The following is a 51,903-nucleotide window of genomic DNA, read 5'->3' as shown; positions in this document are numbered from 1 at the left end:
CAACGTACAGATGACTGTTGAGCTAATCGCACCAATCGCAATGGACGAAGGTCTACGTTTCGCGATCCGTGAAGGTGGCCGTACAGTAGGTGCTGGTGTTGTTGCTAAGATCTTCGACTAATTCATAACGAATTAAACGAAATCTTGCACTCTTCTTCTTTATGAAGAAAGCGCATCGAGAAAGGGAAGCTTAGGCTTCCCTTTTTTATATCTAAATTATATTTGGTTATAAGTGTTCGTAGGAAATACGTTAATTTTTTAATTTAAAAACAGAATATTACCGGCTCTATTTTTCAACACCTTTAGTCGTAACACCTAACCCTCTGATCTTTGCCTATTGTCACCAAATCTATATAACAAAATATTCTGAACAGGCCCATCAATGCGACTGGTAACAAGAACTATTCTTGTTTATATTGGTTGCCACAGGTTAATTTAATAGGTTTTTGAGTATGTACGTTTGTCTTTGCCATGGGGTCTCCGACAAGAAAATTAGGAAGTTGGCGATAGATGAAGGCGTAACGGATATTAAAGGAATCAAAAAATGCACAGCATTGGGTAGCCAATGTGGTAAGTGCATCAGACAGGCCAAGGATATTTTAGCGGAAACCAGTTACACGGTATTCAAACAAGCTAGCTAATTACGGTGAGCATGCGGTAATTAAGTAATTATTTGCCTAGCGTTTTGACACCTTCTCATTTGCTTCTACATTTAAATGAAGCTAAAGAGGAGGTTTTTGTCATGAAAGGCGATCCAATCATCATCCAACATCTCAATAAAGTGCTCGGAAATGAGCTCATCGCTATTAATCAGTATTTTCTTCATGCTCGAATGTATAAGGACTGGGGGTTAAAGCACCTAGCAGATAAGGAATATCACGAATCTATCGATGAGATGAAACATGCCGATCATCTGATTGAGCGTATTTTGTTTCTTGAGGGCTTACCGAATCTACAAGATTTAGGCAAGTTGATGATAGGTGAAGACACTAAAGAAATGCTCGAGTGTGACTTAAAGCTTGAAATGGCCGCCATTCCAGATTTAAAAGATGCGATTGCCTATGCTGAAGACATTCGAGACTATGTGTCTCGCGATCTGTTTCAAGATATTCTTGAAGATGAAGAAGAGCATGTTGACTGGCTAGAGACGCAACTTGGCTTGATTGAAATGTCTGGCATTGAGAACTACCTCCAAGCGCAATACGTAGACGAAGAGTAATAGCGTCCAGGATTTTGCGTACTTCAATTGTAAGAAGAAAAGAGCACCTGACTCGAAAATCAGGTGCTTATCCCCGCTATCTGGTCTAATCTCTTTTATTATCGGCTTTTTAAGGATATTGCTCGCAATCTTGCCTATGAAGTTTGATTTCTATCCGATAGAATTTATCCCCCCTTACCTAAAAATAAAAAAGAGAAACGTCCATGTCTGAAGACAATCGCCAAGCAGCCACTCCAGAAGAAGAACATCGCCAAAAAGCATTGGATTACCATGCTTATCCAACTCCAGGGAAGATTGCTGTCGAATTGACAAAACCTGCGGAAACGGCGGGTGATCTTGCCCTTGCTTACAGCCCAGGTGTTGCAGAACCAGTGCGTGAAATCGCACAAAACCCTGATAACGTGTACAAGTACACAGCGAAAGGCAACATGGTTGCTGTTATTTCTAACGGTACCGCTATCCTGGGTCTAGGTAACCTAGGTCCACTTGCATCTAAGCCAGTGATGGAAGGTAAAGCGTTACTGTTTAAACGTTTTGCTGGCCTTGACTCGATTGATATTGAAGTTAAGCACCGCACGATCGATGAATTTGTTGATACTGTTGCAAGCATTGCAGACACTTTTGGTGGTATCAACCTTGAAGATATTAAAGCACCAGATTGTTTTGAGATTGAAAAGCGTCTAATTGAGCGTTGTGATGTACCAGTATTCCACGATGATCAGCACGGTACTGCGATTGTAACAGCGGCAGGCATGCTGAACGCGATCGAACTTCAAGGTAAGAAGCTTGAAGACTCAACGATCGTTTGTCTTGGCGCTGGCGCTGCAGCCGTTGCGTGTATGGAGCTGCTGATTAAATGTGGTGCAATGCGCGAAAAAATTTACATGCTGGATCGTAAAGGTGTAATCCACACTCGTCGTGATGATCTTAATGAATACAAGCAGCTATTCGCAAACAACACGGACAAACGCACATTAGAAGACGTGATTGAAGGCGCGGATCTGTTCCTAGGTGTATCTGGTCCAAACCTATTGCCAGCGGAAGCGTTGAAGCTGATGGCAGATAAGCCAATCGTATTTGCATGTTCGAATCCAGATCCTGAAATTAAGCCTGAACTTGCCCACGCAGTTCGTGATGATTTGATCATGGGTACTGGCCGTAGTGATTACCCGAACCAAGTAAACAACGTATTGTGTTTCCCATTCATCTTCCGTGGTGCTCTTGATGTGCGCGCAAGTGAAATCAATGATGAAATGAAACTTGCAGCCGTTGAGGCGATTCGTGAGCTAGCAAAAGAGCCTGTACCTGAAACTGTATTGAAGGCCGCAGGCGTCGATAAGCTTGAGTTTGGTGCAGACTACATCATTCCAAAACCAATGGATTCACGTTTACTACCACGTGTTGCAAAAGCTGTGGCTCAGGCGGCAGTTGATTCAGGTGTTGCTCGTATCGAGATGCCTGAAAACTACATGGCAGAGTAATATATCTATTAGATGTGATGTACAAAAAATGGGACGCAATCGCGTCCCATTTTTTATATCATTCTTTTGGCTCGAGATAAGAATTGCTATCTGAAGCCTCAAGCCTCGCTTTTTTACTCTTCGTCAAACGACTCAAATTCGATGCCCATTTCCGTCATCAGTGCTTTTACTTCTGTTGGAATATCATCTGGACGGTCTTTACGAAGGTCTTCATCTGTTGGAAGTGGCTGACCTGTGTACGCGTGCAAAAATGCTTCGCATAGTAATTCACTATTGGTTGCATGGCGTAAGTTATTGATCTGACGGCGAGTACGCTCATCAGTTAGCACTTTTAAAACTTTTAGCGGGATAGAGACGGTAATTTTTTTTACTTGTTCGCTTTTTTTGCCGTGCTCTGCATATGGGCTAATGTATTCGCCATTCCAGTCAGCCATTGCACACCTTCATTTATGTAATCGGTTAAAAATAATTTAGGTGCTGATTTTAGCTGCATTTACCGCCATAAGCAAAGACATATAGACGTCTAGAAGTGTTGACGTCTTATTTTTTGACGAGTAAAGTGAACAGAACAGCAAAGGAAGCGTGTTGATCACTTTATTTTACTCATTAGATATAGCGCATTCCTATTTAGAAGTCATTACCCGTGAAAGGATACACCCATGAGCTCTCGCAAACCTGCGACCATTGCAGTACGCACTGGTATTGAATCAGACAGCCAATATCACGCTGTCGTTCCACCTATTTATCTTTCCACTAACTATGGTTTTCCTGCTTTTGGTGAAGTACCTAAGTATGATTACACGCGATCTGGAAATCCAAACCGCGGACTGTTGGAAAGTGCGTTATCTGAACTCGAGTCTGGAAAAGGAGCGGTTGTCACGAACTGCGGTACGTCGGCATTAAATTTATGGGTGTCCGCTTTTCTTGGCCCTGATGATCTCATTATTGCTCCTCACGATTGTTATGGCGGCACCTATCGTCTTTTTAATACCCGAGCCAACAAAGGCGATTTTAAGGTTCAGTTTGTCGATCAATCAGACGAGCAAGCTTTGGATGCAGCATTAGCACAAAAACCAAAACTCATTTTGCTAGAAACTCCGTCAAACCCTCTGGTTCGCGTAGTGGATATTGCAGCTACCTGTGAAAAAGCGAAACAAGTCGGCGCGTTAGTTGCGGTGGACAATACCTTTTTGACACCCGTGTACCAAAAACCTTTAGAGCTAGGTGCGGATTTTGTTATCCACTCCACAACGAAGTACATCAACGGTCATTCAGACGTGATTGGTGGCGTGATCATCACCAAAACAGAAGCGCATGCAGAAGAGCTTGCATGGTGGGGCAATTGCATTGGTGCGACTGGCACACCTTTCGATAGTTATATGACGTTGCGAGGCATTCGTACACTTGGTGCTCGCATGCGAGTGCATGAAGAGAGTTCACAGCAGGTACTGGCTTATCTCCAGAAGCAAGCGTTAGTTAAAACCATTTATCATCCAAGCCTGCCGGAGCACCCGGGTCATGACATTGCTAAAAAGCAGCAAACGGGCTTTGGCTCTATGCTGAGCTTTGAGTTTGCCGGTTCGTTTGAGCAGTTAAAAGTGTTCGTTAAAGAGCTCCAACTGTTTTCATTGGCTGAGTCATTAGGTGGAGTTGAAAGCTTGATTTGTCATCCGGCATCCATGACGCATCGCGCTATGGGAGAGGAAGCACTTGCAGATGCGGGGGTGTCGCATCAACTATTGCGTTTGTCTGTCGGCTTGGAAGATGCACAAGATCTCATCACAGATTTAGAGCAAGCATTCGCTAAAGCTGCCCAACAATAGGAGACGATAATAATGACTTTACAACGTCAGCTGCATAAGTTTGGTGGCAGTAGCTTAGCAAACCCAGAATGCTATTTACGCGTTGTGGATATTCTTAAGGAGTATTCGACGGAAAATGATCTTGTGGTCGTCTCGGCGGCAGGAAAAACCACTAACCGCTTGATTGAGTTCCTGGAAGGGCTAGACAAAGATGGCCGAATCGCGCATGAAGCACTTCAAAGCCTAAGGCAGTTCCAAACGGAGCTAATAGAAAACTTGTTGGAAAATGAAGTACAAGAAGAGCTATTAGCGTTACTGCATGATGAGTTCAGTACCTTATCTGAGCTGACAGCACCACTCACTGGCGCGCAAAAAGCCGCGGTACTAGGACACGGAGAAGTTTGGTCTGCTCGCCTATTGGCCGCGTTATTATCTCAACGTTCTATCCCCGCTGTTGCACAAGATGCACGAGCGTTTTTACGTGCGGAAGCCGGGACTCAACCTGAAGTTGATCGCGCTCGTTCATATCCTTTGATAAAAGAAGTTCTCGCGCAACACAATCATAAACGTGTGGTAATTACTGGCTTTATGGCTCAGAACGAGGCGGGCGAAACCATTTTACTTGGTCGTAATGGCTCTGACTATTCTGCAACTGTCATTGGTGCTCTGGCTGAAGTGAGCACGGTCACCATTTGGAGTGACGTTGCCGGTGTCTATAGTGCCGATCCGCGTTTGGTGGCAGACGCGTGTCTGTTACCGTTACTTCGATTGGATGAAGCCAGCGAACTCGCCCGTTTAGCCGCCCCAGTCCTACACAGTCGTACACTTCAGCCTGTGGCGCAAAGTACTATGGATCTCAACCTCAAGTGTAGCTATCTGCCGGAATCGGGCTCTACTCGTATTGAGCGTGTCTTAGCGTCTGGCCGTGGCGCTAAAATTATTACCTCGCTGGATGATGTTTTATTGGTGCAGCTGTCTTTCATGCATGGGCACGACTTCGAAAAAACACAGAATGATGTATTACAAGCGTTGCAGCGAGCGCAATTGGAGCCATTGGCATTTGAGGCACAGCCCGATCAACACACGTTGCGCTTGGCGTATACCGCAGAAATTGCCGGTGGCGCACTGAAACACTTACAAGAGCTTGCGGTTGAAGCGGAGATTAAGCTCAAAGAAGGCTACTCGCTCTTAGCGGCAGTAGGCGCTGGCGTTACGAAAAACGCCAACCATTGTTTTGGTTTTTATCAGAAGTTAAAACACTCTCCGGTTGAATTTATTTCTGAAACTGAGTCGGGGCTGAGTTTAGTCGCCGTTTTGCGTCGTACTGATACCGAAGTGTTGGTTCAAACGATTCATAGCCAGTTGTTCCAAGCGCAAAAGCGCGTGGCGGTGGCTTTATGTGGCAAGGGCAACATTGGTTCTAGTTGGTTAAATCTATTTGCAACTCAAAAAGGTGAACTCGAAAAACGTCATGGAATGAGCTTTGACCTTGTCGCAGTCGTGGATAGTCAAACCTACTGGTTCGATGAACAAGGTATTGATGCAGCAACGGTTGCACAGCGCTTCGATGATGAAAGCATAGAGAATGACGGTCACTGGCTCAATAAACTGGGCGCTCTGCAAAATTACGATGAAGCGGTTGTGCTTGATGTCACGGCAAGCAAGGAGCTCGCTGCCCGTTATGTTGATATTGCGCAGCAGGGCATTCATTTGATTTCCGCTAACAAAGTGGCGGGTTCGGCAGATAGCCAGTATTACCATCAGGTTCAAGATGCATTCGCTAAAATTGGTCGTTATTGGCTGTACAACGCGACGGTTGGTGCGGGGTTACCAATAAACCATACCGTGCGAGATCTACGTGAAAGTGGGGATGAGATCGTTGCTCTATCGGGTATTTTCTCAGGGACGTTATCATGGTTATTCCAACAATTTGACGGCTCAGTACCATTTAATGATTTAGTCGACCTCGCTTGGCAGCAAGGTTTAACAGAGCCTGATCCTCGTTCTGATTTAGATGGTTCAGATGTGATGCGTAAGCTGGTTATCTTGGCTCGAGAATCTGGTCTCGATATTGAGCCGGGCAGCGTTAAGGTTGAATCTCTGGTACCAGAAGAATTAACAGAACTTAGCATCGATGACTTCTTCGATAACGGAGGACTGTTGAGTGAAATACTGCAAGAGCGCCTGACAAAAGCACAGAGAAACGACCAAGTGCTTCGCTACGTTGCGCGTTTAGAAAAAAATGGTAAAGCGACGGTGGGAGTAGAAGCGTTATCTCGTGAACATGCGCTCGCCAACCTACTGCCGTGCGACAACATTTTTGCCATTGAAAGTAAGTGGTACAAAGATAACCCACTCGTTATTCGAGGGCCTGGCGCAGGAAGAGAAGTGACAGCCGGCGCGATTCAATCCGACCTCAACCGATTAGCCGGTTTATTCTAAAGTTGCGAGATACCTAAAACCCTGGAACCCGACCAGGGTTTTTTATTTTTCCTTCAGTGCCATACTGAAGTATCGGCTTGTGATAAGTGGTGAAATAACGTTCAAGTAATAACTTGAACTATCCTCATTATTAACTTGAGAAAAATTCATAATTACAAGGTTGACATTAAATCGTATTCAATACATTCTGTAGACATATAGACGTCTAAACGTCGATTTAAGGAATTTGTTTTCGTGGCGGAGTGCCACAGGGAGAGTAAGATGGGATATACGCACGCAGGCCATATTGACGCCTTGAACCAGAATATTGCTGAGTTGTCAGACAACATCAATGTATCATTTGAGTTTTTTCCACCAAGCAGCGCGAAGATGGAAGAGACACTCTGGAATTCTGTGCACCGTCTTAAAACGCTCCAACCTAAATTTGTTTCTGTTACTTACGGCGCGAACTCTGGCGAGCGTGACAGAACGCACTCCATCATTAAAGAAATCAAAGCAACAACAGGATTGGTTGCTGCTCCTCACCTCACTTGTATTGATGCGACTCGCGAAGAGTTGATTAATATTGCCGATGATTACTGGAATAATGGCATTGAAAATATCGTTGCTCTGCGTGGTGATATTCCTCCTGGTGGCGGTGCGCCTGACATGTATGCCTCGGATCTGGTTGAGCTGCTGAAATCACGTCACGATTTTGATATCTCAGTAGCCGCATTTCCTGAGGTTCACCCTGAAGCTAAAAGTGCGCAGTCTGACTTATTGAACCTAAAACGTAAGGTAGATGCAGGTGCAAACCGTGCAATTACTCAGTTCTTTTTTGATGTTGAGTCTTACCTTCGTTTCCGCGATCGCTGTGTGGCGGCAGGAATTGATGTGGAAATTGTTCCTGGTATTTTGCCAGTGTCGAACTTTAAGCAAGCCTCTCGCTTTGCTGCGCAGAACAATGTGAAAGTACCAGGCTGGATGAGTAAACAGTTCGAAGGCTTGGATGATGACCCGGTGACTCGTCAGCTTGTGGGAGCAAGCCAAGCTATTGATATGGTGCGCGTACTTAGTCGTGAAGGCGTTAAGGATTTCCACTTCTACACCCTAAACCGTGCAGAAATGACTTACGCTTTATGTCATACGCTAGGCGTTCGTCCTCGCGCTGCAGTAGGTGCATAAATCGGGTTTCAAAAAGACAAAAGGCTTGCCAAGTGGCAAGCCTTTTTCGTTGTATCAAAGTAAAAGGAAATTAACCAATCACTTCAAGTTCTGTTAGGACTTCTTCAGCCCACGTGATCCACGTTTCACGTAACAGTAGGTTACGACGAAGCGTTAAACGCTCTAGGCGAGCTTGTTTGTCTAAAGTTGACGGCGTTGCGTAGTAAGCCGCTTCAATTTCTTTGTAGTGAGAAACCAGTTTGCGAGACTCTTCAACCAGTTCGGCTAGTTGATCACGGAAAGGTGTTGATGGTTGAACGGCACATGCCATCAATTTCGCTGAAAATTCATCACGAACAGTCGGGTGTGCAGTTGGTTGATCAAACCATTCTCCTAAAGCGCTGCGACCAGCATCTGTGATGGAGTAAACCTTACGGTCTGGTTTGCCTTCTTGGGGTTCTAATACGCAAGTAACCAGCTCTTTCTCGGCCATTTTATTGAGTTCACGGTACACTTGTTGGTGGCTTGCTTTCCAGAAGTAACCGATGCTAGCAGAGAATTCTTTAGTGATATCGTAACCGGTTGCGTCGCGAGTGCTAAGAACAGTTAAGATTACGTGTGGTAATGACATGTCTTCAATCCAAATGGTCAATAAACTTGTAAACAAGCTACTTATACTTTCAGCTGTGCTCTTTCTGGCACTTGAGTTTTTTAATGTATAAGTAGCACCAACAATGTTGGTCCTGTCACCTTAAAGCCGTTTATCACCTAGAGAGATGGGGAGTCCCATCATGGCTGGAGCAGGTATGATTGGATTTATGAGCTCTCAGCAGGCAAGTAGTATATAAATAATAAGCATGAAGTGGAATAGTAGGACAAAATTACCCTAAAAAACTAACATAATAATCAATAGTGTTAACTTGTGGTTTTTTATTCTTTTTGTGTGGTAATTTTTGGGTTTTTTATAGTTTATTAAACTGCCTTTTGGTTGCGCAATTATCCAGCGCCAAAAAAAAGCTGAGCACTTGCTCAGCTTTTTTATTACAAATGAAGCGATTAGCCTGTGTTGCGCATGCCAGCTGCAATACCAGCAATTGTCACCATTAGTGCTTCTTCTAGGTTTGCAGATGCTTCTTCGGTTTGGCGTGTACGGTATAGCAACTCGGCTTGTAGCATGTTCAATGGCTCAACGTAGATGTTGCGCAAGCGAATTGATTCGAGTCCCCAAGGGTCATGCTGCATCAAGTTTTCGTTGTTCTCTACATTCAGTACTGCTTTGATATCTTCTTGAAGCTGAGCGCGAAGCTTTTCACCGAGTGGACGGAGTGATTCATCCACCAATCGCTCATCGTAATAGCGAGAAATATCGATATTACACTTCGAGTACACCATTTCTAACATGCCAAGGCGAGTCGAGAAGAACGGCCATTCACGACACATCTCTTCGAGCAGCGCTTGGTGACCTTTATCGATCGAGTATTGAATTGCTTCACCCGCACCTAACCATGCTGGAAGTACCAAACGATTTTGGCTCCATGAGAAGATCCACGGGATTGCACGTAAGCTTTCCACTCCGCCCTTCGGATTACGTTTTGCAGGACGAGAGCCAAGTGGCAACTTACCGAGCTCGAGCTCTGGTGTCGCTTGACGGAAGTAAGGCACAAAATCAGGCTCGCCGCGAACTACGTTGCGATAAGACTCGCAGCTAACTTCTGATAGCACTTCCATTAAGTCGCGCCATTCTTGTTTTGGCTCTGGTGGTGGCAATAGGTTGGCTTCTAGAATCGCGCTCGCGTAAAGGTTAAAACTGTTTACGGCGACATCTGGAAGGCCCAGTTTAAAGCGGATCATCTCGCCCTGTTCTGTTACGCGCAAACCACCTTTCAAGCTTTTTGGTGGTTGAGACAGAAGTGCTGCGTGTGCTGGCGCGCCGCCGCGGCCTACTGTACCGCCACGACCGTGGAATAGAGTCAGTTCAACACCTTCTTCTTCCGCCACTTTTACTAACGATTCCATCGCATGGTACTGAGCCCAGCCTGCAGACATGACACCCGCATCTTTCGCTGAGTCAGAGTAACCAATCATGACCATTTGGTGGTTTTGGATAAAGCCACGGTATAGGTCGATACCCATCAGCTGTTTGATGACCGATTCTGCATTGTTCAAGTCGTCTAGAGTCTCGAATAACGGGCAAACATCCATACGATATGGGCAGCCTGCTTCTTGCAGAAGTAGGTGGACTGCTAACACATCCGATGCAGTGCGTGCCATAGAAATTACGTAGGCACCGAATGCTTCACGCGGTTGTGCTGCAATAATCTTACAGGTGTCCAAAACCTCTTTGACAGGTTCTGATGGTTCCCAATCACGAGGCAGAAGAGGACGCTTAGATGCGAGTTCGTTGGTTAGGAAAGCAATCTTATCTTGCTCGCTCCATTGTTCGTAATCACCAATGCCTAAGTAGCGGGTTAATTCAGACAATACGTCTGAATGACGCGTGCTCTCTTGGCGGATATCAAGTCGAACAAGATGAATACCAAATGCTTTTACGCGGCGCAATGTATCTAGTAGAGAGCCATTTGCGATCACACCCATGCCACATTCATTTAGCGACTGGTAACAGGCATACAGAGGTTCCCAAAGTTGCTCGACTTTTTGCAACGGAGCTTTAACGGCCAGTTTTTGACCATGGATCTTAGCATCGAGAATATCTTTGGTTTCGTTCAATAGTGAGCGAAGTTGTTTCAGGATCGCACGATATGGTTCGTGCTGATCTTCGCCAGCAAGCTCACGAACTTGGTCGTTTGAAACCGTCATAGACAGTTCACTGATCAACTCGTTGATGTCATTGAGATAAAGATCTGCGGCTTTCCAACGAGACAGAAGCAATACTTCACGTGTCACGCTATGAGTGACGAACGGGTTACCGTCGCGGTCGCCCCCCATCCAAGAAGAGAAGTGCACAGGGCGCGCATCAATTGGTAAACCTTCACCCAAGTAAGACTTCAGACGATCATTCATTTCACGTAAGAAGTCTGGCACCGCTTCCCATAGTGAGTTTTCAACGACTGCAAAACCCCATTTTGCTTCATCCAGCGGAGTAGGGCGCTGTTGTCGAATTACGTCAGAATGCCAGCTTTGTGCGATAAGTTGCTCTAAGCGACGCTCGGTTTTCTTGCGCTCTTTAGAAGAAAGATCACTCAGTTCCAACTTTGATAAGCACTCGTTGATCTTGACCAATTTGTTGATCATCGTGCGACGCGTGATTTCCGTTGGGTGAGCCGTCAATACCAATTCAATATTCAGATCACGAACCGCTTGCGCAGTGTCCAGTTTGCTCACATCGTTTTGTACCAGTTTAGAAAACAGCGAGTTAATCGCGTCTGGTTCACAGATGTGTTCTTCACAGTGGCGTGAAATCGTGTGGTATTGCTCAGCAATATTGGTGAGATTTAGAAATTGGTTAAACGCACGGGTAACGGGCGTTAGTTGCTCATCAGGTAAATGTTTGATTTCTTCGATCAAGCTGTCCCTGTCTGCTTGATTTCCTGCTTGAGCTGATTTGGATAATTTACGAATGGTTTCCACTTTCTCGAAGATTTCTTCGCCATGGGCATCGCGAATGGTGTTACCCAATAAGTGGCCTAACATGCGCACATTACTTTTGAGTGCGGCGTATTTCTCGTTCATTGTCGTCCTGCCTCGTAAAAAAACTACATCCATTGTCCTTGTTAAGACTCCAATCTAGCGAAAAGCACCAGTTATAGTCAAATAAAGCAGACTAAGTTTGCAATTATTCCGCTGTCTCCTGATTTAGAGCAAATTTACGGCAGCTGTAGAATAAGAAGTGAAAATTAATTACAAAATAACAAGTTAAAGAAGTGTTAAGGCTAGCGCCAAATTGTGAAGATAAAAAGATGCAGCTCAATCGAGCTGCACTGACTTTTGAGTTTATTCGTGTATTAACAGCAATACTTGACCATTGCCTTTGAAAGCACATCAATTGTGGGATCGATAAAATCAAATGAGAGAAACTCATCCGGTTGGTGCGCTTGGTCAATTGAACCGGGGCCGAGAACTAAGGTTGGACAGAGCTGTTGTAAGAAGGGCGCCTCAGTACAGTAGTTCACGGTTTCTGAACTGGTTTGGCAGATCTCTTCAACACCACCGATAAATGGGTGGTCATGTTGGCATTCGTAACCCGGAATTGGTTCATGTAAGGGAATTATCTCCAAGCGTCCAGGCCACTTTGCTTCGACTTCTTTTAATGCTCCGCGCAGCATATTTTCTAGGCCATCCAGGCTGATCCCTGGTAGTGGGCGAACATCATAGTGCAGCTCACAGCAACCACAAATACGGTTAGCGCTGTCACCACCGTGAATGTGTCCAAGGTTTAGGGTAGGGCTTGGAATGGCAAAACCCGGATGGTGGTATTCTTTCACCAATTTATCGCGCAGTTGCATCATGGCAAACATCACTTCATGCATGATCTCAATCGCGTTAACGCCTAAGGCAGGATCGGATGAATGGCCTGACTTACCCGTGACCCGAATTGCATTCGCCACATGACCTTTGTGGCCGCGAATAGGAACGAGGCTGGTGGGCTCACCAATAATGCAGTAATCCGGCTTAAAAGGGGCGTTTACGGTGAAATGTCGTGCACCCAACATGGTGGTTTCTTCGTCACAAGTGGCTAATACGTATAGCGGCTTGGTTTGCTTACTCCAGTCGACTTTTTTGACGGCTTCGTAAATAAAGGCAAAAAAGCCCTTCATGTCTGCCGTGCCTAAACCGTAAAAGCGGTTGTCTTTTTCAGTCAGCTTATGTGGATCAAAATTCCAGCGCCCTTGATCGAATGGCACGGTATCACTATGGCCAGCAAGTAAAAGGCCGCCTTCACCCTCTCCCATACGTGCGATCATATTGTGCTTGCCTGGCTCGACTTCGATCACTTCAACGCTAAAACCCAGATCTTTAAACCAAGATGCGAGTTTTTCGATGACTTTTGCATTGCCCTGATCCCAGCTCGGATCCGTGGAGCTGATAGAAGAGGTGCTGATGAGTCCTTCATAGACCTCTAGAAAAGTTGGTAATTGCATGGATTCTTCAAATCTCCTGTTGACAGACAGACCACAAAAATGTAAAACACATATTAAATCATATTTGATGAATAAAAAATCAAAATAAAGCAAAAATTAAATATGAATAGTCATTTGAGCCTTTAAGTATATGGATGTCACACAATGCTAAAAACCACGATTATTGGAGCCAGCGGTTACACCGGCGCAGAGTTAGCGTTAATGGTTAATAAACACCCACAACTCACGCTATCAGGTTTATATGTTTCCGCCAACAGTGTTGATGCAGGAAAGAATATCGCGCAGCTGCACGGTAAGTTAGCAGGCATCATTGATATGCCGGTCTCGCCACTAACGGATCCACTGCAAATCGCTCAAGAATCGGATGTGGTGTTTTTAGCAACGGCTCATGAGGTGAGCCACGATCTAGCCCCAACTTTCTTGGAGGCAGGCTGTCAGGTATTCGATTTATCGGGGGCATTCCGCGTCCAAAGTGAAGGTTTTTACAACACCTTTTATGGCTTCGAGCATCAACATAATAACTGGCTAGATAAAGCTGCATACGGTTTAGCAGAGTGGAACCAGGAATCAATTAAAACTGCTCCCTTAGTTGCTGTAGCAGGTTGCTACCCGACTGCTTCGCAGTTAGCCATCAAACCTCTACTCGAAAATGCATTAGTGGATACCAATCAATGGCCTGTCATTAACGCGACCAGCGGTGTGTCCGGAGCTGGGCGTAAAGCTTCTATGGTGAACAGTTTCTGTGAAGTGAGCTTGCAACCTTATGGTGTATTTACTCATCGTCACCAACCAGAAATTGCTCAGCACTTAGGTTGCGATGTGATTTTTACTCCTCACTTAGGCAACTTTAAACGCGGCATTCTTGCCACGATCACCATGAAGCTAGCATCAGGCGTTACAGAGCAACAAGTCGCTCAAGCATTTGAACAAGTTTATCTAGGAAAGCCTGCCGTGCGTTTAAAAGGCGATAGCATTCCACGTATTCAGGATGTCGAAAATACCCCTTTCTGCGATATCGGCTGGAAGGTACAAGGTGAACACATCATTGTGATTTCAGCCATCGACAATCTACTCAAAGGTGCATCAAGTCAAGCGATGCAATGTCTCAATATTCATTATGGTTACCCAGAACTGACAGCGTTGCTGTAGTCGTTGAAAGAGGGAAATGCGATGACGCAAACCAATCAAGCTCCTTTAGTCATTAAGCTAGGCGGTGCAGCTCTATCTTGCACTCAAACCTTAAGCCAACTTTTTGGTGCCATTGCGGCTTACCAAAAATCGGCACAGCGACAAATCGCCATCGTTCATGGCGGTGGCTACCTAGTTGATGAGTTGATGGCAAAGCTTCAGCTTGAAACCGTAAAGAAAAACGGTTTACGCGTAACGCCTTACGATCAAATTCCGGTGATTGCAGGCGCACTTGCAGGCACAGCGAATAAGCTACTTCAAGGCCAAGCCATCGCAGATGGACTCAATGCAGTAGGTCTTAGCCTTGCGGATGGTGGTTTGTGTCTTGTTGAAGAACTTGACCCAGAGTTGGGCGCGGTAGGTAAAGCATCACCGGGTGATTCAACGCTATTACAAGCGGTACTAAACACAGGCGCACTGCCGATCATCAGTTCAATTGGCTTAACCACAGATGGCCAGATGATGAATGTGAATGCTGACCAAGCCGCAGTCGCGGTTGCGGGCGCATTAGATGCGGAGTTGGTCCTGCTATCAGACGTGAGTGGTGTATTAGATGGAAAAGGCCATTTGATCAAAACTCTGTCGGAACAACAAGCGAGCATGTTGATCGATGGACATGTGATCACAGACGGCATGATCGTCAAAGTTAAAGCTGCTTTGGAGGCGGCCAATGATCTTGGTCGCCCTATCGAAGTCGCGACCTGGCGTTACCCAGAAAAATTAGTACAGCTATTCGCTGGTGAAAGTATTGGAACGCAATTTTTGCCTCAATAAGCATCAGCAAAAGAATTCAATATTAGGAAGTAGTAGTTGGCACTGACCGCCGAGCGCAGCGCCAGTTAAGTTTGGAGAAGAGAGATGAGCAAAGTGAACGTAAATAAAGTGGTAGTCGCATACTCAGGCGGTCTAGATACCTCAGTAATTATCCCGTGGCTAAAAGAGAACTACGATTGTGAAGTCGTTGCTTTCGTTGCCGATGTTGGTCAAGGCGCAGAAGAGCTAGAAGGTATTGAAGCGAAAGCGAAAGCTTCAGGTGCTTCTGAGTGTTACATCGCTGACTTGAAAGAAGAAATGGTCGCAGACTACATTTACCCAACGCTAAAAACCGGCGCGTACTATGAAGGTAAGTACCTGCTGGGTACATCAATGGCGCGTCCAATTATTGCTAAAGCACAGGTTGAAGTCGCACGTAAAGTGGGCGCGGACGCATTGTGTCACGGCTGTACAGGTAAAGGTAATGACCAAGTTCGTTTCGAAGGCGCATTCGCAGCACTAGCACCAGATCTACAAGTGATTGCCCCTTGGCGTGAATGGGACCTAGTGAGCCGTGAAGAATGTTTGGATTACCTAGCTGAGCGTAACATTCCTTGTTCAGCGTCTCTTACTAAGATCTACTCACGTGATGCAAACGCATGGCACATTTCCACTGAAGGTGGCGTCCTAGAGGATACGTGGAACGCACCAAACGAAGATTGCTGGGTATGGACTGTAGACCCAGAGCAAGCACCAAATGAAGCGGAATACGTCACGCTGAAAGTAGAAAAAGGTGAAGTGGTCGAAGTTGATGGTGAAGCGATGACACCATACAACGCGTTGGTTTACCTAAACGAAAAAGGTGCGAAGCACGGTGTTGGTCGTATTGATATCGTGGAAAACCGTCTAGTAGGAATGAAATCTCGTGGCTGCTACGAAACACCGGGAGGCACCATCATGATGGAAGCGCTGCGTGCCGTTGAACAGCTCGTGCTAGACAAATCATCATTCGAATTCCGTGAAGAGCTGGGGCTAAAAGCGTCTCACCTTGTGTACGATGGTCGTTGGTTTACGCCGCTATGTAAGTCGATCCTTGCCGCTTCAGAAGAGCTAGCGCAAGACGTGAATGGTGAAGTGGTTGTTAAGCTCTACAAAGGCCAAGCCACGGTAACGCAAAAATGTTCTGACAACAGCTTGTACTCAGAAGAGTTCGCAACTTTTGGTGAAGATGAGGTTTACGACCAAAGCCATGCGGGTGGTTTCATCCGTCTTTACTCGCTATCAAGCCGTATCCGTGCGTTGAACAGCCAGAAGAAATAATCTCTCCACATCTCGGATTGAGTAAAGACCTGCTATTGGATAGCAGGTCTTTTTTGTTGGCTTACGTCTATGAGCACAAAGATGCAAATACATTCCTTTTGAATATATATGTAAAAATATTGAATTTATACTTTATTTTTTGTCGAAATTGCCGTAACGTTGACCCATAAGAAAAAGTGAGCAAATGACCATCAAATTGGTTACTACTCATTCGAGAACGTTAGAGTAAGCAATAGTCATCAGGAGAAACGCAATGGCATTATGGGGCGGAAGATTTACCCAAGCGGCAGACACTAGATTTAAAGAGTTTAACGATTCGTTGCGTTTTGACTACCGATTGGCTGAGCAAGACATCGTAGGTTCAATCGCATGGTCTAAAGCTCTGCTTTCTGTAGATGTTCTATCGGCAGAAGAACAGCAAAAGCTGGAACTTGCTTTAAACGAGCTGAAGTTAGAAGTGATGGAAGATCCTCATCAAATTCTTCGTTCAGATGCAGAAGATATCCACTCTTGGGTTGAACAGCAGCTGATTAGTAAAGTGGGAGATTTAGGTAAAAAGCTCCACACTGGGCGTTCTCGTAATGACCAAGTAGCGACAGACCTAAAACTTTGGTGTCGTCAGCAAGGCCAGCAACTGTTGATTGCTTTAGATCGTCTGCAAGCACAAATGGTTCATGTTGCTAAGCAGCACCAAGGCACTGTATTGCCTGGCTATACTCATCTTCAGCGCGCTCAACCTGTCACCTTTGCTCACTGGTGTTTGGCTTATGTTGAAATGTTCGAGCGTGACTACTCTCGTCTGAATGATGCCTTACAGCGTCTCGACACTTGTCCACTTGGCTCGGGTGCTTTAGCTGGCACGGCTTATCCGATTGATCGTGAACAATTAGCTCATAACCTTGGTTTCCACCGCGCTACGCGTAATTCACTCGATTCGGTTTCGGATCGTGATCATGTGATGGAACTGATGTCGGTGGCCTCGATTTCTATGTTGCACCTTTCTCGTCTTGCAGAAGATATGATCTTCTACAACTCAGGGGAGTCTAACTTTATTGAGTTAGCGGATACGGTGACGTCTGGTTCGTCATTGATGCCACAGAAGAAAAACCCGGATGCACTTGAGTTGATCCGTGGTAAGACAGGGCGTGTCTATGGCGCATTATCGAGCATGATGATGACAGTGAAAGCCCTACCATTGGCGTACAACAAAGACATGCAAGAAGATAAAGAAGGGTTGTTTGATGCGTTAGACACATGGAATGATTGCATGGAAATGGCAGCGCTGTGTTTTGATGGCATTAAAGTAAATGGTGAGCGTACGCTTGAAGCTGCGAAGCAAGGGTATGCGAACGCGACTGAGTTAGCTGATTACTTAGTGGCGAAAGGCATCCCATTCCGTGAGGCGCACCATATTGTGGGCGTGGCGGTGGTAGGGGCAATTGACAAAGGTTGCGCGCTGGAAGAATTGTCTCTGCAAGAGCTAAAAGCCTTCTCTGAGGTGATTGAAGATGATGTGTATGACATTCTGACAATAGAGTCTTGTTTGGAAAAACGTTGTGCGCTGGGTGGCGTTTCGCCTCACCAAGTCGCTTATGCGGTAGAGCAAGCGGATAAACGTCTGAGCCAGCGTGACAGCTCGGCAGTGAAAGTGCGTCCTGCACGTTTGACGGACATTGAAACACTAGAGGGCATGGTGGCTTATTGGGCGAACCTCGGTGAGAATCTACCCCGCTCTCGTAATGAGCTCGTGAGAGATATAGGCTCCTTCGCGGTGGCTGAGCATCATGGTGAAGTGACAGGTTGCGCTTCTCTATATGTGTATGACTCAGGGTTGGCTGAAATACGCTCTCTTGGTATCGAAGCGGGCTGGCAAGGCCAAGGGCAGGGCAGTGCAATCGTAAATCACTTGGTTGAGAAAGCACGTCAAATGGCGATAAAGAAGGTCTTTGTCCTCACTCGAACGCCAGAGTTCTTTATGAAGCAGAGCTTCTTACCAACATCGAAGTCGCTGTTGCCAGAAAAAGTCTTGAAAGATTGCGATCAGTGTCCACGTCAGCACGCGTGTGATGAAGTGGCGCTAGAGATCAATTTAATGGAGCAAGTGATCCAAAAATCGCATGTGGCATGAGCTGAAATTTCGGAGTGATTTTATTAGCATTCAATGACATAGTTATTTTCTGATTCACTTACATCAGTATTTGCTAAAAAAATCGAAAAAATTTGGAACCTTTGAGAGGAAGCTCGGTCTATTAAAGTACCACTGCTTTTTCTTAGAAGAATCTAAGAGAGCCCCAGAACTGATATTGGTTTTGGGGCTTTTTTCTATCTGCCACTTTACTCTTTTTTATCCGTCTCTTTTCGTCCTCGCCGACGTTGCCACGGCAAGATGACAAAACGCATCCATAAGTGCAAAAACAATAAAATATTGAAAGCGAAACCAGCAAAGATCAAAGCGATCGACTCGATGCTTTGTGGATCATCTTTGAACGCAAACCACCACACAATCCAGCACAGTACCGAAAGCACCGTTAACTGATCCAAGCATCGTTGGCAACGCCCAAGCTTTTTCCAAAACCAATGTTCCTCGCAACGGCGACAAGTCATAGTGTTTTCCAAGGCATCAGTGTTGCTTCAGATTATATACCCAACACAAAGAGAGAAAGCGTTTTTTGTCGCAGCTTAGAGCGCAGGAACACAACCAAAAATGGAAAGTTAGCTTTGTAGAGCTTATGTGGCACGTGATTGATGTATGGTGCGCTGTCAGTCTTTAATAGGAAAAATAATCATGTCGACAGAATTGAAATTTGCGCTGAGTATCGCTGGTGGCTTTTTTACGATCGGTGTAGTCGCGATCATCATGGTAAGTCGTTACGCAATGATGGCAGTGTAGTACTTATGTAATCGCCTCAAAGTAGTCAACAGAAAGCCTCGTTAATCACGAGGCTTTCTGTTTTGTTTGGTATGTAAAGACTGGCTCGATTGAGCATGAAAGCGTTAGCAACCAGGCCCACAGTCAAGGCAATGTTTCACCATTTCTGGCCCTAAGTGTAGTTTTGCATTCAAATCACGTAGAGCGGTGCGGACACCCTCTTCGATCACTGGATGATAGAAGGGCATATCTAGCATCTCAGAAATCGTCATTCTATTTTGGTGTGCCCAAGCCAAAAGATGCGCGAGGTGTTCTGCGTTCGGCCCCATCATCTCTGCACCTAAAAAGCGTCCAGTACCTTGCTCGCCATAGACATGTAACATCCCTTTGTTTCGTAGCATGACACGCGAACGTCCTTGATTCTCAAACGAGACTTCGCCAGTAACAAAACAACCACAGCTTCCTAAGCGAGTTTCCAGTTGTTTGAAAGTTTCACCGACCATAGCTATTTGCGGATCGGAGAATACAGCTGAAATTGGCGAACGACGCAGACCTGCACGAATATCCGGAAAGCGACCAGCATTATCACCAGCAATGCGACCTTGGTCAGCGGCTTCGTGCAGCAGTGGAATTTGGTTACTTGCATCACCTGCGATGAAGATGCTCTCTACCGAAGTTTGCAATGTATAGTGATCTGCGGTTGGTACGCCGCGTTCATCGAGGGTAATATTGGTGTTCTCGATCGCTAGCTTATCTACGTTAGGACGTCGTCCAGTGGCTGCTAAAACGTAATCAACAATAAAGGTTTCTAATTCGCCATCGTGGTTGATGAATTGGATTTCGACCTTGTCTTCGCTGTCATTGTCTGATGAAGCAATGCGCTTCATGCTTTCTACTTTTACATCGGCATCAAGATAGAACTCTTCTTTAAAAGTTTTATCGGCATAAGCCATCACCTCTGGATCTGTCAGTGGACCAACTTGACCACCAAGACCAAAGAGCTTCACTTTCACCCCTAGGCGGTGCAATGCTTGACCGAGTTCAAGACCGATCACTCCAGGGCCAAATACCGCAACGGACTCAGGCAAATCATCCCAACCAAAGACATCATCATTAATTACGAGACGGTCACCCAACTCATTCCAAGCTGCTGGATAAGCAGGACGAGAGCCCGTCGCGATCACAATCCGTTTTGCGGTGACCTGAGTATGGTCATCTATGATAAGTGTATGATCATCGGCAAACTTCGCGTAACCTGACAACTTGTCGTCTGCGGGAATATCATCGACGCTTTCAAGCACAAAGCCAACAAAACGATCACGTTCGCGTTTTACACGATCCATGACTTCTTGTCCGTTAATGCGTATTTCACCTTGCGGATGGATCCCAAATCCAGGCGCTTTTTCGATTTGGTGGGCACTTTCTGCGGCCGCAATCAACAGCTTAGAGGGCATGCAACCGACGCGAGCACAGGTTGTTCCGTAAGGGCCGCCTTCAATCATTACTACGCTGTTAGTATGAGCTTTTGCTGCTCGATAAGCGCCAAGACCAGCAGTACCACCACCAATAATCGCTACGTCGACATTAACTTGTTTCATCGTGAACTCTCGCTTTTTGTTTTTAAGCCAAGCTAGCTACATTGAGCTTGGAGAGTGAATTGGGTCGTTGAATCTGTATAAGGAGTCACCTTATCGGTAGACGACTACTTATCTAGACTAGTAGAAGAAGTGAGTTAGGGTTGGCCTCCGAGCCAAAGGCGCCGGAGACCGAGGGTGTAGGCTATGGACAGCTTAGCCTAGATACGCTTCTAGCTCTTCGCTACCGCCGATGTGCTTGCCACCGATAAAGACTTGTGGAACAGTCGTGCGACCAGATATAGCTCGTAGACTAACTGTCGTTGCGTCTTTACCCAGAATCACTTCTTCATATTGAAGACCGTGGTCAATCAGGTTTTGTTTCGCTTTCATACAGAAAGGGCAGCCTGGTTTAGTGAACACCGTGATGGATTCTTGCGTTTTGTAGTCTGGCGCTATGTAGTTCAGCATGGTGTCTGCGTCTGACACTTTGAATGGGTCGCCAGGTTCGTTTGGCTCAATGAACATTTTTTCTACTACGCCATCTTTTATTAGCATGCTGTAACGCCATGAGCGTTTACCAAAGCCGATGTCGTTTTTATCCACTAACATGCCCATGCCATCGGTGAACTCACCATTACCGTCAGGAATGAAGGTGATGTTTTCTGCTTCTTGGTCTTGTTTCCATGCATTCATCACGAACGTATCATTGACTGAGACACAAATAATCTCATCCACTCCGTGCTCTTTAAATACAGGGAACAATTCGTTGTAACGAGGTAGATGGCTTGATGAACAGGTTGGAGTAAATGCACCCGGTAAGCTAAATACGATAACGGTCTTACCTTTAAATAGCTCATCAGTCGTTACATTCATCCAAGAGTCACCTTGACGAACTGGAAAAGTAACTTGAGGAACTTGTTGACCTTCTTTAGATACAAACATAATGATTTCCTTTAACTATTTTAAATTATGCGTATAGAGCTTAGCGTTTTTCTTTGCTCTGTTTCGTTCTGTTGAGCCCATTATTGTAAAAATCCTTTGATAGCTCTAATCGTTTGGTGTTATGGTTTTGATAGGTATTAGCTATTGTTAAAAGAAGCGAATTGTGAGTTATGAATATTCGAGATTTTGAGTACTTAGTTGCACTTGCGGAACATAAGCACTTTCGCAAAGCGGCAGAAGCATGTTTTGTTAGCCAACCAACATTGAGTGGACAAATTCGTAAGCTAGAGGATGAACTCGGTACCACGCTTTTAGAGCGAAGCAGCCGTCGCGTTTTGTTTACCGATTCAGGGTTGCAGTTGGTGGAGCAAGCTAAGCGTATCTTAAGTGAAGTGAAAACTTTTAAAGATATGGCGAGTGGTCAGAGCGGAGCAATGACTGGGCCTATGCATATCGGTTTCATCCCGACGGTAGGTCCGTATCTACTACCCAAAATTCTGCCGCAGATAAAAGAAGCATTTCCTGAACTGGAGCTGTTCCTGCACGAAGCTCAAACACATCAGTTGGTGCGTCAATTAGAAGAAGGTAAATTGGACTGCTTGGTCTTGGCTTCGGTTGATGAAACGGCACCTTTTAAAGAAATCGAAGTGTATAACGAGCCGTTAAGCGTTGCGGTGCCATGTGATCATGAGTGGGCCTCTCTCGACCATGTTGATATGTTGGAGTTGAATGGTAAAACCGTTTTAGCGCTAGGAGACGGTCACTGTCTTCGTGATCAAGCGTTAGGTTTCTGTTTTGCTGCCGGAGCGAAAGACGATGAACGCTTTAAGGCAACCAGTTTGGAGACACTGCGGAATATGGTCGCTGCTGGTGCTGGGATTACGTTATTGCCTCAGCTTTCTATCCCCAATGAGAAGCAAAAAGATGGCGTGTGCTATGTACCAGCCGTTAACCCTACGCCTTCGCGCAATATAGTCCTTGTATATCGCCCGGGCTCACCACTGCGTGCAAGGTTTGAAGCTTTGGCGGCGAAGATTAAAGAAGTATTGGCTTCTTATCCTTCATTGAACGCCGCGGCGTAAAAGCCGACATAAAAAAGGGAGAGCGAATGCTCTCCCTTTTGCTTTAGTGATTTAGAAAAGCTCTTCTGCGCCAGAGCCGGAAGAATAAATACTGTCTTCCAAACGGTCTCCAGCGTATTCGGTAGGCTCAGTGCCTTTTTCAAAGTATTCGAACATCGATGTGCTGTCTACTTTGTGCGTTAGCATGCCAGTGTTGCGATCAATACGAACACGAATGATGTTATCTGGAATATTTTTACCTTGCTCAGGTGTTTCTTCTAGTGCAACGCGCATAAAGTCAATCCAAGCGGGTTCTGCGGTTTTCGCACCCGATTCGGCACCGGAAATTTGGCCTTTACCTAGGTTGCTATTAACCGTTGTGCGACCAAGGGCGCGTGAGTGATCATCAAAACCAACCCAAGCAATGGCAACAACACCAGGACCATAGCCGTTGTACCAAGCATCTTTGGAGTCATTCGTTGTACCCGTTTTACCACCGATATCACGACGCCCCAGTTTTTGTGCACGCCAGCCAGTACCGTTCCACCCCGTACCTTCACGCCAGTTACCACCACCCCAAATGTTGCTGTACATCATCTCACGCATCAAGAATGCGTTTTGCTCAGAGATAACTTGTGGAGCATATTGAGGTTCATCATTTTCCAGTGCGTTGTCTGTTGCCAAACCATCAATCGCGACGTCTTGTTCGCCAAACTCATCGGCATAGCGATTGTCTGGCTCATCGCTCATTTGTGGGCAATCCTTATGACAAACGCTTTTTGGATTCGCTTTAAACAGCACTTCACCGAATGCATCTTCCACGCGTTCTACGTAGAACGGTTCGACGTAATAACCTCCGTTCGCAAATACAGAGTAGCCTTGTGCCACTTTCATTGGTGTTAAGCTACCAGCACCGAGCGCGATGGTCTCTGAACGTGGTACTTGGTTAATATCAAAACCAAAACGAGTAAGGTACTGACGTGTTTCATCAAGGCCTACTTCACGCAGCGTACGCACTGCCATCACGTTCTTTGACTGAGCTAAGCCGAGGCGAAGGCGAGTTGGACCGCCATAGGTTGGTGGTGAGTTTTTAGGTCGCCAAGCCGAACCAGAACCTGCGTCCCATTTGTTAATCGGCGCATCGTTGATCAGAGTGGCTAAGGTAAGTCCCTTATCAATTGCAGCTGAGTAGATAAATGGTTTGATACTTGAGCCAACCTGACGCACTGACATAGTGGCACGGTTAAACTTACTATGAACAAAGTTAAAACCACCCACTAACGATAATATCGCACCATTTTCCGGGTTCATCGCGACAAACGCGGTGTTCGCTGTTGGCACTTGGCTCAGTTTCCAGCTTTGTGTCGTGTTGTCATCTTCATTGGTTTCGCTCACTTCGCGAACCCAAACTTGTTGACCCGTCGCTAGCACATCATGCGCTGATTTTGGTGTTGAACCTTGGCGGTTTTCGGTGATGTATTTACGTGCCCAATGCATTCCAGTCCAAGGAATGGTCTGCTCTTCATGGTTTTTAACCCAAACTTGCGCAGTTTTATCATCGACTTTTGTCACGACGGCAGGGTAAAGGTCACCATAAGTTGGTTGCTTCTTAAGGTGCTTTTCTATTTGCTCGCTGTTCCAAGCGGTTTCACCTTCTTTCCAAAGCACTTTCTCCGCACCGCGGTAGCCGTGACGTTCATCGTATGACAGCAGATTATTTACCACGGATGTATTCGCGGCATCTTGCAGTTTAGAGTCCACCGTCATGTAGATATTCAAGCCAGAGGTATAGGCTTCTTCTTCACCGTACTCTTTCACGGCCCATGCACGAGCTAGTTCTGCCACATAAGGAGCTGAAAGTTCAATTTCAGCACTGTGGTAACGCGCCACGATAGGTTCGTTGCGTGCTTCGTCATACTGTTCTTGCGTGATGTATTTTTCATCAAGCATTCGCATTAACACGACGTTACGGCGTTTTGTCGCACGCTCAAGAGAGTAAATTGGGTTCATCGTTGATGGCGCTTTTGGCATCCCTGCGAGTGTCGCAAGTTCGCTTAACGTCAATTCATCAAGGCTCTTACCAAAGTAAACTTGAGCGGCCGCACCAAAACCATATGAGCGGTAACCAAGGAAGATTTTATTGACATAAAGTTCCATGATTTCTTGCTTACTCAGAAGCTGCTCAATGTGGATAGCAATGAAAATCTCTTTAATCTTACGCATGATCTTCTTCTCATTAGATAAGAAGAAGTTACGAGCTAGCTGTTGCGTAATGGTACTTGCGCCCTGCTTGGCTGAACCTGAGATCGCAACTACAACGGCTGCACGAGTGATGCCGATAGGATCGATACCTGGGTGTTCGTAAAAACGGCTATCTTCGGTTGCGATTAGCGCATGAATTAAGTCTTGAGGAATTTCATCATAAGTAACAGGAATACGACGCTTTTCACCGAACTGTGCGATCAGCTTCCCGTCTTGACTAAACACCTGCATAGGTGTTTGTAATTCAACGTCTTTTAGAGTTGCAACATCTGGCAATTCAGGCTTCACGTACTGATAGAAGCCAAATATTGTGGTGACTCCAAGAATTATGCAAATCAATGTTAAAAATAATAAACGCTTTATGAACTTCACCGGAGAATCCCTGATTGGTTGAGGCTGTGTAACGGCAAACCCTTGTACTCTTAGGTCAAAAATTTAGCACATAGAGATATTAACTCTTATTTGGGTGCTAATAACAACCTTTGCACGAAGAAATTTCGGAGCGAGAGTAAGAGATGGATAAGCTAATCGTTACCGGCATCGATATAGGCCATAACAGCCTCAAAGCCGTAGTACTTAAACCCACAGGCAACAATTACGCTCTGTTGGGTTACAAAGAAATATTACTAAAGGAAGGTATTGTCGCTGAAAATAACACTATAAATCATCAAGAAATTGTAAAGACCCTAAAGCTGATTAAAAAAGAACTGCCTTTTGGTGCTAAAAAGGTCGCAATTTCAGTGCCTGATAATTCGGTGATCAGTAAAAAATTGCAAATAGAACAAAACCTTGAAGATAGCGAAGTTGAGTTTGCTGTGATTCAGGCATTTTCTCATCAATCGCCATTCCCTGTCGAAGAGCTGAGTTTAGACTTCGTCCGTCTTCGTGCAGAAGATGGGTTGCGTGGGACTGATAACTATCAAGTGTTTGCGACAAGAAAAGATGTGGTCGATAGTCGCGTGGATGCATTACAAAAATCCGGACTAAAACCCGTTTTAGTGGACGTGCATTCACAAAGTCTTGGTCATATCTGGAAGCTCACCGCCGATCGCTTTCCTGACAAAAATAAGTACTGCTTACTCGATATTGGCACCTCATCGAGCTCCTTTACCATGTTTACCGAACAAGGTGAGCTGTTTCACAAAGAGTTTGCTTGCGGCACACGCGGAGCAAACAGCCCTGTTCAAGATGATTTGATGTCCGATGATGCTCAGGAGAAAACAGAGCTGTTTAATCGCCAAATCGTGGAACGGGTGAAACGTCAGATGCAGCTCTACACCTCAATTAATGGCTCGCAAAATATCAAAGGTATCTGGTTATCAGGGGAAGGAGCTTCGACACCAATGCTCGCGGAAGACTTATCTCAGCAACTGTCACTAGAGTGTGAATTGCTAAACCCGCTAGGGCTATTTGAGATGAAGGTGTCCAAACGTAAACGTCGTGCCGCGGATTGGCAGCATTTCTCTACAGCCGCAGGACTCGCTATTCGTGGCATTCATTGGCTAGGAGGTGCGCGTGCTTTATCGCATTAATTTACTTCCTTGGCGAGAGAACCAAAGAGAAGAGCACCGACGTCGTTTCATTAGCTTGGTCGCGTTAGGCATGTTGGTCGCCATTGGTATTCAATGGGGTATTGGAAAGTTTTTTGAGTACCAACAAGATCAGCAGCAGGAGAGGCTTGATTACCTTACTCACTACATTGCTGAGCTCGACCAGCGTATTGAAGCAATGAAAATCGCCGAGCAAGAGCACAGCAAAATCCTCGAACGTTTAAAAGTGGTTGAAGGGTTACAAAACGGTAGAAACAAAACGACCGAGTTTATGAACTTGATGCCAGCCGTCATTCCTGAAGGTGTATATGTCGACAAGATCAAAATGAATGATCTGGAAATTGAGATCTCGGGGATCTCTGATAGCACTCCAAAACTTGCCACGATGCTGGACAACATGGAGCGTTCGGCCAAGTTGAATGATGTAGAAATGCACTCCATCGTTCACGGAAAAGCGCGTTTTGGAAAAGAGTTCCAAACGTTCAAAGTGTCTTTCATGTTCAAAGTGCCGGAGAAGAAAGTGGAGGCCCAGCATGGTTGATTGGCAGGATCTCGAAATAGATGAAATGGCAGAGTGGCCATTGTTGCCTCAGCTTGTGGTTATCGCGCTGCTGATTTTCCTAATTCAAGGTTTTGGCTATTGGTTTTACCTTAAGCCAAAAGAAGAGCAATTGAATAACTTGGTCCAGCAGGAGCAGACGCTCAAGGTGGCATTGAAGATCAAAGCGAACAAAGTAGCAGCATTGCCTCAGCTTCAATCTCAATTGGATGAACTCACCACGCGTTACGAATTATTGCTACAACAACTGCCCGCGCAAAAAGAGTTGGCTACGATGCTCGCTTCGGTGAATGAACTCGGTATCGACAATAAGTTGACCTTTACCCGTATCGACTGGGGTGAAAAGCAATCAGAGCATTTCCTCTATCGTCTTCCTTTAAACATTGAGTTAACGGGAGATTTTCATGACATCGGCCATTTTTCTCAGGCGATAGCAACGCTACCTCGAATCATCACGTTTAAAGATGTGACTTGGCAGCGTGTCAGCCAAGAAAGTGAAACTCTGCACTTTAGGGTACGAGCCAATACCTATCAGTTTAAGCCAGAGGAGACGAACAATGACAAGTAAGCACTTGTTACTGGTACTGATGGGGTCTCTGCTACTTGGATGTCAGGCGAATGATGAGTCATTAACGGATTTTATTCGAGGGGTGGAGAGTCAGGCGCGTCGAGATGTCGAGAAACTTAAGCCTGCAGATAAGTATGTTGCCGTCACGTACGCACCTGAAGTACAGCGTGCGCCCTTTGAGTTACCAAAAGAAGCCACGATCGCCACTCAGCCCGTTGCAAGAAAAGATTGCTGGCAACCTCCTTCAAGAAGGCGCACTGGCAAATTAGAAAAATTCCCATTAAGCCAATTACGTTTGAAAGGAGTTATGGGCATGGGTAATACGGTTTCTGGTCTCGTTCAGGCACCCAACGGCACCGTTTATAAAGTGAAGCCGGGGCAATACCTCGGACGCAACAATGGCAAAGTGACCCATGTCAGCCATTCCTATTTGTTAATTAATGAAACGTTGCCCGACGGCTTAGGGTGTTGGCAGAAGCGTAAAGTTAAGTTGGCTTTGAGATAGCCCCATTTATTTTTGATATTGAGTAATGAAAATGAGACAAGGATTAACACGTACACCAAGGATACTAACTGGGTTCTTCTCCTTATGGTTGTTTGTATTTTTAGCCCCTTTAGTGGCAGCAGAAGAAGTATCGTCTAATGCCTTAAAGAGTATCGATTTTCGCACTAATAAAGATAAAGACGCCGTTATTGTCGTTGAACTGGCGTCACCTGCCGCGATTGTTGATGTCAAACGCGTACAGGAAGGGTTAAGTATCGATTTGCTTAATACTTCGGTAAAAGACGAGCAACTGTATCTCCTAGACGTAAAAGATTTCTCGACTGTGGTTGAAAGCGTAGAGGTGTTTCGCGATACCTCAACTACGCGCTTGGTTGCGCACATCAATGAAGAATATACGCATGATTACCGTTTAACGGGGCGATTCTTGGAAATCAAAGTGGCTAAGATCAAACCCAATGAGAAAGCTCCGGATAAAAGCATTCTAGAAAAAGAAAGCAAGCTCATTTCGATTAACTTCCAAGATATTCCTGTACGTAACGTGTTACAGCTGATTGCTGACTACAACCAGTTCAACTTGGTTGTCTCAGACTCCGTAGAAGGTAACCTCACACTTCGTCTTGATGGTGTTCCGTGGCAGCAAGTGTTGGATATTATTTTGCAAGTTAAGGGGTTAGATAAGCGTGTTGATGGCAACGTGATTCTGGTTGCTCCAACAGATGAGCTTGATCTGCGCGAAAAACAGCAACTCGAAAAGCAGCAGCTAGAACAAACGATGGGAGAGCTTTCGTCTGAAATCATCAAGGTAAACTTCGCTAAAGCATCAGATATTGCAGAGATGATCAACGGAGAAGGGAACATCAGTATGTTGTCTGAGCGAGGCAGTATGACCATTGATGAGCGGACTAACTCGTTATTGATTCGTGAGCTACCTGAAAACATTGAAGTGATTCGAGAAATTATTGAATCTTTGGATATCCCGGTGAAGCAGGTTCAAATTGAAGCGCGTATTGTGACCATCAATGAAGGCAACATGGACGAGTTGGGAATTCGCTGGGGCTTTACCTCTATTAATGGCAATAACACGGTTGGTGGTTCTATCGAAAACAACCTTGCCACGATCGGTTTATATAACGGTGGTGGTGAAGGAGAAGACGGTGGTGACGGTGATGGAGTAGGTATCGATGACTTCCTAAACGTAAACTTAGCTGCAACCAGTCCAAACGCGACCAGCATTGCTTTTCAGGTTGCAAAATTAGGCTCAGACACCTTGTTAGACCTCGAGCTTTCTGCGCTGCAACAAGAGTCCAAAGCTGAGATTATCTCAAGCCCACGTTTGATCACTACCAATAAGAAGCCTGCCTATATCGAACAAGGTACCGAGATTCCTTATCTAGAGTCCTCATCAAGTGGTGCCACGACGGTAACGTTCAAAAAAGCAGTATTGAGTTTGAAGGTGACGCCACAAATTACACCGGATAACCGCCTTGTGTTGGACTTAAGCGTTACGCAAGATAGACCTGGACAAGTCGTGAAAACAGGTACTGGTGAAGCCGTTGCGATTGATACTCAACGTATCGGGACGCAAGTGTTAGTAAATAACGGTGAAACCGTCGTTCTTGGTGGTATTTTCCAGCACAGCATTACTAACTCGGTGGACAAAGTGCCTTTGTTAGGCGATCTGCCACTATTAGGTGCGCTTTTCCGTCGAAGTTATGAAAATGTTGGCAAAAGTGAGCTGTTAATTTTCGTCACCCCTAAGGTGGTGATTCAGTAGTTCTACCTCGTGAAAAACTGATTAAATCAAAAATAAAGTTGCAATAGTGGCACCATGCTTGGATAATTTCGGGTCTTATCACGAATTATCTGTGAGGAACTGGTGCCACAAGCCTTGTAGAACAGCGATTTAGCTGTGTTTTCTTGTGGCGATCTTATTGAATCAATGTTGTAAATTACTGCTAAACATGGCTGAGAAACGTAATATTTTCCTTGTTGGCCCAATGGGCGCCGGCAAAAGTACAATTGGTAGACATCTAGCACAGCAACTGCATATGGAGTTTGTTGACTCCGATACAGTGATCGAAGAACGCACTGGTGCAGACATCTCTTGGGTTTTTGATGTAGAAGGTGAAGAAGGCTTCCGCAAGCGTGAAGAAGCGGTACTTGAAGACCTAACACAAGAGCAAGGCATCGTGCTTGCGACTGGCGGTGGCTCTGTTAAGAGCAAAGAAAACCGTAATCGTCTTTCGGCACGTGGTGTTGTTGTTTACTTAGAAACGACGATTGAAAAGCAACTTGCGCGCACAAACCGTGACAAGAAGCGTCCTCTACTTCAAACGGACAACCCTCGCGAAGTATTGGAGCAATTAGCTGAAGAACGTAATCCTCTGTATGAAGAAGTAGCGGATTACACTGTTCGCACTGACGATCAGAGTGCAAAAGTGGTAGCCAACCAGATCGTAAAAATGCTAGAAGAGAGATAAGTTTTTATCTTTTTTTTAATTGGAGCAAACCGATGGAACGGATTACGGTCAACCTAGCTGAGCGTAGCTACCCAATCTCTATTGGCGCCGGGTTATTTGAGGACCCGGCGTACCTCTCTCAAGTTCTCTCAAACAAAAATGCAAAACAAAAAGTTGTTGTGATCAGTAATGTCACAGTGGCGCCTTTGTATGCTGACAAAATTTTAAAGCAACTCGAGCAGCTCGGTTGTAGTGCATCCTTGTTAGAATTGCCTGACGGCGAACAGTACAAAAACTTGGATGTGTTTAACCAAGTGATGAACTTCCTCCTCGAGGGGAATTACGCTCGTGATGTTGTGATCATCGCGTTAGGTGGTGGCGTTATTGGCGACCTTGTGGGTTTTGCTTCTGCCTGTTACCAGCGTGGGGTCGACTTTATTCAAATACCAACGACATTACTATCTCAAGTGGATTCTTCGGTGGGTGGAAAAACCGCGGTTAACCATCCGTTGGGTAAGAACATGATAGGTGCGTTTTACCAACCTAAAGCCGTGATCATCGATACCAACTGTTTATCGACGTTGCCTGAGCGTGAATTCGCAGCAGGTATCGCAGAAGTCATTAAGTACGGCATCATTTACGATGCAGACTTTTTTGTATGGTTGGAAGAAAACCTTGAACGCTTGTACGCGTTGGATGAAGAAGCGCTAACTTATGCCATTGCACGTTGCTGTGAAATAAAAGCGGAAGTGGTGGCTCTGGATGAGAAAGAATCGGGCATCCGCGCTCTGCTCAACTTAGGTCACACCTTTGGTCATGCGATTGAAGCTGAGCTTGGCTACGGCAATTGGCTGCATGGTGAAGCGGTTTCTGCTGGCACGGTTATGGCGGCCAAAACTTCGCATCTGCGCGGTCTTATCTCAGCAGAGCAATTTGAGCGTATTGTTGCGATTTTGCGTCGTGCCAAACTGCCTGTTCATACTCCAGAAAGTATGAGCTTCGATGACTTCCTCAAACATATGATGCGAGATAAAAAAGTCCTCTCTGGTCAATTAAGATTAGTTCTACCTACAGGCATTGGTAGTGCTGAGGTCATTGCTGATACGACACAAGACGTACTCAAACAGGCGATAGACTTCGGTCGCGATATTTAACCTTGTAATGGCGCCTTTGGGCGTCATTCTTGTAGTGTATTAAGGTTATTAGATGAGTGTTGCTCACGTTCTGGAATTAGATTCTCAAATCGAGTTGCTTGATAGGTTAGGATTGCTGACTAATTTTGGTTCCAATTTCATTGCGATTAATGGTCATGATGGTTATGGAAAATCTTGGTTAGCGCAGCGATACCTTGAAGTGGGTGCCAGTAACAAGAATCAATGTTTGTTACTTTGTCATTCTAATCAAGATGATGTGCAGCGCCGCATCCTTATTTTGAGTCAACTGGTTTCGGACGCATTGTTTAATCAGCAAGAGCCTTTACTTGATAGCCTCGAAAGACTATTGGGTGATGAGCCTTGTGATATCGCGATTGTGGTTGATGATGCGCATTTATTAAGTGAGACGCTCGTTTCAGAGCTTTGGATGCTGGTTTTAGAGGCGCATCATAAGCCGAATTGGACCATCAATGTCTTATTATTTACGCAGTCTGGGCGCTTAGAAGGATTGCTGTCACGTCTCAGTTACGGACAAGAGATAAAGCCTGTTGAGCTTGATATTGATATGTTGTCCGAAGTGGAAGCCCGTCGTTTCTTTGAATCACTTGTTGCGCGCTATGTTGATGATGAGGCGGAGAAGCGGGTTCGAGATGCATTTAAAAAAGTTGACCCAGTACCGGGTGACATCATGGCGTTAGGAGAGATGAAAGTGGAAAAAAGGATCATTATCCGCTCGATTGTCGGTTCACCGCTGAATATTGCGTTAGTGGTATTAGCATTACTGTTGCTTGCTGCTGGTGGCTATTGGTGGATGTATAATCAACCAAGCCCTGATGATAAAGCGCAGCAAATTGCTGGTAGTTTAGAGCAAACGGCTATTCCAACTTTTGAAGAGTCAGGAATCAGTGCTGCGCAGTCTTCACTACAATCTGTGACTGATGACACTAGCAGTGGCCTTGATGGCTCTGGCGCGATTGATGATTCTGATTCATTACCGCCAGCAGTAACGGAAGAAGTGGCGAGCGTTGGCAGTGATGACAATCAACAGAGAGTGGTGATTGAGTCGAATGTGGTCGATGCATTGCTTGAAGGTAAAGCTGATTCAGCAGACACAAAAGCGATTGATGATGTCGTGGGCGTTGAGAAGCAAGACGCCACTGATGAAACCAGCTCACCCTTAATAAAAGTCGTAAAACCAAATCAAGGTATGACGCAAACTTCTGCTCAGCCAGAAGAAGACGGTGCGAAGCAGTCTGTGGTTAAGTTTTCATTTGCTCGCGAAGAATTAAAAGCACTATCACCAAGAGCCTATACACTGCAGCTTGCTGCTATGACGTCAATGGACGATGTACAAGCCTTCCTCGATGAGCATCAGCTGAATAATCAAGTACGAATTTATCCTACCGTTCGCAATGACACCGAGTGGTATATCATCACATACCAAGATTATCCGACAATTCAAATGGCTCGCGATGCCGTTGCAAGCTTGCCTGATTCGGTTAAGTCGGTGAGTCCTTGGGCAAAATCACTCCGTCAGGTTCATCGCGAAATTGATCGAGTGAAATAAACCTGAGCTTCGCTGAAAAATATGTTACATTCCGCAGCCTTAATTTTTGGTCGATAGATAGAGCAGTAGATGAAAAAGCAACGAGCCTTTCTTAAATGGGCAGGAGGAAAATACGGACTGGTTGAAGACATCCAACGTCATTTACCGCCGGCTCGAAAGCTAGTTGAACCTTTTGTTGGCGCGGGCTCAGTGTTTCTGAATACCGACTATGACCATTACCTACTGGCAGATATCAATCCAGATCTGATCAATCTGTACAACCTACTAAAAGAGCGCCCTGAAGAGTATATCTCTGAAGCGAAGCGTTGGTTTGTCGCCGAGAATAACCGTAAAGAAGCTTACTTACACATTCGCGCTGAGTTTAATAAAACCGATGACGTGATGTACCGCTCTTTAGCGTTTTTGTACATGAACCGCTTTGGTTTTAATGGTCTATGCCGTTACAACAAAAAAGGCGGTTTTAACGTTCCGTTCGGTTCATATAAAAAGCCTTACTTCCCAGAGGCGGAATTGGAGTTTTTTGCCGAAAAAGCCAAGAAAGCCACGTTCGTTTGTGAAGGTTATCCAGAAACTTTTCGCCGAGCACGTAAGGGGAGTGTGGTGTATTGCGATCCTCCTTATGCACCGCTTTCAAACACGGCAAATTTCACCTCATACGCAGGTAATGGTTTCACGTTGGATGACCAGGCTGCATTAGCCGACATTGCTGAAAGAACGGCGACTGAGCGTGGTATTCCGGTTCTGATTTCTAACCACGACACTACGTTGACGCGTCGGTTGTATCACGGTGCAGATCTCAATGTAGTAAAAGTAAAGCGCACCATTAGCCGCAATGGCAGTGGTCGTAATAAAGTCGATGAGCTGCTTGCGCTTTTTCATGCCCCTGAGATGGATAAACCAAGCTCTTAGTTCTCACACTATTAAATCTAAATAGTGGATCTCCCCACTGGCTTCGGTAGAATTGCGCGCAGATTGTTTGCTCATTACTACTGAGGTCAGGTATGAAAGATTTTCTTATTGCTCCATCCATTTTATCGGCAGATTTTGCTCGTCTCGGTGAAGATGTCGAGAAAGTACTCGCAGCGGGTGCGGATGTGGTGCATTTCGACGTTATGGATAACCACTATGTACCAAACCTGACTTTTGGTGCACCTGTGTGTAAAGCACTACGCGATTACGGCATCACCGCACCAATCGATGTTCACCTAATGGTGAAACCGGTTGACCGCATTATTCCTGATTTCGCAAAAGCGGGTGCGTCGATGATTACATTCCATGTGGAAGCTTCTGATCATGTAGACCGTACACTGCAGTTAATTAAAGAGCACGGCTGTCAGGCTGGTGTGGTACTAAACCCAGCAACGCCACTTGCGAGCCTTGAGTTCATCATGGACAAAGTCGACATGATTCTACTGATGTCGGTTAACCCTGGCTTTGGTGGTCAATCATTCATTCCTCACACGCTAGATAAACTGCGTGCAGTTCGTAAGATGATCGATGAGTCTGGTCGAGATATCCGTTTAGAAATTGATGGCGGTGTGAAGGTTGACAACATTCGTGAAATCGCAGAAGCGGGCGCAGACATGTTCGTTGCAGGCTCGGCAATTTTCGGTCAGCCAGATTACAAACAAGTGATCGACCAAATGCGCACGGAGCTGGCTGAAGTAAAATAAGCCCCGATATACGCGCGATAATACCCTGATTTTAAAGGCTGTCACTTTATTGGTAGCCTTTGTTATTTCTAACGTTGGATGAAATAAAATATCCCCTGCGTTGAGCAAATAATCACTTGCCTATTTTGCGCCCTTTCTGTACTATTCGTGCTCCTTAAACTCAGTCAATTATCTTTAGTTCCTTGCTTCCTCTGGACGACTGAGCCATTTGTGGAAGCTGAATAATCCGTAAGGAGCAACCAATGCGTCATTACGAAATCGTATTCATGGTGCACCCAGATCAAAGCGAGCAAGTTGCTGGCATGATCGAGCGTTACACTGGTTCAATCACTGAAGCTGGCGGTAAAATCCACCGTCTAGAAGACTGGGGCCGTCGTCAACTGGCTTACCCAATCAACAAGCTTCACAAAGCTCACTACGTTCTTATGAACGTTGAAGCTGACCAAGCTGTAATTGATGAGCTAGAAACTGCTTTCCGTTTCAACGATGCAGTTCTACGTAACATGATCATGCGTACTAAAGCAGCGATCACTGAGCAATCTATCATGCTTAAGCAAAAAGAAGAGCGTGCTCCACGTCGTGAAGAGCGTTCTGAAGCTAAGCCTGAAGCTAAGTCAGAAGCTGCTGAGTAAGTTTTCTTATGGCCAATCGAATGGAGCTGAGCGGCACCATTGCCAAACCGCCCATTCGTAGTAAAAGCCCTGGTGGCATTGAACACTGTCGGTTTTGGCTGGAGCATCGCTCTACTATTATCGAAGCTGACTTACCTCGACAAGTTTATTGTCGTATGCCGGTAGTCGTCAGCGGGCTTGGGTCACAAGCACTAACTCAGAATTTAGTTCAAGGCAGTAACATTAAGGTAAGTGGTTTTGTCACTTATCAAACCGGCCGAAATGGCGTGGGAAAATTAGTGTTACACGCCGACAACATTACTCAAATTTAAGATCAGGAGATAGCCCATGGCTCGTTTCTTCCGTCGTCGTAAATTCTGCCGTTTCACTGCAGAAGGCGTACAAGAGATTGATTACAAAGACGTAGCAACTCTTAAAAACTACATCACTGAAGCTGGTAAAATCGTACCTAGCCGTATCACTGGTACAAGCGCTAAGTACCAGCGTCAACTAGCACGTGCTATCAAGCGTTCACGCTACCTAGCTCTACTACCGTACACTGACAAGCATCAGTAATCGGTTCATTTTATTAAGAAAGAGGATTAAGCAATGCAAGTTATTCTACTTGATAAAATTGGTAACCTAGGTGGTCTTGGCGATACTGCAAACGTTAAATCTGGCTACGCTCGTAACTTCCTTATCCCACAAGGTAAAGCAGTTATGGCAACTAAAGCTAACGTTGAAATGTTTGAAGCTCGTCGTGCTGAACTAGAAGCTAAAGTTGCTGAGCAACTAGCTGCTGCAGAAGCTCGCGCAGAGAAAGTTAACGCTCTAGAAGCTGTAGTTATCGCTTCTAAAGCTGGTGACGAAGGCAAACTATTCGGTTCTATCGGTACTCGTGACATCGCTGACGCTATCACAGCTGCAGGCGTTGAAGTTGCTAAGAGCGAAGTTCGCCTTCCTGAAGGTGCTCTACGTACAACTGGTGAGTTCGAGATCAGCGTTCAACTTCACTCTGAAGTTTTCGCAACTGTGAACCTACAAGTTGTTGCTGCTGAGTAATTCAGTATCAAGACGAAATACTAAAAAGCACCTCTTCGGAGGTGCTTTTTTTATTTCTAAAACTGGGAGAAAAAACGGGTTAAAAAGCGAAGAGTAAATTAACGGAAAATACGCTATCCGCTTTGCTTAAGCCTTCAGGCACTTTATCGTGATACTGACGAGAGTGTGCCAGTTTCAGTGCAATATCTTCAGTAATATCATTGGTCACGCTGAGTTCACTATCGGCCCGAGTGTTACTTTTACCTGTTACCAACGTAATATCAGCCGCGAAACTCAAATTATCTAGTGCGTGCCAAGTCGTATTGATATTCCCTCGAAAAATGCCTTCTCGAACGATATCGGGAAAGACAATGTCGTCATCATCGATCTCATCTAAATTTGGTTCTTGATAACGAAAACCAGGACCAACTTCTACCTCTAAAATGAAGTTTTCAGTGTAGGAAAACTGGTAACCCAAACCACCTGATAAGGTGTAGTCTTTAAAATAGGCACTGTAACGAGAATCCACCCCTTTAAAGCTGCCATACAAATACGTTTTAGGACCTAACTTGTAGTCACTCTGTAGGGCGTAGGTGGATGAGCGTTTGTCTTCTTCACCGTCTTTGTACAAGTTGTAGTACTTCCATTCACCATTAGAACGGTGTCGACCTGACGTATATTCAGCACTCAAACGAGCATTCAGGGAACGAGAGTCCGTGTTACCTGTGTGAGCTTGATAGCCGAACTCCACCTCGGTTTTTAATGGGTCGGGCACATCAATATTTTGCTCTGGCTGTACTGATTCGTCAGCATACGATGCACTAGCGCATAGTAAGCTAAAGCTAAGTAACCAGTATCGGGACACATCAACCTCGAACGTAATTAAAAAGGAGGGGCATGATACTGATACAGATATTTTGTTGGGTCAATGGTAGGTTAATTTTTATTAGAGCTGGGCGGAAGAACCAGGCTATTACTTGTGCGGTTCGCATGTTGATTTCTTAACAAGTAATTGTCTCTTCGGGGAAGCATCTCAGTTAGGTTAAGGTTATAATCGTGGGTCAATAGTAGTTATCGAGCAAAGTCATGGCGGAAAACAGAAATCGCAAACCTTCAGACAGTCAGGTCGACGCAATCAAAGTGCCACCTCACTCACTAGAAGCCGAGCAATCAGTAATTGGTGGTCTTTTACTGGACAATGAACGTTGGGACACCGTTGCCGAACGTGTTGTAAGCAGTGATTTCTATAGTCGTCCGCATCGCCTAATTTTTGAAGGTGTAAAAACCATTCTTGAAGCGGGCAAGCCTCTCGATCTTATTACTTTATCGGAATACCTGGAGCGTCACGAGCAATTAGAAGATGTGGGCGGTTTTGCTTACCTTGCAGATTTGGCGAAAAACACGCCAAGCGCCGCTAACATTAATGCGTACGCTGATATTGTTGCCGAACGTGCGATTGTCCGTGGTTTGATCGGTGTCGCGAATGAGATTGCGGATGCGGGTTACGACCCTCAAGGTCGAAGTTCGGAAGATCTGATTGATATGGCGGAGAGTAAAGTTTTCGCCATCGCTGAGTCACGAACCAGTGAAAACGAAGGGCCACAAAATGTTGATAACATCCTCGAAAAGACGTTAGAACGTATCGAGTTGTTATATAAAACGCCGCAAGATGGTGTAACGGGTGTCGACACAGGTTTCACTGACCTCAATAAGAAAACCGCAGGTTTGCAAGGTTCTGATTTGGTGATTGTCGCGGCGCGTCCATCGATGGGTAAAACGACCTTTGCGATGAACTTGTGTGAAAATGCGGCCATGCAACAAGAGAAGCCTGTGCTTATTTTCTCGCTAGAGATGCCAGCCGAGCAGTTGATGATGCGTATGTTGGCCTCTTTGTCTCGCGTTGACCAAACCAAGATCCGTACGGGTCAGCTGGATGACGAAGACTGGGCGCGTATTTCTTCTACTATGGGTATCTTGATGCAGAAGAAAAACATGTACATTGATGACAGCTCCGGTCTAACTCCGACCGAAGTGCGTTCACGCGCTCGCCGTATCGCACGTGAACATGGCGGTCTGTCGATGATCATGGTCGACTACCTTCAGCTTATGCGCGTGCCTGCACTCTCTGATAACCGTACGCTGGAAATCGCGGAGATTTCACGCTCTCTGAAAGCGTTGGCAAAAGAGCTGAATGTGCCCGTCGTGGCGCTGTCTCAGCTTAACCGTTCCCTAGAGCAACGTTCAGATAAACGCCCAGTAAACTCGGACTTGCGTGAGTCGGGCTCTATCGAACAGGATGCCGACTTGATCATGTTCATCTACCGTGACGAGGTGTATCACCCAGATAGCCCATACAAAGGCACGGCAGAAATCATCATTGGTAAGCAACGTAACGGTCCTATCGGCTCTGTGCGTCTCACCTTCCAAGGTCAACACTCGCGCTTTGACAACTATGCGGGTCCTGCATTCGATATTGATGATGAGTAACCCTATGAGCTATATGAAAGCGGCCAAGGCGTGCATTGATTTGTCTGCGTTGCAGCACAACTTACAGCGCGTGAAAGCGCAAGCGCCCCAAAGTAAAGTGATGGCTGTAGTGAAGGCCAATGGCTATGGTCACGGATTACGTCACGTTGCAAAACATGCCAACCATGCGGATGCCTTTGGCGTAGCTCGCATTGAAGAAGCGTTGCAACTGCGCGCTTGTGGAGTAGTAAAGCCAATTCTATTGCTAGAAGGTTTTTACTCCCCAGGTGACTTACCTGTTCTTGTGACGAACAACATTCAAACCGTGGTGCATTGTGAAGAGCAGCTTATCGCTTTGGAGCAAGCCGACCTTGAAACTCCGGTTGTCGTGTGGCTTAAGATTGACAGTGGGATGCACCGTCTTGGCGTTCGCCCTGAGCAATATGATGAGTTTGTCACGCGGTTGAAAGAGTGTCCAAACGTAGCCAAGCCGTTACGTTACATGAGTCACTTTGGCTGTGCAGATGAGCTGGATAGCCATATCACTCCCCAACAGATTGAGCTGTTTAAGTCGTTGACCTCTGGTTGTCAGGGGGAGCGTTCACTTGCGGCATCTGCGGGGTTGTTGGCATGGCCTCAAAGCCATTTGGATTGGGTTCGTCCGGGTATCATCATGTATGGTGTATCGCCATTTGATGACAAGACCGCACAAGATCTGGGGTATCAACCCGTGATGACACTTAAATCCCATCTTATTGCGGTACGTGAAGTTAAGAAGGGCGAAAGTGTTGGCTACGGCGGTATGTGGACCAGTAAGCGAGATACAAAAGTCGGTGTCATCGCAGTAGGGTATGGCGACGGTTACCCAAGAAGTGCCCCGAACGGCACTCCGGTTTGGGTAAATGGTCGTAAAGTACCTATCGCAGGTCGAGTTTCTATGGATATGCTGACGGTCGATTTGGGACCAGATGCAACGGATAAAGTCAGCGACGAAGCGATTCTTTGGGGGAAAGAGCTCCCAGTAGAAGAAGTGGCGGGTCACATTGGTACCATTGCGTATGAACTCGTGACTAAGCTAACGCCTCGCGTCGAGATGGAGTACTCAAAATAAACAGCGAAAGGCTAACCTAAGGTTAGCCTTTGTTTTATCTACTCACCGTTAATCGTAGCAATAACGCGGCGGCCGCCGCCAAAGTCTCGGTGCTCACCCAAGTAAATGCCCTGCCATGTTCCTAAAGCTAATCGACCATTTTGGATTGGTATCGTCACACTACTGCCAAGCAGGGATGCTTTAATGTGTGCTGGCATGTCGTCATCACCCTCATAGGTGTGCTGATAATAAGGAGCACGCTCTGGTACAAACTTGTTGAAATGCGCTTCCATGTCCATACGCACGGTTGGATCAGCATTCTCATTTAAGGTCAAACTGGCGGAGGTATGCTGAATAAATAGGTGTAATAAACCTACTGAAAGCTCGTTTATGTGTGGTAATTGTTGTTCAATTTCATCAGTTATTAGGTGAAAACCGCGGCTTCTCGCTTTTAATTGCAGTGTTTTTTGTGCCCACATACGTGTTCCTTTGGAAATTTATAAATTGACGTCTATCCTATTCCAATTAGAGCCTGTCATTAGTAAGTGATATGATTCTTACCATCGTAAATGAATTGTTCATTTTCAGGGCAGGGAACGTGACCTAACTCAATGTGAGTGTAAATACTCTCAGTCATAATTGGCACCTGAAAAAAAATTACAAAGACTTGTTTTGTGGCAATTCGCCCAAACATCTAATTAATATTCTATTTGCTAAATCGGGGATTCCACAGTTTTCGCTAGACTGTAAGGAATGGAACCTACTGTAACATCGGGATAAAGACCATGTTGAAAAATATCAATCCAACGCAAACACAAGCTTGGAAAGCGCTAACGGCGCATTTCGAATCTGCACAAGATATGGATCTTAAAGAGTTATTTGCTCAAGACGCAGCGCGTTTCGACAAATACTCTGCACGTTTCGGCTCAGACATCCTAGTCGATTACTCAAAGAACCTCATCAATGAGGAAACTCTGAAGCACCTGTTCGCTCTTGCGAACGAGACTGAGCTGAAATCTGCAATTGAAGCGATGTTCAGTGGCGAAGCGATCAACCAAACAGAAGGTCGCGCTGTTCTTCACACTGCACTACGTAACCGCACGAACACTCCAGTAATGGTAGACGGCGAAGACGTAATGCCAGCAGTGAACGCGGTTCTAGAAAAAATGAAATCATTCACTGACCGCGTTATTGGCGGTGAGTGGAAAGGTTACACTGGTAAAGCAATTACAGATATCGTGAACATCGGTATCGGTGGTTCTGACCTTGGCCCTTACATGGTGACGGAAGCACTAGCACCGTACAAAAATCATCTAAATCTTCACTTCGTATCTAACGTTGATGGTACTCACATCGTTGAAACGTTGAAGAAAGTTAACCCAGAAACGACGTTATTCTTGATCGCGTCTAAGACGTTCACAACGCAAGAAACCATGACTAACGCGCACACCGCACGTGATTGGTTCTTAGAGTCAGCGGGCGATCAAGCTCACGTGGCTAAGCACTTTGCTGCACTTTCAACGAATGCGACAGCCGTGTCTGAATTCGGTATTGATACAGCGAACATGTTCGAATTCTGGGACTGGGTTGGTGGCCGTTACTCACTATGGTCTGCAATCGGTTTATCAATCGCATTAGCGGTAGGTTACGACAACTTCGTTGAGCTGCTTGAAGGTGCTCACGAGATGGACAAGCACTTCGTATCAACAGACCTAGAAAGCAACATCCCTGTGATCCTTGCGCTTATCGGTATTTGGTACAACAACTTCCACGGTGCGGAATCAGAAGCTATCTTACCTTACGATCAGTACATGCACCGTTTCGCGGCGTACTTCCAGCAAGGTAACATGGAATCAAACGGTAAATACGTTGACCGTGAAGGCAATGCTGTGACTTACCAAACGGGCCCTATTATTTGGGGTGAACCAGGTACCAACGGTCAGCACGCGTTCTACCAACTGATTCACCAAGGCACTAAGCTGATCCCATGTGACTTCATTGCACCTGCAATCAGCCACAACCCAGCTAGCGATCATCACCAAAAACTGATGTCCAACTTCTTTGCGCAAACTGAAGCACTAGCGTTTGGTAAGAGTGAAGAAACCGTGAAAGAAGAGTTGGTGAAAGCAGGTAAGAACGCTGAAGAAGTGGCAGCGATTGCGCCATTCAAAGTGTTTGAAGGTAACCGTCCAACAAACTCTATCCTAGTGAAGCAAATCACGCCTCGTACGCTAGGTAACTTGATCGCAATGTACGAACACAAAATCTTCGTACAAGGTGTTATCTGGAACATCTTCAGCTTTGACCAATGGGGCGTGGAGCTAGGTAAACAACTGGCTAACCAAATCCTACCTGAGCTTGCAGACGAGTCTCAAATCAGCTCGCATGACAGCTCAACAAATGGTCTAATCAACGCATTTAAAGCGTTCAAAGCTTAATGTTTGGTTTGAATAGATAAAGAAAAGGTCAGCAAATGCTGACCTTTTTTATTGCCTGAGGCAAAAAAAATAGGTTGGCCAGTGCCAACCTATTTTTTTCTCTTTTATTCGAAGCAAATTTCGATAAAGGCATTTCCCCATTGGGAAGAGAAAGGCATGATGATGATTGAGCCCTCACACTTGTGGCGAATCGTATGGCCTCGGCCAGAAACCACTACGGGTGTTGCCATATCAAAATCAAAACCACTTTCCGCCAGAATGCGTTTCGCACCACCAGTAACCATGTTGGTGATCTCACCCACCATATCGGTGACCTCTTCATTGAGTCCATTTGGACGCTCACCAAGCATGTTCTGCATGATTTCTAGAGCTAGCGCTTCATCAAAGGTAATCGACATTGAACCACGAGTTTGTGGACCTACCATGCCAATCAGACCAGAAACGTCACCTCGTGCGATCTCATCTTTTTTGATTCGCGGTTTTTGTGGCTTCAGCTCAAGAGAAGCCATGGTTTTTAGCACGTTCATTAAAGAAGCTAAAAACGGGTTTACAAATTCAGCGCGCATAACGTTCTTCTATACTTTTTCTTTCGTCTCGGAGGAACAGGCCTGGCATTCACCATGAGTTTCAATAACTTGGTTGGTCAGTTTGAATCCATGCTTCTCGGCGTTTTCGGCTAACAAGGATATCAGCGTCTCATCTTCGAGTTCAACGACATCACCACATTTATCGCAAATTAGTAATTGGAAAAAGTGCTGCTGAGTATTGAAAGAACAACAAGTAATAAAGCTATTTGTCGATTCCACTCGGTGGATGAAGCCTTGCTCTAGGAGAAAATCTAATGCTCGATAAACAGTGGGAGGCTTAGCCTGAGGCTCACTCTCTTTTAGTTGCTCCAATAGCTCATACGCACTTGAGGCGCGGCGATTAGAACAAATGAGTTCAAATACGCGTCGGCGTTGCGGAGTCAATCGTACTCCACGCTCTGCGCAGATACTTTCAATTTGTTCAATGATTGTTGGGTTCAAACCTTTCACCATAACTATCGGACGTGCTCTATGATAAATCATTTCTATACGAAGTTCGTTTAGAAATGCTTCATTTTACCCACTATCAGAACGAAAATCATGAATTAAAGCAAGTCGGTGGTGGTGTGAAGTCGGAATAGTCATCACAGAATGAATCAACGAGTGACGAATTCGTATTACTGCTGCATATTCCTAAGCATTTGGCTAGCCAGACAACCAAATCATTCTCGCTGAAACTAGCACCTAGAGGTGCTTGGGTATACAATACCCGACTTATTTTTTGAGCGTACTGCTGCGCTCGACCTTGGCAACATAAAAACGGGTGTTTATATCATGACTCATTCTTGCAGGCTCTCCGTAGCACCAATGCTCGACTGGACCGATCGTCATTGTCGCTACTTCCATCGCTTAATGACCAAAGAAACCCTGCTGTACACTGAAATGGTGACGACAGGTGCGATCATTCATGGAAAAGGAGATTTCCTGGCTTACAACGAAGAAGAGCATCCGTTGGCCCTTCAGTTGGGTGGTTCAAACCCAGAAGACTTGGCAAAGTGTGCCAAACTGGCTCAAGAGCGTGGCTATGATGAGGTTAACCTCAATGTGGGTTGCCCGTCTGACCGTGTACAAAACGGTCGCTTTGGTGCTTGCCTAATGGCGGAACCACAGTTGGTTGCGGATTGTGTCGCTGCAATGAAGGACGTGGTTGATATTCCTGTGACAGTCAAGACTCGTATTGGTATTGATGATCAAGATTCTTACGAGTTCCTAACGGATTTCATTTCTATTGTTTCAGAAAAGGGTGGCTGTGAGCAGTTCACTATCCATGCACGTAAAGCTTGGTTAAGTGGTTTAAGCCCAAAAGAAAACCGCGAGATCCCACCATTGGATTACCCACGCGCTTACCAATTGAAGCAAGACTTCTCACACCTAACGATTGCGATTAACGGTGGCGTGAAATCATTAGAAGAAGCAAAAGCACATCTTCAGCATCTTGACGGTGTGATGATTGGTCGTGAAGCATACCAAAGCCCATATTTACTGGCATCGGTAGACCAAGAGTTGTTTGGCTCTAATGCTCCAGTGAAGAAACGCAGCGAAATTGTTGAAGAGATGTATCCATACATTGAAGCGCAATTAGCGAAAGGTGCGTACCTTGGTCATATTACCCGCCACATGTTAGGTTTGTTCCAAAGCATGCCCGGTGCTCGTCAATGGCGTCGTCATATCAGTGAAAATGCGCACAAACCAGGTTCTGGTCTAGAAGTGCTGCAAGACGCGTTAGCGAAGATTCCAAAAGAATTGAATGTGTAAAATTCACCAGTGGTTGGCTAAAATTACCAACTAAAGAACAAGTAAGCCAGAGTGCAGAAATGCCTCTGGCTTTATTTTTGAATAAAAATCATTGTGTTATCGTCATCTTGGTAAGTTGGTATGGAAACTGCTCTGTTTATTAAAAACAAATGGAGAAGTGATTATGTTGGAGCTAATCTTTATTTTAGTCTTTGCGGCGACCCTATTGGTTACCGGTATCACAATGATGACCGTATTCGCAGCAACCGGTATTGCGTTAGTTGTGATGTTTTTACTGGGAATGGTCGGAGCGGTACTCAAACTATTGCCATGGTTAATCGTGATTGCATTGGGTGTTTGGTTCTTCAAGAATTACGTTGCCCAGCCCCGCTATAAATAACGAGTGACATGATTTAGTTGATAGAGAGACGTGAGAGTATGGTATATTTCCTCTCACGTCTTCAACGTGAACATCAGCTATCTCGGAGTACACACTACATGACAAATAAAGCGACCATCGCTTTAACAGCATTATCGTTGGCAGTATCTTTTCCTGTTTTTGCAGAATATTCTGTATCGACGAAAGTCGGCGCAGAGATCTGGGCTGCTGACACTAAAGTAAATGAAGTAAGACGAGATAGCAGCACAACAGGCGCATTTTACGCGGCGATTGAACATGATGTTAAATACGTTCCTAATGCGCGCCTTCGTTACTCAAGTGTTGATGCGGATTACATGGGGTTCGATAAGCTCGATTTCACCATGTACTACCAAGTTCTGGAGCATGATTTATTGCATTTTGATGCGGGTGTTACATTCAGTAATTTAAGTGACACTAAATACATTGATGCTGGCTCAAACAAGCGTATAGAAGAGTTTGATGAGCTGATTTGGGCTTGGTACGGTTACGCAGAGATTCAAGTTCCGGACACAAATTTTGATGTGATTGGTGAGATAAACTTTGGTGACAACAAAGGTATCAAAAGCACTGATTTCATGGCAGGTGTTCAATACCATGTACCGCTCGAAAAAGCTCAACTGGCTTTTCGTGGTGGTTACCGCGTGATTGATTTGGAGTCCGAGAAATTCATGTCGGATCTAGGGAAAGAGTTTATTTTTGCTAACGGCTTTTTTGTGAGTGCAGAATACGCATTCTAAATGCAGCCAGATTAGATACTCGATTTTTTTAAAACGTCGCTTTATAAGCGGCGTTTTTTTATATCACTTCATTATATCCAATCGAATTTTCTGCCTATTTTGCTGACTTAGACCATGCTTACCTAGGAGCAATGTGAAAGTTAAAGCAGGGATAGCGATGACAATAAACGAACTAAGACATCTATTCCGTGAAAACCAGCTTGTCGAAGCGATTATTGAACCTGCAATCCAAGAGGGTGGCTGGGTTGTGGAGTTCAGACATGCGCGCGGTGGTTTTGTTTTTCTGACGGACAGTCATGGTGAAGAATGTCTTTATGAAGATTTGGATGCAGCGTCAAAATCGGCAATGGCAGTAGGCTTTCAACAAGTCCGCATTGAAGATCGATGAGCAAAAAGTAAGCCGTTCTTACTTCCAAAAAGTTATAAAACATTCACTTCTATTCTTTCTTGTTATTAAGGAGAGTGGGTACTCTATCGTCACGCAATGAATAGGGATGTCGTGATAATGTCTTTTCAAAAGAATGAGTATTCTCACAAGAATGTGTCTGAAGATAATAATGGGCAAGGAGGAACTCCTCCAATCGCAAGCCCTCTGAATGACCAACAAATTAGCTCACTCCAACAAACTGTCTCTGAGTTGTCTTCACAGCAACTTGCTTGGGTCAGTGGGTATTTTTGGGGATTAGCTCAAAATCAACCAAATACAGCGGTAACGCCAATTGCACAAGCGACGGCAGCCGTATCAGCGAAGCCAGCAGGTAAGTTGAGTATTATTTTTGCTTCCCAAACTGGCAACGCTAAAGGCGTTGCTGAAGCTCTAGAACAGGAAGCAAAAGCAGAAGGAATTGCTGTCGAACTTTTTGATGCAAGTGATTACAAAGGTAAAAACTTAGCCAAAGAAACACATGTCATTATTGTGGCATCGACGAACGGCGAAGGCGAAGCACCAGATAACGCTATAGAGCTACACGAGTTTTTGCAATCTAAGAAAGCTCCTAAGCTGTCAAACCTTCAATATGGCGTTATTGCTCTGGGTGACTCGAGCTACGAATTCTTCTGCCAAACCGGTAAAGACTTCGACGCTTACCTATCAAAGTTAGGCGCGACCCCATTTATCGATCGTCTTGATTGCGATGTGGATTATGAAGCACCAGCAGCTGAATGGCGTAAGAATGCGTTAGGTAAGGTAAAAGATACGCTTTCTTCTGGCACTGAAGCGGATGTGGTTCAACTTCCTGTGGGTCAGGCGGCGACTGCGCACTCTCCTTACAATAAACAAAACCCATACACAGCGACGTTACTGACCAGTCAAAAAATCACGGGTCGTGATTCTGGAAAGGATGTTCGTCATATAGAAATTGACTTGGAAGGTTCGGGGTTAACGTATCAGCCTGGTGATGCGCTAGGTGTGTGGTTTGAAAATAGTTCAGAACTTGCTAATGCCATTCTTGGTAAGGTCGGTTTGTCTGGGGTTGAAACCGTTGATGTTGATGGCGAAAGCTTGTCAATCCATAGTGCTCTCGTGAGTAAATATGAAATCACAACATCTAACCCTCAGCTCATTACAAAGTTTGCCGAGTTATCCGGTAGCAAGAAGCTACAAAAGCTGGTTGACGATAAAGATAAACTTCGCGAGTACTCTGCAAATACTCAAATTGTTGATGTATTGGCAGAGAAGAAAACCAAGTTAACCGCAGATGAGTTGATTAGTTTGCTTCGTCGTCTTACTCCTCGCCTTTACTCTATTGCATCAAGCCAAGAAGAGGTCGATGAAGAAGTACACCTAACGGTTGCTTTGGTTGAGTACGAACAAAACGACGAAAAACGATATGGTGGTGCGTCGAGCTTCTTAGCACAGCGTCTCGAAGAGGGAGATGAAGTTAAAGTATTTGTTGAGCATAACAACAACTTTAAACTGCCGGAAGATGATAGCACTCCAATTATCATGGTTGGTCCAGGCACAGGGATCGCACCATTCCGTAGCTTTATTCAGGAGCGTGAAAACCGCGATGCTGAAGGCAAAAACTGGTTGTTCTTTGGTGATCGTACTTTCACTCAAGACTTCTTATACCAAGTTGAATGGCAAAAGTACCTCAAGTCAGGAGTACTAAGCCGATTGGATGTTGCTTTTAGTCGTGACCAAGTAGAAAAAGTTTACGTACAACATCGCATCTTAGAAAACGCAGCTCAAGTGTGGCAGTGGATCCAAGAAGGCGCTTATATCTATGTCTGCGGTGATGCCACTCGTATGGCAAAAGATGTGCACGACGCACTGGTTATCGTTGCTGAACAAGAAGGCAAGATGCCGCGTGACGATGCGGAACAATTTATTAATGACCTACGTAAAGCGAAACGTTATCAGAGGGATGTGTACTAATGACTTTTTCTACGGACAATAATAAGCAGGTTGTATTAGGTGAAGAGTTAGGGCCGCTATCTGATAACGAGCGCCTGAAGCGAGAAAGTAACTTATTACGTGGCACCATTGAGCAAGATTTACAGGACCGTATTACTGGTGGCTTTACTGCCGACAACTTCCAGTTAATTCGTTTCCACGGTATGTATCAACAAGACGACCGTGATATCCGTAATGAACGCACAAAGCAAAAACTGGAACCATTACATAATGTGATGCTTCGTGCTCGTATGCCTGGAGGCATCATCACGCCAACGCAATGGTTAGCGATCGACAAGTTCGCAACGGAGCACTCTTTATATGGAAGTATTCGTCTGACGACTCGCCAAACGTTCCAGTTTCATGGGGTATTAAAACCGAATATTAAGTTGATGCATCAAACGCTCAACAGTATTGGCATTGATTCGATTGCAACCGCGGGTGATGTAAACCGTAACGTGTTGTGTACCACTAACCCGGTCGAATCAGAACTTCATCAAGAAGCTTATGAATGGGCGAAGAAGATCAGTGAACACCTGCTTCCAAAAACACGTGCTTACGCTGAGATTTGGCTGGACGGTGAGAAAGTAGAAAGCACTGAAGAAGATGAGCCTATTCTGGGTAAAAACTATTTACCGCGTAAGTTTAAAACGACGGTGGTGATCCCACCGCAAAATGACGTAGACGTGCATGCCAATGATCTTAACTTCGTAGCAATTGCGGATAACGGCAAGTTGGTTGGTTTTAACGTCCTAGTTGGCGGCGGTCTAGCGATGACACATGGTGATACGTCAACTTATCCGCGCCGCGCTGACGACTTAGGTTTCATCCCATTAGAGAAAACGCTTGATGTTGCAGCGGCGGTGGTTACCACTCAGCGTGATTGGGGTAATCGCTCAAACCGTAAGAATGCCAAAACCAAATACACACTTGACCGTGTAGGTACTGATGTCTTTAAAGCCGAAGTCGAAAAGCGAGCAGGCATTCAGTTTGAAGCAAGCCGCCCGTACGAGTTTACTGAGCGTGGTGACCGTATTGGTTGGGTAGAAGGAATTGATGGTAAACATCACTTAGCACTTTTCATCGAAAATGGTCGTCTGCTGGACTTCCCAGGTAAACCACTTAAAACGGGTGTTGCTGAAATTGCCAAAATCCATAAAGGCGATTTCCGTATGACTGCCAACCAGAACTTAATTGTTGCGGGGGTACCTAAAAGCGAAAAAGCGAAGATCGAAAAGATCGCTCGTGAACATGGCTTGATGGATGACAATATCAGTGAGCAGCGCAAAAACTCAATGGCGTGTGTTGCCTTTCCAACGTGTCCGCTAGCGATGGCAGAGGCAGAGCGTTTCCTTCCTCAGTTTGTTACTGATGTGGAGGGGATTTTGGAAAAGCACAACCTACCAGAAAATGACAACATCATTTTGCGTGTAACTGGGTGTCCAAACGGTTGTGGTCGCGCCATGTTGGCTGAAATTGGTTTAGTGGGTAAAGCGCCAGGTCGTTACAACCTACATTTAGGTGGTAACCGTGCTGGTACTCGAGTACCAAAAATGTACAAAGAGAACATCACGGATAAGCAAATCTTAGAAGAGATTGATCTGCTGGTGGCTCGATGGTCGAAAGAGCGTGAAGAAGGCGAAGCCTTCGGCGATTTCACAATTCGTGCTGGTATAATCCAAGAAGTGCTCGTATCAAAGAGGGACTTTCATGCTTGATTCTGTAGCATCCAGGCTTGAGCTTACAGAGTTATTGACATTAACAAAGACGGAGCAAATCCTCCGTCTTGCTCAAATTAATGTCGAGCTCGAAAAGCTTTCGGCACAAGATAGAGTAAAGTGGGCTTTAGAGAATCTAGAGGGCGAGTTTGCGGTTTCTTCTAGTTTTGGTATTCAAGCCGCGGTTATGCTTCATTTAGTTACTCAAGTCAAAGCGGATATCCCCGTCATTCTAACCGATACAGGATACCTGTTTGCTGAAACCTATCAATTCATTGATGAGCTGACAGATGCTCTCAACCTAAACTTAAAAGTTTATCGAGCGAAAGAAAGTGCGAATTGGCAAGAGGCTCGATATGGAAAGTTATGGGAGCAGGGTGTAGAGGGAATTGAAAAATACAACAAGCTCAATAAAGTGGAGCCAATGCGTCGAGCGCTAAAAGAGCTTAATGTTGGAACGTGGTTCTCTGGACTACGTCGAGAGCAAAGTAAATCACGAGCAGGTTTACCGATACTATCAATTCAGAACGGTGTGTTTAAGTTTTTGCCCGTAATTGACTGGACTAATAAAGACGTCCATTACTACTTAGAACAACACGGCCTTAAATACCACCCATTGTGGGATGAAGGTTACCTTTCAGTTGGTGATACTCATACCACTCGTAAATGGGAGCCGGGAATGTCAGAGGAAGAAACTCGATTCTTTGGTTTAAAACGAGAGTGTGGTTTACATGAAGATGATGGTTCAGAACAAGATGGGTCCGGCATATAACCATAATGACTTTTAAATCGAGTTTAGAGTAAATAAAGAAAGCTGCAATAAAGCAGCTTTCTTTATTTATAGCACCTGAAAAACACGCCTTATAGAATAATTCTGTGGATAAGCTGTGCGAGTTCTTGGGGTAAAGTTGAATAAATAAAGCTTTGATCGAAAACTCATCGTTTAACCATTATTTTTGCAATTTTTGAAAAATAACGCTTGCCAATGTGAGCGCGATCTCTATAATGCCTCCTCGTCGACAGGGCAAGGGCTCACAAGGGTTTAAGCGAAGTTGATAAGGCTGAAAAGAAAAACGAAATAATTTGAAGAAAGTGTTTGACACAATAAATTATCTCGCTAGAATGGCCGCCTCTTCCGGAGTGATGTCAATCACAAAGAAGAGTTGCTCTTTAACAATATAGACCTATCAATCTGTGTGGGCACTCGTTGATGATAATCCAATTAGAAGCTTCAGCTTCAAATTAGGTTTCAATGATACGAAGTGACCATTGAATCTTCGGATTCAGCACAGTCAATTCAAACATTACGTTATGTAATGTTCAGTATTCATTGAGCCGAACAAAGTCTTAAATTGAAGAGTTTGATCATGGCTCAGATTGAACGCTGGCGGCAGGCCTAACACATGCAAGTCGAGCGGAAACGAGTTATCTGAACCTTCGGGGAACGATAACGGCGTCGAGCGGCGGACGGG

47 protein-coding genes, 1 rRNA gene and 1 pseudogene are annotated in these 51,903 nt (G+C 45.3%); 37 read left to right on the top strand and 12 right to left on the bottom strand.

Features of this window, described 5'->3' with window-relative positions:
• From CBX98_RS23550 to CBX98_RS23535, 4 genes and pseudogenes are all read left to right on the top strand, one after another.
• Nucleotides 1–121: pseudogene (locus CBX98_RS23550) on the top strand (elongation factor Tu); the annotation flags it as partial.
• Nucleotides 122–452: 331 nt separating this feature from the next.
• Nucleotides 453–641 carry a bacterioferritin-associated ferredoxin gene (locus CBX98_RS23545; protein ID WP_031780493.1) on the top strand — a complete coding sequence of 63 codons (189 nt, stop codon included), beginning with the start codon at nucleotides 453–455 and terminating at the stop codon, nucleotides 639–641.
• Between the two features lie 101 nt (nucleotides 642–742).
• Complete coding sequence (gene bfr, locus CBX98_RS23540) at nucleotides 743–1,219, top strand: bacterioferritin (protein WP_005395745.1); 477 nt, start codon at nucleotides 743–745, stop codon at nucleotides 1,217–1,219.
• 203 nt (nucleotides 1,220–1,422) lie between these two features.
• Nucleotides 1,423–2,700 (top strand): malic enzyme-like NAD(P)-binding protein, encoded by a 1,278-nt coding sequence (locus CBX98_RS23535; protein WP_006742766.1) that lies wholly within the window; start codon nucleotides 1,423–1,425, stop codon nucleotides 2,698–2,700.
• A gap of 113 nt (nucleotides 2,701–2,813) precedes the next feature.
• Here CBX98_RS23535 and metJ read toward each other — a convergent pair whose 3' ends face one another.
• The gene (gene metJ, locus CBX98_RS23530) at nucleotides 2,814–3,134 is read right to left on the bottom strand and encodes a met regulon transcriptional regulator MetJ (protein WP_005381353.1); all 321 of its coding nucleotides are present in this window, start codon (nucleotides 3,132–3,134) and stop codon (nucleotides 2,814–2,816) included.
• Between the two features lie 225 nt (nucleotides 3,135–3,359).
• Here metJ and CBX98_RS23525 point away from each other — a divergent pair, with 225 nt between their 5' ends.
• The 3 genes from CBX98_RS23525 to metF all read left to right on the top strand — a co-directional run bounded on the left by CBX98_RS23525 (nucleotide 3,360) and on the right by metF (nucleotide 8,108).
• Entirely contained in the window at nucleotides 3,360–4,523 is a 1,164-nt protein-coding gene (locus tag CBX98_RS23525; protein WP_005395740.1) for an O-succinylhomoserine (thiol)-lyase, read from the top strand.
• 12 nt (nucleotides 4,524–4,535) lie between these two features.
• Entirely contained in the window at nucleotides 4,536–6,944 is a 2,409-nt protein-coding gene (locus CBX98_RS23520; RefSeq protein ID WP_109170363.1) for a bifunctional aspartate kinase/homoserine dehydrogenase II, read from the top strand.
• Between the two features lie 261 nt (nucleotides 6,945–7,205).
• Nucleotides 7,206–8,108 (top strand): methylenetetrahydrofolate reductase, encoded by a 903-nt coding sequence (gene metF / locus CBX98_RS23515; protein WP_046874624.1) that lies wholly within the window; start codon nucleotides 7,206–7,208, stop codon nucleotides 8,106–8,108.
• 70 nt (nucleotides 8,109–8,178) lie between these two features.
• On the opposite strand, the gene CBX98_RS23510 is transcribed toward metF, so the two are convergent.
• From CBX98_RS23510 to argE, 3 genes are all read right to left on the bottom strand, one after another.
• Nucleotides 8,179–8,718, bottom strand: coding sequence for a PadR family transcriptional regulator (locus CBX98_RS23510; RefSeq protein ID WP_005395734.1), 540 nt, complete (start codon nucleotides 8,716–8,718; stop codon nucleotides 8,179–8,181).
• A gap of 425 nt (nucleotides 8,719–9,143) precedes the next feature.
• Entirely contained in the window at nucleotides 9,144–11,777 is a 2,634-nt protein-coding gene (ppc, locus tag CBX98_RS23505; protein ID WP_109170362.1) for a phosphoenolpyruvate carboxylase, read from the bottom strand.
• Between the two features lie 272 nt (nucleotides 11,778–12,049).
• On the bottom strand, nucleotides 12,050–13,186 hold the full coding sequence (gene argE, locus CBX98_RS23500; protein WP_012841347.1) for an acetylornithine deacetylase: 1,137 nt from the start codon (nucleotides 13,184–13,186) through the stop codon (nucleotides 12,050–12,052).
• Between the two features lie 144 nt (nucleotides 13,187–13,330).
• On the opposite strand from argE, the gene argC reads away from it, so the two are divergent.
• The 4 genes from argC to argH all read left to right on the top strand — a co-directional run bounded on the left by argC (nucleotide 13,331) and on the right by argH (nucleotide 18,575).
• Nucleotides 13,331–14,335, top strand: coding sequence for an N-acetyl-gamma-glutamyl-phosphate reductase (gene argC / locus CBX98_RS23495; protein WP_109170361.1), 1,005 nt, complete (start codon nucleotides 13,331–13,333; stop codon nucleotides 14,333–14,335).
• 21 nt (nucleotides 14,336–14,356) lie between these two features.
• Nucleotides 14,357–15,148: an acetylglutamate kinase gene (gene argB / locus CBX98_RS23490; protein ID WP_109170360.1), complete on the top strand. Its 792-nt coding sequence runs from the start codon at nucleotides 14,357–14,359 to the stop codon at nucleotides 15,146–15,148.
• An 84-nt stretch (nucleotides 15,149–15,232) separates the two neighbouring features.
• The gene (locus CBX98_RS23485; protein WP_109170359.1) at nucleotides 15,233–16,447 is read left to right on the top strand and encodes an argininosuccinate synthase; all 1,215 of its coding nucleotides are present in this window, start codon (nucleotides 15,233–15,235) and stop codon (nucleotides 16,445–16,447) included.
• Between the two features lie 253 nt (nucleotides 16,448–16,700).
• Nucleotides 16,701–18,575, top strand: coding sequence for an argininosuccinate lyase (gene argH, locus CBX98_RS23480; protein WP_104971008.1), 1,875 nt, complete (start codon nucleotides 16,701–16,703; stop codon nucleotides 18,573–18,575).
• Nucleotides 18,576–18,781: 206 nt separating this feature from the next.
• On the opposite strand, the gene CBX98_RS23475 is transcribed toward argH, so the two are convergent.
• The 3 genes from CBX98_RS23475 to CBX98_RS23460 all read right to left on the bottom strand — a co-directional run bounded on the left by CBX98_RS23475 (nucleotide 18,782) and on the right by CBX98_RS23460 (nucleotide 21,835).
• The gene (locus CBX98_RS23475) at nucleotides 18,782–19,051 is read right to left on the bottom strand and encodes a DUF3624 domain-containing protein (RefSeq protein ID WP_012841349.1); all 270 of its coding nucleotides are present in this window, start codon (nucleotides 19,049–19,051) and stop codon (nucleotides 18,782–18,784) included.
• Between the two features lie 390 nt (nucleotides 19,052–19,441).
• Nucleotides 19,442–20,914, bottom strand: coding sequence for a dihydrolipoyl dehydrogenase (locus tag CBX98_RS23465; protein ID WP_109170358.1), 1,473 nt, complete (start codon nucleotides 20,912–20,914; stop codon nucleotides 19,442–19,444).
• A 192-nt stretch (nucleotides 20,915–21,106) separates the two neighbouring features.
• Nucleotides 21,107–21,835, bottom strand: coding sequence for a redoxin family protein (locus tag CBX98_RS23460; RefSeq protein WP_109170357.1), 729 nt, complete (start codon nucleotides 21,833–21,835; stop codon nucleotides 21,107–21,109).
• Between the two features lie 170 nt (nucleotides 21,836–22,005).
• On the opposite strand from CBX98_RS23460, the gene oxyR reads away from it, so the two are divergent.
• Nucleotides 22,006–22,917 carry a DNA-binding transcriptional regulator OxyR gene (oxyR, locus tag CBX98_RS23450; protein WP_005395720.1) on the top strand — a complete coding sequence of 304 codons (912 nt, stop codon included), beginning with the start codon at nucleotides 22,006–22,008 and terminating at the stop codon, nucleotides 22,915–22,917.
• 51 nt (nucleotides 22,918–22,968) lie between these two features.
• Here the strand turns inward: oxyR and CBX98_RS23445 are convergent, their stop codons facing one another.
• A complete protein-coding gene (locus CBX98_RS23445) occupies nucleotides 22,969–25,530 on the bottom strand; it encodes a PBP1A family penicillin-binding protein (RefSeq protein ID WP_074191325.1) in 2,562 nt (853 codons plus the stop codon).
• A gap of 143 nt (nucleotides 25,531–25,673) precedes the next feature.
• Here CBX98_RS23445 and pilM point away from each other — a divergent pair, with 143 nt between their 5' ends.
• The 14 genes from pilM to rplI all read left to right on the top strand — a co-directional run bounded on the left by pilM (nucleotide 25,674) and on the right by rplI (nucleotide 36,866).
• The gene (gene pilM / locus CBX98_RS23440; RefSeq protein ID WP_109170356.1) at nucleotides 25,674–26,690 is read left to right on the top strand and encodes a type IV pilus assembly protein PilM; all 1,017 of its coding nucleotides are present in this window, start codon (nucleotides 25,674–25,676) and stop codon (nucleotides 26,688–26,690) included.
• Nucleotides 26,674–27,249 carry a PilN domain-containing protein gene (locus tag CBX98_RS23435; protein ID WP_046874634.1) on the top strand — a complete coding sequence of 192 codons (576 nt, stop codon included), beginning with the start codon at nucleotides 26,674–26,676 and terminating at the stop codon, nucleotides 27,247–27,249. The genes pilM and CBX98_RS23435 overlap by 17 nt, the downstream gene beginning before the upstream one ends.
• Nucleotides 27,242–27,835 (top strand): type 4a pilus biogenesis protein PilO, encoded by a 594-nt coding sequence (gene pilO / locus CBX98_RS23430; protein WP_012841351.1) that lies wholly within the window; start codon nucleotides 27,242–27,244, stop codon nucleotides 27,833–27,835. The genes CBX98_RS23435 and pilO overlap by 8 nt, the downstream gene beginning before the upstream one ends.
• Nucleotides 27,825–28,340 (top strand): pilus assembly protein PilP, encoded by a 516-nt coding sequence (locus CBX98_RS23425; protein ID WP_005395715.1) that lies wholly within the window; start codon nucleotides 27,825–27,827, stop codon nucleotides 28,338–28,340. The genes pilO and CBX98_RS23425 overlap by 11 nt, the downstream gene beginning before the upstream one ends.
• A gap of 25 nt (nucleotides 28,341–28,365) precedes the next feature.
• Complete coding sequence (locus CBX98_RS23420; protein WP_172606019.1) at nucleotides 28,366–30,114, top strand: type IV pilus secretin PilQ family protein; 1,749 nt, start codon at nucleotides 28,366–28,368, stop codon at nucleotides 30,112–30,114.
• A 187-nt stretch (nucleotides 30,115–30,301) separates the two neighbouring features.
• Entirely contained in the window at nucleotides 30,302–30,820 is a 519-nt protein-coding gene (gene aroK / locus CBX98_RS23415; protein ID WP_005381319.1) for a shikimate kinase AroK, read from the top strand.
• Nucleotides 30,821–30,852: 32 nt separating this feature from the next.
• Nucleotides 30,853–31,953 carry a 3-dehydroquinate synthase gene (gene aroB, locus CBX98_RS23410; RefSeq protein ID WP_005395712.1) on the top strand — a complete coding sequence of 367 codons (1,101 nt, stop codon included), beginning with the start codon at nucleotides 30,853–30,855 and terminating at the stop codon, nucleotides 31,951–31,953.
• Between the two features lie 52 nt (nucleotides 31,954–32,005).
• Nucleotides 32,006–33,520 (top strand): AAA family ATPase, encoded by a 1,515-nt coding sequence (locus CBX98_RS23405; RefSeq protein WP_006743221.1) that lies wholly within the window; start codon nucleotides 32,006–32,008, stop codon nucleotides 33,518–33,520.
• A gap of 69 nt (nucleotides 33,521–33,589) precedes the next feature.
• Nucleotides 33,590–34,429 carry a Dam family site-specific DNA-(adenine-N6)-methyltransferase gene (locus tag CBX98_RS23400; RefSeq protein ID WP_047009939.1) on the top strand — a complete coding sequence of 280 codons (840 nt, stop codon included), beginning with the start codon at nucleotides 33,590–33,592 and terminating at the stop codon, nucleotides 34,427–34,429.
• Nucleotides 34,430–34,521: 92 nt separating this feature from the next.
• Nucleotides 34,522–35,193, top strand: coding sequence for a ribulose-phosphate 3-epimerase (gene rpe, locus CBX98_RS23395; protein ID WP_005395709.1), 672 nt, complete (start codon nucleotides 34,522–34,524; stop codon nucleotides 35,191–35,193).
• A 242-nt stretch (nucleotides 35,194–35,435) separates the two neighbouring features.
• Complete coding sequence (rpsF, locus tag CBX98_RS23390) at nucleotides 35,436–35,825, top strand: 30S ribosomal protein S6 (RefSeq protein ID WP_005381299.1); 390 nt, start codon at nucleotides 35,436–35,438, stop codon at nucleotides 35,823–35,825.
• A gap of 8 nt (nucleotides 35,826–35,833) precedes the next feature.
• The gene (gene priB, locus CBX98_RS23385; protein WP_005381298.1) at nucleotides 35,834–36,136 is read left to right on the top strand and encodes a primosomal replication protein N; all 303 of its coding nucleotides are present in this window, start codon (nucleotides 35,834–35,836) and stop codon (nucleotides 36,134–36,136) included.
• A gap of 16 nt (nucleotides 36,137–36,152) precedes the next feature.
• A complete protein-coding gene (gene rpsR / locus CBX98_RS23380; RefSeq protein ID WP_000090472.1) occupies nucleotides 36,153–36,380 on the top strand; it encodes a 30S ribosomal protein S18 in 228 nt (75 codons plus the stop codon).
• Between the two features lie 33 nt (nucleotides 36,381–36,413).
• The gene (rplI, locus tag CBX98_RS23375) at nucleotides 36,414–36,866 is read left to right on the top strand and encodes a 50S ribosomal protein L9 (protein ID WP_005381278.1); all 453 of its coding nucleotides are present in this window, start codon (nucleotides 36,414–36,416) and stop codon (nucleotides 36,864–36,866) included.
• Nucleotides 36,867–36,945: 79 nt separating this feature from the next.
• Here rplI and CBX98_RS23370 read toward each other — a convergent pair whose 3' ends face one another.
• Complete coding sequence (locus CBX98_RS23370; protein ID WP_006743223.1) at nucleotides 36,946–37,710, bottom strand: DUF481 domain-containing protein; 765 nt, start codon at nucleotides 37,708–37,710, stop codon at nucleotides 36,946–36,948.
• Between the two features lie 221 nt (nucleotides 37,711–37,931).
• Here CBX98_RS23370 and CBX98_RS23365 point away from each other — a divergent pair, with 221 nt between their 5' ends.
• Both CBX98_RS23365 and alr read left to right on the top strand, forming a co-directional pair.
• Nucleotides 37,932–39,332 (top strand): replicative DNA helicase, encoded by a 1,401-nt coding sequence (locus CBX98_RS23365; protein ID WP_005395704.1) that lies wholly within the window; start codon nucleotides 37,932–37,934, stop codon nucleotides 39,330–39,332.
• Nucleotides 39,333–39,345: 13 nt separating this feature from the next.
• Complete coding sequence (alr, locus tag CBX98_RS23360) at nucleotides 39,346–40,422, top strand: alanine racemase (RefSeq protein WP_041853013.1); 1,077 nt, start codon at nucleotides 39,346–39,348, stop codon at nucleotides 40,420–40,422.
• 38 nt (nucleotides 40,423–40,460) lie between these two features.
• Here the strand turns inward: alr and CBX98_RS23355 are convergent, their stop codons facing one another.
• Nucleotides 40,461–40,880, bottom strand: coding sequence for a secondary thiamine-phosphate synthase enzyme YjbQ (locus tag CBX98_RS23355; RefSeq protein WP_109170354.1), 420 nt, complete (start codon nucleotides 40,878–40,880; stop codon nucleotides 40,461–40,463).
• A gap of 306 nt (nucleotides 40,881–41,186) precedes the next feature.
• Here CBX98_RS23355 and pgi point away from each other — a divergent pair, with 306 nt between their 5' ends.
• Nucleotides 41,187–42,839 carry a glucose-6-phosphate isomerase gene (gene pgi, locus CBX98_RS23350; protein ID WP_065645884.1) on the top strand — a complete coding sequence of 551 codons (1,653 nt, stop codon included), beginning with the start codon at nucleotides 41,187–41,189 and terminating at the stop codon, nucleotides 42,837–42,839.
• Between the two features lie 104 nt (nucleotides 42,840–42,943).
• Here pgi and CBX98_RS23345 read toward each other — a convergent pair whose 3' ends face one another.
• Together CBX98_RS23345 and zur are read right to left on the bottom strand one after the other, a co-directional pair.
• Entirely contained in the window at nucleotides 42,944–43,405 is a 462-nt protein-coding gene (locus CBX98_RS23345) for a chemotaxis protein CheX (RefSeq protein WP_005381269.1), read from the bottom strand.
• Nucleotides 43,406–43,414: 9 nt separating this feature from the next.
• On the bottom strand, nucleotides 43,415–43,879 hold the full coding sequence (gene zur, locus CBX98_RS23340; protein ID WP_005381268.1) for a zinc uptake transcriptional repressor Zur: 465 nt from the start codon (nucleotides 43,877–43,879) through the stop codon (nucleotides 43,415–43,417).
• A 321-nt stretch (nucleotides 43,880–44,200) separates the two neighbouring features.
• Between zur and dusA the strand changes: the two genes are divergently transcribed.
• The 8 genes from dusA to CBX98_RS23295 form a co-directional block, all read left to right on the top strand.
• Nucleotides 44,201–45,181 carry a tRNA dihydrouridine(20/20a) synthase DusA gene (gene dusA / locus CBX98_RS23335; RefSeq protein WP_109170353.1) on the top strand — a complete coding sequence of 327 codons (981 nt, stop codon included), beginning with the start codon at nucleotides 44,201–44,203 and terminating at the stop codon, nucleotides 45,179–45,181.
• Nucleotides 45,182–45,344: 163 nt separating this feature from the next.
• Nucleotides 45,345–45,560: an envelope stress response protein PspG gene (pspG, locus tag CBX98_RS23330; RefSeq protein WP_005398086.1), complete on the top strand. Its 216-nt coding sequence runs from the start codon at nucleotides 45,345–45,347 to the stop codon at nucleotides 45,558–45,560.
• 98 nt (nucleotides 45,561–45,658) lie between these two features.
• Nucleotides 45,659–46,318, top strand: a complete 660-nt coding sequence (locus CBX98_RS23325; protein WP_104971004.1) for a TIGR04219 family outer membrane beta-barrel protein — start codon at nucleotides 45,659–45,661, stop codon at nucleotides 46,316–46,318.
• Between the two features lie 157 nt (nucleotides 46,319–46,475).
• The gene (locus CBX98_RS23320; RefSeq protein WP_005455817.1) at nucleotides 46,476–46,706 is read left to right on the top strand and encodes a hypothetical protein; all 231 of its coding nucleotides are present in this window, start codon (nucleotides 46,476–46,478) and stop codon (nucleotides 46,704–46,706) included.
• A 117-nt stretch (nucleotides 46,707–46,823) separates the two neighbouring features.
• Nucleotides 46,824–48,695 carry an assimilatory sulfite reductase (NADPH) flavoprotein subunit gene (locus CBX98_RS23315; protein ID WP_048626709.1) on the top strand — a complete coding sequence of 624 codons (1,872 nt, stop codon included), beginning with the start codon at nucleotides 46,824–46,826 and terminating at the stop codon, nucleotides 48,693–48,695.
• Nucleotides 48,695–50,431: an assimilatory sulfite reductase (NADPH) hemoprotein subunit gene (gene cysI / locus CBX98_RS23310; protein ID WP_109170352.1), complete on the top strand. Its 1,737-nt coding sequence runs from the start codon at nucleotides 48,695–48,697 to the stop codon at nucleotides 50,429–50,431. Before CBX98_RS23315 ends, cysI begins: the two co-directional genes overlap by 1 nt.
• Complete coding sequence (locus tag CBX98_RS23305) at nucleotides 50,424–51,203, top strand: phosphoadenylyl-sulfate reductase (RefSeq protein WP_006743230.1); 780 nt, start codon at nucleotides 50,424–50,426, stop codon at nucleotides 51,201–51,203. Before cysI ends, CBX98_RS23305 begins: the two co-directional genes overlap by 8 nt.
• A gap of 577 nt (nucleotides 51,204–51,780) precedes the next feature.
• Nucleotides 51,781–51,903, top strand: a 16S ribosomal RNA gene (locus tag CBX98_RS23295); the annotation flags it as partial.

It is taken from the genome of Vibrio sp. T9, from assembly GCF_003123985.1.
Taxonomy (GTDB): domain Bacteria; phylum Pseudomonadota; class Gammaproteobacteria; order Enterobacterales; family Vibrionaceae; genus Vibrio; species Vibrio diabolicus.
This window is presented reverse-complemented; position numbering and strand designations above follow the sequence as displayed.

Excerpts from the sequence above, each read along its gene's own strand:
- CBX98_RS23535 (WP_006742766.1), top strand. The coding sequence starts at position 1,423 with ATGTCTGAAGACAATCGCCAAGCAGCCACTCCAGAAGAAGAACATCGC.
- pgi (WP_065645884.1), top strand. The coding sequence starts at position 41,187 with ATGTTGAAAAATATCAATCCAACGCAAACACAAGCTTGGAAAGCGCTA.
- argB (WP_109170360.1), top strand. The coding sequence starts at position 14,357 with ATGACGCAAACCAATCAAGCTCCTTTAGTCATTAAGCTAGGCGGTGCA.
- pspG (WP_005398086.1), top strand. The coding sequence starts at position 45,345 with ATGTTGGAGCTAATCTTTATTTTAGTCTTTGCGGCGACCCTATTGGTT.
- priB (WP_005381298.1), top strand. The coding sequence starts at position 35,834 with ATGGCCAATCGAATGGAGCTGAGCGGCACCATTGCCAAACCGCCCATT.
- CBX98_RS23365 (WP_005395704.1), top strand. The coding sequence starts at position 37,932 with ATGGCGGAAAACAGAAATCGCAAACCTTCAGACAGTCAGGTCGACGCA.
- CBX98_RS23315 (WP_048626709.1), top strand. The coding sequence starts at position 46,824 with ATGTCTTTTCAAAAGAATGAGTATTCTCACAAGAATGTGTCTGAAGAT.
- CBX98_RS23320 (WP_005455817.1), top strand. The coding sequence starts at position 46,476 with ATGACAATAAACGAACTAAGACATCTATTCCGTGAAAACCAGCTTGTC.
- zur (WP_005381268.1), bottom strand. The coding sequence starts at position 43,879 with ATGGTGAAAGGTTTGAACCCAACAATCATTGAACAAATTGAAAGTATC.
- dusA (WP_109170353.1), top strand. The coding sequence starts at position 44,201 with ATGACTCATTCTTGCAGGCTCTCCGTAGCACCAATGCTCGACTGGACC.
- rplI (WP_005381278.1), top strand. The coding sequence starts at position 36,414 with ATGCAAGTTATTCTACTTGATAAAATTGGTAACCTAGGTGGTCTTGGC.
- CBX98_RS23465 (WP_109170358.1), bottom strand. The coding sequence starts at position 20,914 with ATGAAACAAGTTAATGTCGACGTAGCGATTATTGGTGGTGGTACTGCT.
- CBX98_RS23520 (WP_109170363.1), top strand. The coding sequence starts at position 4,536 with ATGACTTTACAACGTCAGCTGCATAAGTTTGGTGGCAGTAGCTTAGCA.
- CBX98_RS23425 (WP_005395715.1), top strand. The coding sequence starts at position 27,825 with ATGACAAGTAAGCACTTGTTACTGGTACTGATGGGGTCTCTGCTACTT.
- CBX98_RS23525 (WP_005395740.1), top strand. The coding sequence starts at position 3,360 with ATGAGCTCTCGCAAACCTGCGACCATTGCAGTACGCACTGGTATTGAA.
- alr (WP_041853013.1), top strand. The coding sequence starts at position 39,346 with ATGAAAGCGGCCAAGGCGTGCATTGATTTGTCTGCGTTGCAGCACAAC.
- argE (WP_012841347.1), bottom strand. The coding sequence starts at position 13,186 with ATGCAATTACCAACTTTTCTAGAGGTCTATGAAGGACTCATCAGCACC.
- bfr (WP_005395745.1), top strand. The coding sequence starts at position 743 with ATGAAAGGCGATCCAATCATCATCCAACATCTCAATAAAGTGCTCGGA.
- CBX98_RS23485 (WP_109170359.1), top strand. The coding sequence starts at position 15,233 with ATGAGCAAAGTGAACGTAAATAAAGTGGTAGTCGCATACTCAGGCGGT.
- CBX98_RS23420 (WP_172606019.1), top strand. The coding sequence starts at position 28,366 with ATGAAAATGAGACAAGGATTAACACGTACACCAAGGATACTAACTGGG.
- pilO (WP_012841351.1), top strand. The coding sequence starts at position 27,242 with ATGGTTGATTGGCAGGATCTCGAAATAGATGAAATGGCAGAGTGGCCA.
- CBX98_RS23405 (WP_006743221.1), top strand. The coding sequence starts at position 32,006 with ATGAGTGTTGCTCACGTTCTGGAATTAGATTCTCAAATCGAGTTGCTT.
- cysI (WP_109170352.1), top strand. The coding sequence starts at position 48,695 with ATGACTTTTTCTACGGACAATAATAAGCAGGTTGTATTAGGTGAAGAG.
- rpsR (WP_000090472.1), top strand. The coding sequence starts at position 36,153 with ATGGCTCGTTTCTTCCGTCGTCGTAAATTCTGCCGTTTCACTGCAGAA.
- CBX98_RS23475 (WP_012841349.1), bottom strand. The coding sequence starts at position 19,051 with ATGACTTGTCGCCGTTGCGAGGAACATTGGTTTTGGAAAAAGCTTGGG.
- CBX98_RS23400 (WP_047009939.1), top strand. The coding sequence starts at position 33,590 with ATGAAAAAGCAACGAGCCTTTCTTAAATGGGCAGGAGGAAAATACGGA.
- aroB (WP_005395712.1), top strand. The coding sequence starts at position 30,853 with ATGGAACGGATTACGGTCAACCTAGCTGAGCGTAGCTACCCAATCTCT.
- CBX98_RS23325 (WP_104971004.1), top strand. The coding sequence starts at position 45,659 with ATGACAAATAAAGCGACCATCGCTTTAACAGCATTATCGTTGGCAGTA.
- metJ (WP_005381353.1), bottom strand. The coding sequence starts at position 3,134 with ATGGCTGACTGGAATGGCGAATACATTAGCCCATATGCAGAGCACGGC.
- CBX98_RS23355 (WP_109170354.1), bottom strand. The coding sequence starts at position 40,880 with ATGTGGGCACAAAAAACACTGCAATTAAAAGCGAGAAGCCGCGGTTTT.
- ppc (WP_109170362.1), bottom strand. The coding sequence starts at position 11,777 with ATGAACGAGAAATACGCCGCACTCAAAAGTAATGTGCGCATGTTAGGC.
- CBX98_RS23305 (WP_006743230.1), top strand. The coding sequence starts at position 50,424 with ATGCTTGATTCTGTAGCATCCAGGCTTGAGCTTACAGAGTTATTGACA.
- pilM (WP_109170356.1), top strand. The coding sequence starts at position 25,674 with ATGGATAAGCTAATCGTTACCGGCATCGATATAGGCCATAACAGCCTC.
- CBX98_RS23460 (WP_109170357.1), bottom strand. The coding sequence starts at position 21,835 with ATGTTTGTATCTAAAGAAGGTCAACAAGTTCCTCAAGTTACTTTTCCA.
- oxyR (WP_005395720.1), top strand. The coding sequence starts at position 22,006 with ATGAATATTCGAGATTTTGAGTACTTAGTTGCACTTGCGGAACATAAG.
- CBX98_RS23545 (WP_031780493.1), top strand. The coding sequence starts at position 453 with ATGTACGTTTGTCTTTGCCATGGGGTCTCCGACAAGAAAATTAGGAAG.
- argH (WP_104971008.1), top strand. The coding sequence starts at position 16,701 with ATGGCATTATGGGGCGGAAGATTTACCCAAGCGGCAGACACTAGATTT.
- CBX98_RS23510 (WP_005395734.1), bottom strand. The coding sequence starts at position 8,718 with ATGTCATTACCACACGTAATCTTAACTGTTCTTAGCACTCGCGACGCA.
- aroK (WP_005381319.1), top strand. The coding sequence starts at position 30,302 with ATGGCTGAGAAACGTAATATTTTCCTTGTTGGCCCAATGGGCGCCGGC.
- argC (WP_109170361.1), top strand. The coding sequence starts at position 13,331 with ATGCTAAAAACCACGATTATTGGAGCCAGCGGTTACACCGGCGCAGAG.
- CBX98_RS23345 (WP_005381269.1), bottom strand. The coding sequence starts at position 43,405 with ATGCGCGCTGAATTTGTAAACCCGTTTTTAGCTTCTTTAATGAACGTG.
- metF (WP_046874624.1), top strand. The coding sequence starts at position 7,206 with ATGGGATATACGCACGCAGGCCATATTGACGCCTTGAACCAGAATATT.
- rpe (WP_005395709.1), top strand. The coding sequence starts at position 34,522 with ATGAAAGATTTTCTTATTGCTCCATCCATTTTATCGGCAGATTTTGCT.
- rpsF (WP_005381299.1), top strand. The coding sequence starts at position 35,436 with ATGCGTCATTACGAAATCGTATTCATGGTGCACCCAGATCAAAGCGAG.